This is a genomic window from Candidatus Microbacterium colombiense, from assembly GCA_029203165.1.
GTDB lineage: Bacteria > Actinomycetota > Actinomycetes > Actinomycetales > Microbacteriaceae > Microbacterium > Microbacterium colombiense.
Genome location: CP119308.1, coordinates 1,767,720 through 1,823,060, shown reverse-complemented (window position 1 = coordinate 1,823,060; position 55,341 = coordinate 1,767,720). Strand labels below are relative to the sequence as shown.

At 68.2% G+C, this 55,341-nt stretch carries 56 protein-coding genes and 2 pseudogenes (1 of these 58 cut by a window edge); 23 read left to right on the top strand and 35 right to left on the bottom strand.

Annotated features, from left to right (window positions below; genetic code table 11):
* The first annotated feature begins 5 nt into the window (after window positions 1–5).
* Window positions 6–407, top strand: coding sequence for a RidA family protein (locus P0Y60_08745; GenBank protein WEK62794.1), 402 nt, complete (start codon window positions 6–8; stop codon window positions 405–407).
* 9 nt (window positions 408–416) lie between these two features.
* Here the strand turns inward: P0Y60_08745 and P0Y60_08740 are convergent, their stop codons facing one another.
* Genes P0Y60_08740 through P0Y60_08725 form a run of 4 tightly spaced genes read right to left on the bottom strand, consistent with a single transcriptional unit; the run spans window position 417 to window position 3,321 of the window.
* Entirely contained in the window at window positions 417–809 is a 393-nt protein-coding gene (locus P0Y60_08740) for a DUF1304 domain-containing protein (protein WEK62793.1), read from the bottom strand.
* A 53-nt stretch (window positions 810–862) separates the two neighbouring features.
* Window positions 863–1,711, bottom strand: a complete 849-nt coding sequence (locus tag P0Y60_08735) for a CPBP family intramembrane metalloprotease (protein ID WEK62792.1) — start codon at window positions 1,709–1,711, stop codon at window positions 863–865.
* Window positions 1,708–2,433, bottom strand: a complete 726-nt coding sequence (gene trmB / locus P0Y60_08730) for a tRNA (guanosine(46)-N7)-methyltransferase TrmB (protein ID WEK62791.1) — start codon at window positions 2,431–2,433, stop codon at window positions 1,708–1,710. The genes P0Y60_08735 and trmB overlap by 4 nt, the downstream gene beginning before the upstream one ends.
* Before the next feature lie 48 nt (window positions 2,434–2,481).
* On the bottom strand, window positions 2,482–3,321 hold the full coding sequence (locus P0Y60_08725; GenBank protein ID WEK62790.1) for a DUF3097 domain-containing protein: 840 nt from the start codon (window positions 3,319–3,321) through the stop codon (window positions 2,482–2,484).
* A 122-nt stretch (window positions 3,322–3,443) separates the two neighbouring features.
* Here P0Y60_08725 and P0Y60_08720 point away from each other — a divergent pair, with 122 nt between their 5' ends.
* The 4 genes and pseudogenes from P0Y60_08720 to P0Y60_08705 all read left to right on the top strand — a co-directional run bounded on the left by P0Y60_08720 (window position 3,444) and on the right by P0Y60_08705 (window position 7,580).
* Window positions 3,444–5,477 carry a TPM domain-containing protein gene (locus P0Y60_08720; protein WEK62789.1) on the top strand — a complete coding sequence of 678 codons (2,034 nt, stop codon included), beginning with the start codon at window positions 3,444–3,446 and terminating at the stop codon, window positions 5,475–5,477.
* Window positions 5,478–5,532: 55 nt separating this feature from the next.
* Window positions 5,533–6,277: pseudogene (locus tag P0Y60_08715) on the top strand (PspA/IM30 family protein).
* Window positions 6,278–6,342: 65 nt separating this feature from the next.
* Entirely contained in the window at window positions 6,343–7,146 is an 804-nt protein-coding gene (locus P0Y60_08710; protein ID WEK62788.1) for an arginase family protein, read from the top strand.
* On the top strand, window positions 7,143–7,580 hold the full coding sequence (locus P0Y60_08705) for a Fe-S oxidoreductase (protein WEK62787.1): 438 nt from the start codon (window positions 7,143–7,145) through the stop codon (window positions 7,578–7,580). The genes P0Y60_08710 and P0Y60_08705 overlap by 4 nt, the downstream gene beginning before the upstream one ends.
* A 4-nt stretch (window positions 7,581–7,584) precedes the next feature.
* Here the strand turns inward: P0Y60_08705 and P0Y60_08700 are convergent, their stop codons facing one another.
* The 3 genes from P0Y60_08700 to P0Y60_08690 all read right to left on the bottom strand — a co-directional run bounded on the left by P0Y60_08700 (window position 7,585) and on the right by P0Y60_08690 (window position 9,336).
* Window positions 7,585–8,061: an SIP domain-containing protein gene (locus P0Y60_08700; GenBank protein WEK62786.1), complete on the bottom strand. Its 477-nt coding sequence runs from the start codon at window positions 8,059–8,061 to the stop codon at window positions 7,585–7,587.
* 61 nt (window positions 8,062–8,122) lie between these two features.
* Window positions 8,123–8,839, bottom strand: coding sequence for a tyrosine-protein phosphatase (locus tag P0Y60_08695; protein WEK62785.1), 717 nt, complete (start codon window positions 8,837–8,839; stop codon window positions 8,123–8,125).
* Complete coding sequence (locus P0Y60_08690) at window positions 8,836–9,336, bottom strand: carboxymuconolactone decarboxylase family protein (protein ID WEK62784.1); 501 nt, start codon at window positions 9,334–9,336, stop codon at window positions 8,836–8,838. The genes P0Y60_08695 and P0Y60_08690 overlap by 4 nt, the downstream gene beginning before the upstream one ends.
* 171 nt (window positions 9,337–9,507) lie before the next feature.
* Between P0Y60_08690 and P0Y60_08685 the strand changes: the two genes are divergently transcribed.
* From P0Y60_08685 to P0Y60_08660, 6 genes are all read left to right on the top strand, one after another.
* Window positions 9,508–10,434 (top strand): alpha/beta hydrolase, encoded by a 927-nt coding sequence (locus tag P0Y60_08685; GenBank protein ID WEK62783.1) that lies wholly within the window; start codon window positions 9,508–9,510, stop codon window positions 10,432–10,434.
* Between the two features lie 93 nt (window positions 10,435–10,527).
* Entirely contained in the window at window positions 10,528–12,039 is a 1,512-nt protein-coding gene (locus P0Y60_08680; protein WEK62782.1) for an ABC transporter substrate-binding protein, read from the top strand.
* Between the two features lie 18 nt (window positions 12,040–12,057).
* Complete coding sequence (locus P0Y60_08675) at window positions 12,058–13,008, top strand: ABC transporter permease (protein ID WEK62781.1); 951 nt, start codon at window positions 12,058–12,060, stop codon at window positions 13,006–13,008.
* Entirely contained in the window at window positions 13,005–13,874 is an 870-nt protein-coding gene (locus tag P0Y60_08670) for an ABC transporter permease (protein ID WEK62780.1), read from the top strand. The genes P0Y60_08675 and P0Y60_08670 overlap by 4 nt, the downstream gene beginning before the upstream one ends.
* Window positions 13,871–14,662, top strand: a complete 792-nt coding sequence (locus P0Y60_08665) for an ABC transporter ATP-binding protein (protein WEK62779.1) — start codon at window positions 13,871–13,873, stop codon at window positions 14,660–14,662. Before P0Y60_08670 ends, P0Y60_08665 begins: the two co-directional genes overlap by 4 nt.
* Entirely contained in the window at window positions 14,659–15,450 is a 792-nt protein-coding gene (locus P0Y60_08660) for an ATP-binding cassette domain-containing protein (GenBank protein WEK62884.1), read from the top strand. The genes P0Y60_08665 and P0Y60_08660 overlap by 4 nt, the downstream gene beginning before the upstream one ends.
* A gap of 36 nt (window positions 15,451–15,486) precedes the next feature.
* Here the strand turns inward: P0Y60_08660 and P0Y60_08655 are convergent.
* The 3 genes and pseudogenes from P0Y60_08655 to P0Y60_08645 form a co-directional block, all read right to left on the bottom strand.
* A pseudogene (locus P0Y60_08655) lies at window positions 15,487–16,071 on the bottom strand (GNAT family N-acetyltransferase).
* 4 nt (window positions 16,072–16,075) lie between these two features.
* Window positions 16,076–16,789 carry a uracil-DNA glycosylase gene (locus P0Y60_08650; protein WEK62778.1) on the bottom strand — a complete coding sequence of 238 codons (714 nt, stop codon included), beginning with the start codon at window positions 16,787–16,789 and terminating at the stop codon, window positions 16,076–16,078.
* A gap of 9 nt (window positions 16,790–16,798) precedes the next feature.
* Window positions 16,799–17,581, bottom strand: a complete 783-nt coding sequence (locus tag P0Y60_08645; GenBank protein WEK62777.1) for an SDR family oxidoreductase — start codon at window positions 17,579–17,581, stop codon at window positions 16,799–16,801.
* A gap of 147 nt (window positions 17,582–17,728) precedes the next feature.
* On the opposite strand from P0Y60_08645, the gene P0Y60_08640 reads away from it, so the two are divergent.
* Both P0Y60_08640 and P0Y60_08635 read left to right on the top strand, forming a co-directional pair.
* Window positions 17,729–19,051: a bifunctional o-acetylhomoserine/o-acetylserine sulfhydrylase gene (locus tag P0Y60_08640; protein WEK62776.1), complete on the top strand. Its 1,323-nt coding sequence runs from the start codon at window positions 17,729–17,731 to the stop codon at window positions 19,049–19,051.
* Between the two features lie 151 nt (window positions 19,052–19,202).
* On the top strand, window positions 19,203–20,411 hold the full coding sequence (locus P0Y60_08635) for a homoserine O-acetyltransferase (protein WEK62775.1): 1,209 nt from the start codon (window positions 19,203–19,205) through the stop codon (window positions 20,409–20,411).
* Here P0Y60_08635 and P0Y60_08630 read toward each other — a convergent pair.
* The 3 genes from P0Y60_08630 to P0Y60_08620 are packed head-to-tail and all read right to left on the bottom strand — an operon-like array spanning window position 20,404 to window position 23,059.
* Window positions 20,404–21,030 (bottom strand): NUDIX domain-containing protein, encoded by a 627-nt coding sequence (locus P0Y60_08630; GenBank protein ID WEK62774.1) that lies wholly within the window; start codon window positions 21,028–21,030, stop codon window positions 20,404–20,406. The genes P0Y60_08635 and P0Y60_08630 overlap by 8 nt on opposite strands.
* 9 nt (window positions 21,031–21,039) lie before the next feature.
* The gene (locus P0Y60_08625) at window positions 21,040–22,263 is read right to left on the bottom strand and encodes an MFS transporter (protein ID WEK62773.1); all 1,224 of its coding nucleotides are present in this window, start codon (window positions 22,261–22,263) and stop codon (window positions 21,040–21,042) included.
* 4 nt (window positions 22,264–22,267) lie between these two features.
* On the bottom strand, window positions 22,268–23,059 hold the full coding sequence (locus P0Y60_08620) for an AraC family transcriptional regulator (protein WEK62772.1): 792 nt from the start codon (window positions 23,057–23,059) through the stop codon (window positions 22,268–22,270).
* 49 nt (window positions 23,060–23,108) lie between these two features.
* On the opposite strand from P0Y60_08620, the gene P0Y60_08615 reads away from it, so the two are divergent.
* Window positions 23,109–23,564, top strand: a complete 456-nt coding sequence (locus P0Y60_08615) for a DUF2000 domain-containing protein (protein ID WEK62771.1) — start codon at window positions 23,109–23,111, stop codon at window positions 23,562–23,564.
* A gap of 27 nt (window positions 23,565–23,591) precedes the next feature.
* Here the strand turns inward: P0Y60_08615 and P0Y60_08610 are convergent, their stop codons facing one another.
* From P0Y60_08610 to P0Y60_08600, 3 genes are read right to left on the bottom strand one after another with little or no spacing between them, the layout of a single operon-like run.
* Window positions 23,592–23,921, bottom strand: a complete 330-nt coding sequence (locus P0Y60_08610; protein ID WEK62770.1) for a thiamine-binding protein — start codon at window positions 23,919–23,921, stop codon at window positions 23,592–23,594.
* Between the two features lie 3 nt (window positions 23,922–23,924).
* The gene (locus P0Y60_08605; GenBank protein ID WEK62769.1) at window positions 23,925–25,163 is read right to left on the bottom strand and encodes a hypothetical protein; all 1,239 of its coding nucleotides are present in this window, start codon (window positions 25,161–25,163) and stop codon (window positions 23,925–23,927) included.
* Window positions 25,160–26,008 carry an NAD(P)H-hydrate dehydratase gene (locus P0Y60_08600; protein WEK62768.1) on the bottom strand — a complete coding sequence of 283 codons (849 nt, stop codon included), beginning with the start codon at window positions 26,006–26,008 and terminating at the stop codon, window positions 25,160–25,162. The genes P0Y60_08605 and P0Y60_08600 overlap by 4 nt, the downstream gene beginning before the upstream one ends.
* A 56-nt stretch (window positions 26,009–26,064) precedes the next feature.
* Between P0Y60_08600 and P0Y60_08595 the strand changes: the two genes are divergently transcribed.
* Window positions 26,065–27,132 (top strand): NADH:flavin oxidoreductase/NADH oxidase, encoded by a 1,068-nt coding sequence (locus P0Y60_08595; GenBank protein WEK62767.1) that lies wholly within the window; start codon window positions 26,065–26,067, stop codon window positions 27,130–27,132.
* Window positions 27,133–27,196: 64 nt separating this feature from the next.
* Here the strand turns inward: P0Y60_08595 and P0Y60_08590 are convergent, their stop codons facing one another.
* The 3 genes from P0Y60_08590 to P0Y60_08580 all read right to left on the bottom strand — a co-directional run bounded on the left by P0Y60_08590 (window position 27,197) and on the right by P0Y60_08580 (window position 31,138).
* Window positions 27,197–28,258: a hemolysin family protein gene (locus tag P0Y60_08590; protein ID WEK62766.1), complete on the bottom strand. Its 1,062-nt coding sequence runs from the start codon at window positions 28,256–28,258 to the stop codon at window positions 27,197–27,199.
* Window positions 28,255–29,571 carry a hemolysin family protein gene (locus P0Y60_08585; GenBank protein ID WEK62765.1) on the bottom strand — a complete coding sequence of 439 codons (1,317 nt, stop codon included), beginning with the start codon at window positions 29,569–29,571 and terminating at the stop codon, window positions 28,255–28,257. The genes P0Y60_08590 and P0Y60_08585 overlap by 4 nt, the downstream gene beginning before the upstream one ends.
* 112 nt (window positions 29,572–29,683) lie before the next feature.
* Window positions 29,684–31,138, bottom strand: coding sequence for a GuaB1 family IMP dehydrogenase-related protein (locus P0Y60_08580; GenBank protein ID WEK62764.1), 1,455 nt, complete (start codon window positions 31,136–31,138; stop codon window positions 29,684–29,686).
* Between the two features lie 161 nt (window positions 31,139–31,299).
* On the opposite strand from P0Y60_08580, the gene P0Y60_08575 reads away from it, so the two are divergent.
* Window positions 31,300–34,974, top strand: coding sequence for a multifunctional oxoglutarate decarboxylase/oxoglutarate dehydrogenase thiamine pyrophosphate-binding subunit/dihydrolipoyllysine-residue succinyltransferase subunit (locus P0Y60_08575; protein ID WEK62763.1), 3,675 nt, complete (start codon window positions 31,300–31,302; stop codon window positions 34,972–34,974).
* An 80-nt stretch (window positions 34,975–35,054) separates the two neighbouring features.
* Here the strand turns inward: P0Y60_08575 and P0Y60_08570 are convergent, their stop codons facing one another.
* The 11 genes from P0Y60_08570 to P0Y60_08520 form a co-directional block, all read right to left on the bottom strand.
* Window positions 35,055–36,062: a BadF/BadG/BcrA/BcrD ATPase family protein gene (locus tag P0Y60_08570; GenBank protein WEK62883.1), complete on the bottom strand. Its 1,008-nt coding sequence runs from the start codon at window positions 36,060–36,062 to the stop codon at window positions 35,055–35,057.
* A gap of 2 nt (window positions 36,063–36,064) precedes the next feature.
* Window positions 36,065–37,321, bottom strand: a complete 1,257-nt coding sequence (locus tag P0Y60_08565; protein WEK62762.1) for a 6-phospho-beta-glucosidase — start codon at window positions 37,319–37,321, stop codon at window positions 36,065–36,067.
* 41 nt (window positions 37,322–37,362) lie between these two features.
* Window positions 37,363–38,508, bottom strand: coding sequence for an ROK family transcriptional regulator (locus tag P0Y60_08560; GenBank protein WEK62761.1), 1,146 nt, complete (start codon window positions 38,506–38,508; stop codon window positions 37,363–37,365).
* 25 nt (window positions 38,509–38,533) lie between these two features.
* Window positions 38,534–39,403, bottom strand: coding sequence for an ATP-binding cassette domain-containing protein (locus P0Y60_08555; GenBank protein ID WEK62760.1), 870 nt, complete (start codon window positions 39,401–39,403; stop codon window positions 38,534–38,536).
* Window positions 39,400–40,257: an ABC transporter ATP-binding protein gene (locus tag P0Y60_08550; GenBank protein ID WEK62759.1), complete on the bottom strand. Its 858-nt coding sequence runs from the start codon at window positions 40,255–40,257 to the stop codon at window positions 39,400–39,402. The genes P0Y60_08555 and P0Y60_08550 overlap by 4 nt, the downstream gene beginning before the upstream one ends.
* Window positions 40,254–41,246 (bottom strand): ABC transporter permease, encoded by a 993-nt coding sequence (locus P0Y60_08545; protein ID WEK62758.1) that lies wholly within the window; start codon window positions 41,244–41,246, stop codon window positions 40,254–40,256. Before P0Y60_08545 ends, P0Y60_08550 begins: the two co-directional genes overlap by 4 nt.
* Window positions 41,239–42,243, bottom strand: coding sequence for an ABC transporter permease (locus P0Y60_08540; GenBank protein ID WEK62757.1), 1,005 nt, complete (start codon window positions 42,241–42,243; stop codon window positions 41,239–41,241). The genes P0Y60_08545 and P0Y60_08540 overlap by 8 nt, the downstream gene beginning before the upstream one ends.
* 38 nt (window positions 42,244–42,281) lie before the next feature.
* On the bottom strand, window positions 42,282–43,946 hold the full coding sequence (locus P0Y60_08535) for an ABC transporter substrate-binding protein (protein ID WEK62756.1): 1,665 nt from the start codon (window positions 43,944–43,946) through the stop codon (window positions 42,282–42,284).
* Window positions 43,947–44,176: 230 nt separating this feature from the next.
* Window positions 44,177–45,481 (bottom strand): GNAT family N-acetyltransferase, encoded by a 1,305-nt coding sequence (locus tag P0Y60_08530; GenBank protein ID WEK62755.1) that lies wholly within the window; start codon window positions 45,479–45,481, stop codon window positions 44,177–44,179.
* Window positions 45,482–45,521: 40 nt separating this feature from the next.
* Window positions 45,522–45,767, bottom strand: a complete 246-nt coding sequence (locus P0Y60_08525; GenBank protein ID WEK62754.1) for a zf-HC2 domain-containing protein — start codon at window positions 45,765–45,767, stop codon at window positions 45,522–45,524.
* Window positions 45,764–46,426, bottom strand: a complete 663-nt coding sequence (locus P0Y60_08520; protein ID WEK62753.1) for a sigma-70 family RNA polymerase sigma factor — start codon at window positions 46,424–46,426, stop codon at window positions 45,764–45,766. Before P0Y60_08520 ends, P0Y60_08525 begins: the two co-directional genes overlap by 4 nt.
* Before the next feature lie 49 nt (window positions 46,427–46,475).
* Between P0Y60_08520 and aroA the strand changes: the two genes are divergently transcribed.
* Genes aroA through bcp form a run of 3 tightly spaced genes read left to right on the top strand, consistent with a single transcriptional unit; the run spans window position 46,476 to window position 49,354 of the window.
* Window positions 46,476–47,801, top strand: coding sequence for a 3-phosphoshikimate 1-carboxyvinyltransferase (gene aroA / locus P0Y60_08515; protein ID WEK62752.1), 1,326 nt, complete (start codon window positions 46,476–46,478; stop codon window positions 47,799–47,801).
* Window positions 47,798–48,871: a ribosome small subunit-dependent GTPase A gene (rsgA, locus tag P0Y60_08510; protein ID WEK62751.1), complete on the top strand. Its 1,074-nt coding sequence runs from the start codon at window positions 47,798–47,800 to the stop codon at window positions 48,869–48,871. The genes aroA and rsgA overlap by 4 nt, the downstream gene beginning before the upstream one ends.
* A gap of 9 nt (window positions 48,872–48,880) precedes the next feature.
* Entirely contained in the window at window positions 48,881–49,354 is a 474-nt protein-coding gene (gene bcp, locus P0Y60_08505) for a thioredoxin-dependent thiol peroxidase (protein WEK62750.1), read from the top strand.
* 18 nt (window positions 49,355–49,372) lie between these two features.
* Here the strand turns inward: bcp and P0Y60_08500 are convergent, their stop codons facing one another.
* Window positions 49,373–49,759: a hypothetical protein gene (locus P0Y60_08500; GenBank protein ID WEK62749.1), complete on the bottom strand. Its 387-nt coding sequence runs from the start codon at window positions 49,757–49,759 to the stop codon at window positions 49,373–49,375.
* Between the two features lie 232 nt (window positions 49,760–49,991).
* On the opposite strand from P0Y60_08500, the gene P0Y60_08495 reads away from it, so the two are divergent.
* Entirely contained in the window at window positions 49,992–50,240 is a 249-nt protein-coding gene (locus P0Y60_08495) for a WhiB family transcriptional regulator (protein ID WEK62748.1), read from the top strand.
* A 131-nt stretch (window positions 50,241–50,371) separates the two neighbouring features.
* On the opposite strand, the gene P0Y60_08490 is transcribed toward P0Y60_08495, so the two are convergent.
* On the bottom strand, window positions 50,372–51,859 hold the full coding sequence (locus P0Y60_08490; GenBank protein WEK62747.1) for a histidine kinase N-terminal domain-containing protein: 1,488 nt from the start codon (window positions 51,857–51,859) through the stop codon (window positions 50,372–50,374).
* 24 nt (window positions 51,860–51,883) lie between these two features.
* The gene (locus P0Y60_08485; protein ID WEK62746.1) at window positions 51,884–52,270 is read right to left on the bottom strand and encodes an Rv3235 family protein; all 387 of its coding nucleotides are present in this window, start codon (window positions 52,268–52,270) and stop codon (window positions 51,884–51,886) included.
* A gap of 127 nt (window positions 52,271–52,397) precedes the next feature.
* On the opposite strand from P0Y60_08485, the gene P0Y60_08480 reads away from it, so the two are divergent.
* Complete coding sequence (locus tag P0Y60_08480; GenBank protein ID WEK62745.1) at window positions 52,398–53,009, top strand: hypothetical protein; 612 nt, start codon at window positions 52,398–52,400, stop codon at window positions 53,007–53,009.
* Here the strand turns inward: P0Y60_08480 and P0Y60_08475 are convergent.
* Entirely contained in the window at window positions 52,997–53,275 is a 279-nt protein-coding gene (locus P0Y60_08475; protein WEK62744.1) for a helix-turn-helix domain-containing protein, read from the bottom strand. The two genes, P0Y60_08480 and P0Y60_08475, sit on opposite strands and share 13 nt — an antisense overlap.
* Before the next feature lie 98 nt (window positions 53,276–53,373).
* Between P0Y60_08475 and P0Y60_08470 the strand changes: the two genes are divergently transcribed.
* Complete coding sequence (locus P0Y60_08470; protein ID WEK62743.1) at window positions 53,374–53,994, top strand: hypothetical protein; 621 nt, start codon at window positions 53,374–53,376, stop codon at window positions 53,992–53,994.
* Window positions 53,991–55,238, top strand: coding sequence for a hypothetical protein (locus tag P0Y60_08465; GenBank protein ID WEK62742.1), 1,248 nt, complete (start codon window positions 53,991–53,993; stop codon window positions 55,236–55,238). Before P0Y60_08470 ends, P0Y60_08465 begins: the two co-directional genes overlap by 4 nt.
* Here the strand turns inward: P0Y60_08465 and P0Y60_08460 are convergent.
* Window positions 55,159–55,341, bottom strand: partial view of a pyridoxal phosphate-dependent aminotransferase gene (locus tag P0Y60_08460; GenBank protein ID WEK62741.1) — the final stretch only. Its footprint extends 1,047 nt past the window's final position; only the last 183 of its 1,230 coding nucleotides appear in the window; its start codon lies off the right edge, out of view; its stop codon occupies window positions 55,159–55,161. The genes P0Y60_08465 and P0Y60_08460 overlap by 80 nt on opposite strands.

Below are 55,341 nucleotides of genomic sequence, written 5' to 3'. Positions count from 1 at the left end.
TCGGCATGGACATCTCACTCATGCAGCCCCAGGGCCTGGTCACCAGCCCCGCGTTCAGCCACGTCGCCGTCGTGCCGCCGGGGGCGACGATGATCTATGTCGGTGGCCAGAACGGCATCGATGCCGGAGGCACTCTGGTCTCCGACGATGCCGCAGAGCAATCGCTCCGCGCCGTGGAGAACGCCCGCATCGCCCTCGCAGCGGCCGATGCCGGTCTCGACGATGTGATCGCGTGGACGGTACTCATCCATCAGGACGCGGACCTGCGCGCCGCCTACGGCGCTGTCGCGTCGACGCTCGCGCGAGACGGAGCACCGCCCTTGGTCACGGCTGCACTCGTCGCGGGCCTCGGGGTTCCGGGCGCGCTGATCGAGGTGAGCGCCGTCGCCGCCGTCGACCGCGGCTGACCGCGGCCCTCAGCTGACGGCGAGGCCGATCGCCGTGGCGACCACAGCGAGAAGCGGCAGGGTGCCCTGCATCGTCGCCGCGCGCACCTTCGTGCGATCCGCGAGGACGAGCACGAGAGCTGCGGCCAGCATCATGCCGGTGCCGGCGAACACCAGCGTCAGTCCCACGGTGGAGAACCCGACGATCGTCAGGCCGACACCGAGCAGGGCGGTGAGAGCGAGGAACAGGTTGTAGAAGCCCTGGTTGAATGCGAGCTGCTTCATCGTGATGGCATCCGCCTCCGAGGCGACGCCGAAGATCTTGCGCGTCTCCGGCTCGGTCCACTTGAGCGACTCGAGCGCGAAGATGAAGACGTGGAAGGCGGCAGCAGCGGCTGCGAGGACGAGACCGACGATGAGCATGTCTGATTCTCCCGCGCTGACGCCGTGCAGGGCAAACGCGTGGTGTGACGGGTCTAGACGAGGAAGATCGGCAGCAGACCCGGGTTGTGTGCATGCACCAGCACGGCGAAGACCACCGCGTCGAAGAGCAGATGCACCGTGACCACATACGCCAGTGAGTGGGTGCGAAGGAAGATGAACCCCTGCAGCAGGGCGAACGGGATCGTCAGGAGCGGCCCCCACTCGCGATAGCCGAGCTCCCACAGGAACGACACGAAGACGATCGACTGCAGCACGTTCGCGAGCGCGTTCGGGAAGTGACGTCGCAACAGCGCGAAGACCGTGCAGATGAAGAACAGCTCGTCCCAGATGCCCACTGCGCCCACCCCGACGAAGAGTCGAGCGATCAGGTCGGGACTGTCGACGACCGGCCAGTTCTGGTAGACCCCGCTGGTGATGAAGTAGAAGGGCAGGATGAGCCAGCCCAGCACGAGCACCGCCACCAGCCATCCCCACTGGAGCCTCCCCCACCGCCGATGCGTACGCCAGGGAAAGCCGATCGCTCGATCTCGATACAGATATCGCGAGACCAGGTACGGCACGGCGACCGCGCCGCCGAGTGCCAGTGTGAAGCGGAGCATCGCCAGATTGTCGAGTTCGGCGGCCAGCGGGATGACGCTCACGATGAGCAACCCGAGAGCGATCAACGAGAGGTCGCGCGTGAGCGACGGCGCAGAGCCCACGACTCGACCCCGTTCGATCCACCAGGCGGCGGCGATGCCGGCAGCCAGGAGGATCCACCCCAGCCAGGGGATCTCCAGTACGAAGAACGCGGGAGCCGCCGCGCAGACGAGGACGGCAGGGGCGACACCCGGCCAGACGGTGGAGTCCGCTCGCGCTTCGCTCACTCGCGGGAGACTCATGCGCGCGAGCGACGCCGGTAGACGAGGTCTCTGATGTCGCGACCCTTCGCGAGGCCCTTGCGCTCGAACGCGGTCATCACACGTCCGTCGAAGCGCTCGGCCCATTCGCCGTCGAAGGCGCGCTCGACGAGCGGATCCGCATCGAGGACGTCCCGCATCTGCAGGGCGTAGTCCTCCCAGTCGGTGGCGAGGCGGAGCAGTCCACCGTCACGGAGCGCACGCGCCGCCGTCTCGCCGAAACCGGGGCGCACGAGTCGGCGCTTGTTGTGCTTGCTCTTGTGCCACGGATCGGGGAAGAAGATCCACACCTCGCGCGCCGCGCCCTCCGGCAGATACGAGGAGAGCACCTCGGGGGCGTTCGCCTCGACCACGCGCAGATTGCGGGCGCCCTCGCGGTCGGCGTCGAGCATCGTGCGGGCGAGCCCTGCCCGGAACACCTCCACCGCCAGGAAGTCATCGCCGGGTCGGGAGCTCGCCGCCGCGACGATGGCGTGCCCTTGACCGGAACCGATCTCCACATACAGGTCCGCGACGCGTCCGTACTCCGCCGCCGGCTCCAGACGTGCCTCCGGGTGCACCGAGGTCCAGGCGACGTCACGCGGCACATCGAGCAGGTAGTGCGGACCGAGCTCGGAGAAGGCGCGCTCCTGCGCGTCGGACATGCGGCCGCTCCGACGCACGAAGGACACCGGCTCATCGCGGAAAGTGCGGGGTTCAGGCATGCTTCCAGGGTAGTCGGCGGGTTCGGAGGCGTCGGACATCCGCGGGCGTCACGCCGCGGGCGCCGTCACGAAGTCGATGAGCTCTTCGACCCGGCCGAGCAGGGCGGGCTCCAGGTCGCGGTAGGTGTGAACCTTGCTGAGGATGTGCTGCCACGCGCGACCGGTATCGCCCTGCGTCTCGTACGGCCATCCGAAGGCCTGACAGATACCGGTCTTCCAATCGGTGCCGCGCGGGATCTCCGGCCATCGTGAGATGCCCAGTGCGCGCGGGGTCACGCACTGCCAGACATCGACGAACGGATGCCCGACGATGCGCACGTGTCTCCCATGCGGGCCGCGGGACACGGCCTCCGCGATGCGGGATTCCTTGGACCCCGGTACGAGGTGATCGACGAGCACGCCGTACCGGCGCGACGCGCTGGGCGGCTCGGCCGTCAGCAGCTCATCGAGCAGATCCACGCCCTGGAGGAACTCCACCACGACGCCCTCCACGCGCAGGTCGGCACCCCACACCTTCTCCACCAGTTCCGCATCGTGCTTTCCCTCGACGAGGATCCGGCTGGGCAGAGCGATGCGAGCGCGCTGGTCGGCGACAACGAACGAACCCGAGGCGGTGCGACGGGCCGCCTGAGACTTCGCCGCCGGTGGCTTCAGGCGCACGGCCGTGCCGTCGATGAGAAAGCCCCCTCCCAGGGGGAACAGCCGTCTGCGGCCGGCACGATCCTCGAGCTCGACGTTTCCGCCCTGCACTCGAGTCACCGCTCCGCAGAAGCCGTCGAGCGCGACCTCCACGACGAGATCCATCTCTGCCGGCACCTCCGGCACCGGCTTCGCGGCTCGTTCGCGCCACCCGGCAGCCAGCACATCGGATCCGTACCTGTCGTCCATGCCTTCCAGCGTATGTGCCTCCGCTGAGGGCGAACGGTGATCCGGCCGCTGAACCTGTCGCGTGTCGGACTCTGTGCATAGACTCGGGGCATGGGGCGCGGCTGCCGGTCGAAGGGATCGCAATGAAGACTCGGTGGCTGGCTTGTGCAGGGGTGATCCTGGCCTTCATGGTCGCCGGTCTGGGAGCAACGAGCGCCACGGCAACGGCTCCGGTCACCTTCGGTTCCACCCACGTCGTCGACGAGGCCAACGCGCTCAGCGACAGTGAGTTGCAGTCCGCCGAGACACGCCTCTCCGAACTCACGCAGGCGAGCGGCCTCGATCTCTTCGTGGTGTTCGTCGACGAGTTCACGGACCCGACCGACGCCGACGGATGGGCGAACGCCGTCGCCGAGCAGAACGGCATGGGCACCAGGGACTATGTCCTCGCGGTCGCCATCGATCAGCGCAATTACGCGTTCAGCGCAGACTCCGGTGGCCCCATCAGCGCCTCCCAGCAGGATCAGATCGAGCAGGCGATCGAGCAGAAGCTGAGCGGCGACGACTGGGCGGGCGCCATCACCGCCGCCGCCGACCAGATGCAGGGAGACGGCGGAGCAGGCTTCCTGACCGTCCTCCTGATCCTCGTGGTGATCGTGGTGATCGCCGTCGTCATCTGGCTCATCGTGCGCTCCGTGAAGAAGTCGCGGCGCGCCGCCGATGTGCGGCGCCGTGGCGCGATGCCTGATCAGCCCGACCCGAACGATCCCTTCTCCACGCTCACAGATGAACAGGTCGCCACCCAGGCCGGGTCCGCCCTCGTGCAGGCCGACGACGCCATCACCTCCAGCAAGGAGGAGCTCGGCTTCGCGATCGCGCAGTTCGGAGAGCAGACCACCGCCGAGTTCAGCCAGGCCGTCGACGCGGCGAAGGCGAAGATGTCCGAGGCCTTCGACCTCAAGCAGAAGCTCGATGACGAGATCGAGGACACCGTCCAGGACCGGCGAGCCTGGCATATCCGCATCATCGGCATCGCCGAGGAGATCGACGACCTCCTCGATGCCAACACCGAGGCCTTCGACGCCCTGCGCAAGCTCGAACAGAATGCGCCTGTCGAGCTCGAGCGGGTTCGTAGGGAACGCGCCGCCCTGGATCCGCTCCTCGCCGATGCCACGCCCACGTTGTCGCGACTGACCGGCATCTATGACGCCGCAGCACTGAGCACGGTGTCGGACAATCCTGCGCAGGCCCAGGAACGCGCGGCGCTGGCCGATCGTTCCATCGACGCCGCCGCACAGGCGATCACCGCGGAAAGATCCGGCGAGGCCGCGTTCGCGATCCGCACCGCCGAACAGGCCGTCGCCCAGGCCGCACAGCTCGTGCAGGCGATCAGCGCGCTCGGCGCTGAGCTCGCCGCGATCGAGACGCAGTCGCGTGCGCTGTTCAGCGAGCTGCAGGGCGACATCAGTGCCGCCCGGCAGCTTCCCGATCCACAGAGATCGATCGCCGCGACGATCGCGGCGACCGAAGCCCAGCTGCATCGGGCGCAGGAGAACCTCGGCGGCGCCTCCCGCAGCCCTCAGCAGGTGCTCGCGGCGCTGACAGCGGCGAATGCGCAGATCGATGCCGTGATCGCGCAAGGACGAGAAGACGTCGAGCGCGTGCGCCGTGCGCAGCAGATGCTCGAGCAGACTCTCACTCAGGCGAACTCGGAGATCCGCTCCGGCCGCGAATTCATCGAGACGCGCCGCGGCACCGTGGGTTCGACGGCCCGCACCCGCTTGTCTCAGGCGGAAGACAGCCTGACCCGAGCACTCGACCTGCGCGCGAGCGATCCCGAAGCCTCGCTGACAGAGGCGAATCGGGCGCTCGAACTCGCGCGACAGGCGACCGCTTCCGCGCAAGCCGACGTGCAGTCCTATGCGCCGAGCCAGAGTCAGAACGGCGGCTGGGGCAACGGTCCGTTCGGCGGATCGAACTCCGGAGGGTCCGGCCTCGGCGGCGACATCCTCGGCGGGATCATCGGCGGCCTCCTCTCCGGCGGTGGCGGTGGCTCGTCGTCCCGCGGCAGCAGCTGGCGCTCAACCGGCGGCAGCGGCGGCTTCCGCAGCTCCGGCTTCGGCGGTGGCGGACGTTCCAGCGGCGGGGGACGCCGCTCCGGAGGTGGACGCTTCTGAACCTCATAGCCGACTCGTACAGACTTCGATCACGACCCTCTGAAAGGAATCACGCATGACCAAACAGTCCATCTTCGGACGTATCTCCACCCTTGTCCGCGCGAACATCAACTCGCTCCTGGACTCTGCGGAAGACCCGCAGAAGATGATCGACCAGCTCGTTCGCGACTACACCAACAGCATCGCACGACGCGGAGTCCGCGATCGCGGAGACCATCGGCAACCTGCGCCTGCTCGAGCGTGACCACGAAGAAGACGTCCAGGCGTCGACCGAGTGGGGCAACAAGGCCCTCGCCGCCAGCCGCAAGGCCGACGAGATGCGTGGCGCCGGCAACAGCGCCGATGCCGACAAGTTCGACAACCTCGCCAAGATCGCGCTCCAGCGTCAGATCAGCGCCGAGCGCGAGGCCACCGGTGCCGAGCCGCAGATCGCCGCGCAGACCGAGATCGTCGACAAGCTCAAGAGCGGCCTCAACGGCATGAAGGACAAGCTCGGTGAGCTGAAGAACAAGCGCAGCGAACTGCTCGCCCGCGCGAAGGTCGCCGAGGCCCAGACCAAGGTGCAGGATGCGGTCGGGTCGATCAACGTGCTGGACCCCACCAGCGAGCTGGGTCGATTCGAGGACAAGGTCCGCCGCCAGGAGGCCATCGCTCAGGGCAAGATCGAGCTGGCCGCGTCGAGCCTCGACGCACAGTTCGAGAGCCTCGAAGACCTCGGTGAGCTCACCGAGGTCGAGGCTCGCCTCGCCGAGCTCAAGGCCGGCGGCAGCGCGCCGCGCCAGGCCATCGAAGGCAACTGATACACCCCGCTGATGCCCCGGACGAGCCGTCCGGGGCATCAGCTCTTCCCTTTCCGGAGGTACCCATGGTGCGATTCCTCGTCGTTCCGCAATGGCAGGGCTCTCCTGCGCCGCGCGCGATGCTTCTCGTCGACGGCGCGTCGGCGATCGCTGGCGACCTCCCCCGTGCCGCCACGACGGTGTTGGATGTCCCGGTCGAGGCCGGCGAGGCGCTCGGCACGGGCGTGCGCCGCCTCAGCGCGCTGCTGCGCACGCGTGAACTCGTGCGCGACCACATCACCGACGACACGATCATCATCGGCGGCGACTGCAGCGTCACCGTCGCTGCGCTGGCCGCGCTGCCCGGAGGTACGGACGACGTGGCCGTCGTCTGGTGCGATGCCCACCCCGACATGCACACGCCGGAGACCTCGCCCTCCGGCGCATTCTCCGGAATGGCTCTGCGAGCGGTGCTCGGCGAGGGCGAGGCACAGCTCACGCTCTCTCCCGGAGTCGCTCCGAACCGCGTGGTGACGGTCGGCATGCGCGACCTCGACGATGCCGAGGTCGATCAGCTCTCGCCCCTCACCACCCTCTCCGTCTCCGATCTGGATCGCGTCGATGCTCTCGCCGAGGCCGTCCGTGCGACCGGCGCCTCGCGCGTCTGGGTGCACATCGATGTCGATGTCCTCGACCCCGCGGACTTCTCGGGTGTGTCCTCACCGGCGCCGTTCGGATCGTCTCCCGCCGCGCTCAGCGCTGCGATCCGGCGCCTGCGTGAAACGGTCCCCCTCGCCGGGGCGACGATCGCGGGATTCGCACCGCGCTCCCCCGCCGACGCCGTCGATGATCTCGGCGCACTCCTGCGTCTGGTGGGTGCGGTCGCATGACGGCTGATTGGCGACCCGCTGCTGAGGAGGCGTTGGCACGCGGCCGACGATTCGACCGTCGCATCCCGTCTTTCCTGTTGCGCTCCCCGATCAGCCGGCTCGGATATTCGTGGGGCACCGCGGTCGGGTGGCTGTGGGGCTCGATCTGGAGCACCGGACCTGTCGAGCGGCGCGCAGGCCTGTGGGTGTTCCAGGGCCTCCCGGAGTGGGCGTTCAACCGCGGCGGCGTCTGCGTGGGGGGATGCTTCCTCACCGGTGACGTCCAGCCGAGCGAGGCCGTGCTGCGCCATGAGGCGGTGCACAAAGCCCAGTGGCTCCGCTACGGCTTCCTGATGCCGTTCCTGTACCTCTTCGCCGGGCGGGACCCGTTGCGCAATCGCTTCGAGATCGAGGCCGGACTGGAAGACGGCAACTACGTGCGGCGCGGCCGCTGAGACCTCAGCGCTCGGAGCGGAGAAGTCCGAAGCGCTCCGGTGCGTGGATGTGTGCAGAGTCGATGCCGAGCGTGGTCGTCAGATGCTCGACGATGTCGGCCGTGCCGAGGTAGCCGCCCAGAAGGGTGACATGCGTCTCGGCTTCCGCATCATCATCGCAGAGCATCTCATCCGCCCACGCGCAGGTGGCGCGTGCCAGGGCTTCGCCGGGAGCGCAGGCGCGACCGGTTCCGGGCGCACCCGTCCGTGCCGCGCGTGCCAGCCAGGTGACCGTCATTCGCCCTGGAGCGTCGATCACTCCGATGTCGCCCGTATCGGGTACTTCGATGAAGATGCGTCCGGAGGCACACAGCGGCAACGTCGCCAGGAAGACCTCGAGCGCGGCGAGCGACTGCTCATCGGCCGTCACCAGGTGGTGAGCGCGTCGACGGGCTGCACGGCGCTCGGCGCGTGTGCTGCGGATGTCGAGGGAGGTTTCCATGGTGCATCCATCGTACACCAAGTGAAGGCTTGCCTAACCTTGCTCGGGATGTTTTGGGCGACTACTCCGCGGGCTCGACGAGAGCGGCGACGAGCCCCCTCAATTCAGCATCCGTCAACCCATGCGCGCGGAGATAGTCAGCCGCAGATCCCCACCGCGCGTCGATCTGCTCCAGCAGCTGCCGCATCACGGGAGCGGGCGACTGCGTGGCGAGCGCGATCGCGTGAACCGCCTCCGGGTGCTGCGCCTGCAGGTAGGCGACGATGCGCTGGGATCGCTGGGCAGGAAGCTGCGACTCGGTCAAGGCGTAGTCGGCGATCACTGCGTCACGATCAGCCCCCACGGCCGCGAGCGCCAGCGCCACGGTCACTCCCGTGCGGTCTTTGCCGACCGTGCAGTGCACGAGGGTGGGCTCTCCGGCGGCGATGATCCGAATCGCGTCGACGAGCCGCTCACTGCTCTCCTCGAGCAGGTGCAGATAGAGGTCGTCGAGGCTGGTGTCGGCCTCGAAGAACGATCGCACGGACCCCAGGAACAGCGGTAGATGCGTCGTCTCCGGACCGATGATCTCCGACGGTTCGGCGGCGACCTCCTCGCCATCGCGGAGATCGACGATGCGTCGCACTCGGTCCCGCAACGCCGCAGCGCCCTGCGCCGTCGCGCCCGAGAGCTGACCGGAGCGCAGCAGGACACCTGAGCGGATGCGGCCGCCATCCGATGTCGGGATGCCACCGACGTCGCGGACGTTGTTGACGCCGTCGATGTCGAGGATCGTCATGCGGACGCCTGCGCAGCAGCCTTCGCGTCACCCTGGGGTGCGCGCGGGGGCACCGGGTAGCGACCGGCGATCACGATCCTGTTGAACGCGTTGATCGAGACGCAGGCCCAGCTGAGCGCGGCGTACTCCTTCTCGGTGAACACGCTCCCGACCGTGTCATACACCTCGTCCGATACGCCCTCTTCGGAGATGAAGGTGAACGCCTCGGCGAGTTCGAGGGCGGCGCGCTCGCGCTCGCTGAACACGCCGCTCTCGCGCCAGGCAGGGATCTGAGTCAGCGTGTCGGTGTCGACGCCGGCGGCGAGCGCGCGATCGACGTGGATGCGCGCGCAGAATGCGCAGCCGTTCAGCTGGGAGCAGTGGATCATGACGAGCTCCTTCAACCGCTCGTCGATGCCGTTGGCCGCGCAGATCTCACCGACAGTCCGCGAGAACGCGTCCAGCGCCTGATACGCGGCCGGCTCGGTCTTGGACAGGTGCACTCGCGTCTCGCTCATGGCTCCATGATATTCGGCGAGCGGCACCTTTGATCGCTCCGCTCGTTTCCGGCTGAAATGCGAAACGACAATCAAAATTCGCAAGACATGAACAAAACGCTTCTAAACATGAGGACTTAGTTTGTCATCTTGATCCCGCATTTCCCGAGTGCTGCGGATCGGGAGCAGAATATGCACGTGGCGATCGACATCTCTGAGTTCAGCTATCTTCCCGCACAGGCCGATGCGCTGGGCGCACCCCTTCCGACAGTGGAGCGCCTGACTCTCCCGCTCCCCGACGGTCGCGCACTGAGTGCCCTGCGATTCGGCACCGACGAGCCCCAGGTCACCCTGCTCCACGGTGCAGGCCTCAACGCCCACACGTGGGACACCACCTCCCTCGCACTCGGACGGCCTCTGCTCGCCATCGATCTCGCCGGTCACGGGGACTCCTCGTGGCGCGCGGATCGCGACTACTCCCCCCGCACGCTCGCCGCCGACGTCGCCGCGGCCCTCGATGCGTGGACGTCATCCCCACAGCTGGTCGTCGGACAGTCGCTCGGAGGTCTGACGGGTGCCGCGCTGGCCGCAGCGCGGCCCGACCTCGTCGCGGGCCTGATCGTGGTGGACATCACCCCGGGAATCGACGTGAGCGCAGGCCCCGCGGCCCTGCGGGAGTTCTACGCCGGCCCCACCGACTTCGCCACGCGCGACGAGCTCGTGGACAAGGCGATCTCCCTCGGCTTCGGAGGCACCCGTCCCGAGACGGAGCGGGGCGTCTTCCTCAACACCCGCGTGCGGCCGGACGGACGGGTCGAGTGGAAGCACCACTTCGCCCATCTCGCCGCGCAGGCGCTTGCCGCCCATGACGTTGGATCCGAGACCGCGCCGTCCGTGCTCCACGAGACCGGCTGGGACGACCTGGCCGGCGTCACCGCTCCCCTCACACTCGTGCGCGCGGAGCGCGGATTCGTGAGCGCCGCCGACGCCGATGAATTCCAGCGCCGCGTCCCGTCGGCTCAGGTCATCGTCGTGGATGCCACGCACAACGTGCAGGAGACCGCACCGCGCGAACTCGCCGGCCAGATCGCCTCCCGCCTCTCCCTGGCGGGATTGTGACGTTCCGTTCCACCCCCGACCCGCACCCCGACCACTGATCCCTAGGCTCGTCCCACCGGCACACAGCACCTGCCGCACCGAGAGGAAATGTCCATGTTCCGTCGTACCCGTCGTCTCGCGCTGATATCCGCGCTCGCGGCCTCCGCCGTGATCCTCAGCGCCTGCTCCGGCACCCCTGAGCCCGCCGCCACGTCCACCGGCACGCCTGACCCCGATGCCACGCTGCACGTGGGTCTCGTGCTCGAGCCCACCAACCTCGACATCCGCCACACGAGCGGAGCCGCGATCGAGCAGATCCTGATCGACAACATCTACGAAGGGCTCGTCACCCGCACGCAGGACAACGAGATCGAAGGCCGGCTCGCCTCGGACTACGAAGTCTCCTCCGACGGCCTCACCTACACCTTCACGCTCAACGACGCGCTGGCGTTCCACGACGGGACGGCACTGACCTCGGCTGATGTCGTGGCGTCGTACGAGACCGTCCGCACCGATGCCACTGTGCAGGGCAACGCGGAGTTCGCCTCCGTCGCCTCGATCACTGCGCCGGACGCGACCACCGTCGAGATCGTGCTCTCGGAGCCGAATCAGAACTTCCTGTTCGCGCTGACGGGACCCGCGGGCCTCGTATTCAAGAAGGGCGACAGCACCGACCTGAAGACCGCTGAGAACGGCACCGGTCCCTTCACCCTCACGCGATGGAACAAGGGCAGCACCATCACGTTCGCGCGCAACGACGACTACTGGGGCGACAAGGCCGGAGTGGCCGAGGTCGAGTTCCAGTACATCCCTGACTTCACGGCCGGCGTCAACGCCGCCATCGCCGGAGACGTCGACGTGCTCACCGCCGTCGACCCGAACCTGGCGTCGCAGCTCGAGGGCGACTTCACCCTCACGAAGGGTCGCACGACCGACAAGGCGACGCTGGCCTTCAACAACCAGAAGGCTCCCCTCGACGACGTGCGCGTGCGTGAGGCCCTGCGCCTCGCCATCGATCACGAGGCACTCATCGAAGCCGTCGGCGCCGGTACCACCCTGTTCGGCCCGATCCCCGAGCTCGACCCGGGCTACGAGGACCTCTCCGACGTGATCTCCTACGACCCCGAGAAGGCGAAGTCACTGCTGGCCGAGGCCGGTCAGGAAGACCTCGAGTTGACCCTCACCATCCCGTCGTTCTACGGCACCACCGTGCCCAAGGTACTCATCTCCGACTTCAACAAGGTCGGCGTGACCCTCGACGTCAACGCGGTGGAATTCCCGACCTGGCTCGAAGACGTCTACACGAACCACGACTACGACCTGAGCTTCGTGCTGCACGTCGAGCCGCGCGACTTCGGCAACTTCGCCAACCCGGACTACTACTTCGGCTACGACAACACCGAGGTGCAGGACCTCTACACGCAGGCGCAGGCAGAGGTCGACCCCGACAAGGCGGCGGACCTGCTCGCGAAGGCGGCGCGCATCGTGTCGGAGGACCACGCGGCGGACTGGCTCTACAACGGTGAGACCATCACCGCGGTGAGCCCGATCGTCTCGGGCTTCCCCGAGGATTCGATCAACTCACGCATCAACCTCGCGGGCGTCGTCGTCTCGGCCGAGAAGTAAGAACCGGCCCCCGACTCCGTGCTCCGCTACGCGCTCGTCCGAGGAGCCCTGCTGATCGCAGGGCTCCTCGTGTCGAGCGCGCTCATCTTCCTCACGCTGCGCGTCTTCCCCGGCGATGTCGCACAACTGATCGCCGGCACCCAGGCCTCGCCGGCCGAGGTCGACGCCTTGCGGGAGTCGCTCGGGCTGAATCAGCCTCTCCTCACCCAGTACACCGACTGGATCGGCGGGATCTTCCGAGGCGATCTCGGCACCTCGCTCCTGTCGGGTGCGTCGGTCGGTGAAGAGCTGTTCCTCAAGGCGCAGGTCACGGTGCCGCTCGGCATCCTGTCCCTCCTGATCGCCGTGCTCATCGCCGTGCCGTTCGGAATCATGGCCGCACTGCTGCGGGGTCGTCGCGGCGGCACGGCGCTGAGCGTCGGCGCACAGGCGCTGGCCGCGGTCCCCGTGGTCTGGGCCGGCATGATGCTCATCGTCGTGTTCTCCGTCTGGCTGGGCTGGTTGCCCCCGCAGGGGTTTCCCCGCACCGGATGGTCGACCCCGGGCAGGGCCATCGAGGCGCTCCTGCTCCCCGCTCTGACGATCGGCATCGTCGAAGGAGCCATGCTCATGCGTTTCGTGCGCAGTGCGACGCTGCAGGCCGCCGGGCAGGACTTCGTGCGCACCGCCGCGGCCAAGGGCCTCACCCGCACGCGAGCGCTGATCCAGCACGGCATCCCCGCTGTGGGGCTGTCGATCATCACCGTGCTGGGTCTGCAGATCGCCGGCATCATCGTCGGTTCCGTGGTGATCGAGCAGTTGTTCACGCTCCCCGGCATCGGGCGGATGCTCGTGGCCGATGTCGGCACCCGCGACCTCATCAAGGTGCAGAGCGAGTTGCTGGTGCTCACCGGCTTCGTGCTGGTCATCGGCTTCCTCGTTGATCTGCTGCACCGCGCGATCGACCCCCGGCAGAGGGAGGCCGCATGATCCCCCGCGTTCTCGGCAGGCTCTGGGCGACCGCCACCGGCCGCTTCGGAGTGATCGTCGTCGCGATCGTCGCGTTGACCGCTCTCGTCTCGCTCTTCTGGACGCCCTTCGACCCGCAGTCCTCGAACATCGGCGACCGCTGGCTCCCGCCGAGCTGGCCGCATCTGCTCGGAACCGACGACACCGGCCGTGACATCCTCAGCCTGATCATGGCGGGAGCGCGAACCACGGTGTTCGTCAGCGTCGGCGCCGGAGTGGTGGCCACGGTCGTCGGCATCAGCCTGGCAGCCCTGGGCGCGCTCACCGCGCGCTGGCTGCGCGAGACCGTCGCGGTGTTGGTCGACATCCTGATCGCGTTCCCCGTCCTGCTGATCGCCATGATGATCTCGTCGGTCTGGGGCGGGTCGCTCTGGGTGGTGATCTGGGCTGTCGGCATCGGGTTCGGCGTGAACATCGCCCGTGTCACGCGACCCGAACTACGGCGCGTGCAGCAGAGCGATTTCGTGCTCGCCGCGCGCGCGTCCGGGCTCACGCCGTCGCAGAGCCTGATGCGTCATCTGCTCCCCAACGTCGCACCGGTGTTCATCGTGCAGCTCTCGTGGTCGATGGCCGTGGCCGTGCTCGCCGAGGCCGGTCTGTCCTATCTCGGATTCGGTGCCTCCGTGGTCGAGCCGAGCTGGGGAATCCTCCTCGCCGATCTGCAGCGCTACATCGGCGTGCATCCCCTGTCGGTCATCTGGCCCGGTCTCACGATCACGCTCACGGTCCTGGCGCTCAATCTGCTCGGCGACGGCCTGCGCGAGGCGACCGATCCGACGCTGCGCCACCGCGCCGCCGAGATCCACACCCCGGCGGTGGTCGCATGACGCTCTCCGTGCAAGACCTGGTGATCACGATCGACGGACGGCGCGTGGTCGACGGCATCTCCTTCGAGGTACCCGACGGCGCGCGTCTCGGACTGATCGGGGAATCGGGTTCGGGTAAGTCGCTGACAGCCTTGGCCGCTCTCGGGTTGCTCCCCGATGGTGCCAGCGCGAGCGGGAGCATCCGCTGGAACGGCATCGAATTGATCGGCATGCCCGACCGCGAACTGGCGAGGCTGCGCGGAGACGACATCGGCATCGTGTTCCAGGAGCCGCGGACCGCTCTCAACCCCATCCGCACCGTCGGACGTCAGATCGCGGAATCGATCCGCATCCACGAGAAGGTCGGTCGACGCGAGGCACGCGAGCGGGCGATCGCGGAAGCCTCCCGCGTACGCCTGCCCGACCCCGAATCGATCGTGGACCGCTACCCGCATCAGCTCTCCGGGGGCCAACGCCAGCGCGTGGCGATCGCGATGGCGCTGGCCTGCCGCCCGAAACTGCTGATCGCCGACGAACCGACCACCGCCCTCGACGTGACGATCCAGGCCGAGATCCTCTCGCTGCTGCTCTCTCTGGTCGAGGAGCAGGGCATGTCGCTGGTGTTCATCACGCATGATCTCGCCGTGCTCGCGCAGGTCGCGACCGAGGGCGTCGTGCTCGAGCACGGACGTGTCGTCGAGGCCGCCTCCGTGCAGCATCTGCTCACGGCGCCGACCTCGCCGATCACCCGGGGACTACTGCGCGACGCCACGGCGACGCTGTGGCGGCCGGACGGAGGCGAACGATGAGCCTGATCGAAGCGCGCGGTCTCCGCCGGGACTTCTTCGTGCCGAAGCGGTCGACCTTCGAGCGCACTCGCACCCAGACGGCGCTGCAGCCGACCGATCTCGATGTCGTCGCCGGTTCCTCGGTGGGCATCATCGGCGAATCGGGTTCGGGCAAGTCCACGCTCATCCGCCTCCTCCTCGGCCTCGACCGTGCGACGTCGGGCACGGTCAGCATCGACGGGCGAAAAGTGGATGCCGCCGCATCCGCGAAGTCCCTCCACTGGTTGCGTCGAGAGACCGGGCTGGTCTTCCAGGACCCATACGCGTCACTCGACCCGCGCATGACGGCCGCCCAGATCGTCGCGGAACCGCTGTGGGCGCTGAGGATCGAGGGCGATCATCGCGCGCGCGTCCACGAGGTTCTCGTGCAGGTCGGGCTGGATGCCGAGATGGCCGAGCGCTACCCGCACGAGTTGTCGGGCGGGCAACGCCAGCGGATCGCGATCGCCCGCGCGATCGTGCACCGACCGCGCATCCTGGTCGGCGACGAGCCGCTGTCGGCGCTCGACGTCACGGTGCGCGCACAGATCCTCGAACTGCTGATCGAACTGCGGCGGACGACCGACCTGACACTCGTGTTGGTGTCGCATGACATCGGCGTCGTGCAGAACCTCTGCGACACGGTCGTGGTGATGAAGGACGGCGCCGTCGTCGAGCGGGGCTCCGTGTCGGACGTCCTGCTGCGGCCCCAGCATGCGTACACGAAGGCTCTGCTGTCGGCGATCCCCGTGATCCCGTCCGGCGGCTAACGTCCGCGGCTCGACGAGAACAGGCCTCGGGGACGAGCGCCCGCTCGGGCGCAGCACGCGGCGCATGTACACGGTTCCGAGCTCGCGACCGAACTTGTAGCCGACGCGGCCCATGCGCCCGGCCTCGACGAAGCCGAGCTTCGCGTGCAGCCGGATCGACGCCTCCGCGCCGCTGTCGCTGATCACGGCGACCATCTCACGGATGCCCTTCTGCTCGCAGGCGTCGATCAGGGCCTGCAGCAGCGCGGCTCCGAGCCCCTTGCCTCCGGCGCCGGGTCCGAGATAGATCGAGTCCTCGACGGTGTACCGGTAGGCGTTCTTGCCCGCCCACGGCTGCGCGAGGGCGTAACCCATCACGACCCCGGCCGGTGAGACGGCGACGAGGAACGGCAGATCCAGCCGGGTGAGCAGGGCGAACTTCTCGCGCCAGTAAGGGATGCTGCTGCGCCGCTCGTCGAGGGTGACCGCGGAGTTGCTCACGAAATGGTTGTAGATCTCTCGGACGTGAGCCAGATCCGACGCCCGCACCGGGCGGATCGCGTAGGCGAACACCTCGGCGGGCGCTGCGGGGCGCAGATGACGCGGAAGGACACGGCGACGGTCCCCCGGTTCGAACTGCATGCGCTCAGCTTAGGGAACGGAGCGCCTCGCCCTCCACCCGCCAGTCCACGGGCTCCGCTCCGAGTCCCTCCAGGAGTGCGTTGGCGCGGGAGAAGGGGCGGGAGCCGAAGAAGCCCCGGCGTGCGGACAGCGGTGAGGGGTGCGCCGAGGCGATCACCGGCGTATCACCGAGCAACGGCTGCAGGTTGGCGGCGTCCTTCCCCCACAGGATCGCGACGAGCGGCTGGTCCCGCGCGACGAGCGTGCGGATCGCGAGCTCGGTCACCGCCTCCCACCCCCAGCCGCGGTGAGAGGCCGCGGCGCCGGGCTGCACGGTGAGCACTCGGTTGAGCAGCAGCACACCCTGGTCACTCCAGGCCGTGAGGTCGCCGTGCGGCGCGGGCGGGATGCCGAGGTCGGTCTCGCGCTCCTTGTAGATGTTCGAGAGACTCCGCGGCAGCGGGCGCACGTCGCGATCGACCGCGAAGGAGAGACCGATCGGATGCCCCGGTGTGGGATAGGGGTCCTGCCCGGTGATGAGCACCCGCACGCCTGACAGCGGTCGCTGGAAGGCGCGGAGCACGTGGTCGCCCGCCGGGAGGTAGCCACGGCCGGCCCCCTGCTCGGCGCGGAGTCGATCGCCGAGTTCAGTGATCACGCCCTGCACAGGAGCGAGGGCGTCGGCCCAGCCCGCATCGATCTGTCCGTCCGCCGCGAGTTCGGCGAGGGAACGCGCCATCATCGACCCTCAGTCGAGGGAACGCACACGCAGCGGACCGCGGGCGAGAAGATGCTGGGCGGACTGCGCGACCGGCCGCATCGTGATCAGGTCGAGGTTCACGTGACCGGGCGATTCGAGCGCGTAGGCGATCACGTCGGCGACGTCGTCTGCCACGAGAGGCGCTTCGACGCCGGCGTAGACGGCTTCCGCCGCGACCGAGTCCCCTCCGAGCCGGTTCAGCGTGAACTCCTCGGTGTGCACCATGCCCGGCGCGATCTCGACGACACGGATCGGCTCGCCGTTGAGCTCTTGGCGCAGCACCCGAACGAGCATCGCCTCTGCGGCCTTGGCGGCGTTGTAGCCCGCGCCTCCGGCGTACGCCGTCTGCGCTGCGGTCGACGTGACGAAGACGGTGTCCGCGTGCCCGTCGGCCGCGGCCGCACGACGCAGCTGCGGAAGCAGGCTGGCGACGAGTCGCTGCGTCGCCAGCACGTTCGCGTCGAACATCCACTGCCAGTCGTCGGTCGAGGCGTTCTCGACGCGATCCGTGCCGCGCGCACCGCCGGCGACCTGCACGAGCGCGTGCACGGGGCCGGACTTCTCGAGCTCTGCCACGAGCGCGTCGACCGCCAGGTCATCGGTCAGATCACACGCGATCGCCGAAGCGCCGGTCTCGGCGACGAGGGCCGCAAGCCGATCCTCCCGCCGCGCGACGCCGACGACGTCCCATCCGCGCGAACGGAGCGCACGCACCGTCGCCGCACCGATTCCCGAGCTCGCACCTGTCACCACTGCACGTCTGTTGACCATGCCTCCACCGTACGATGTTCCGCGTCTTCTCGGCGTCTCAGACTGTTACGTCACATTTCCCACTCATTGTTGACAGGTGGGAATATTCCGTACTCTCGCTGAAACGGCATCCGCCATCCGCCCATCCACACGTTCCAGGGGGAACACATGTCCGCACCCGAGACCTGGCGCTTCGAGACCAAGCAGATCCACTCGGGTGCCGCGCCCGACCCGGTCACCAAGGCTCGTGCCACGCCGATCTACCAGACCACCTCGTACGTGTTCGACAGCGCGGACCACGCAGCGAACCTGTTCGCACTGGCCGAGTTCGGCAACATCTACACCCGCATCCAGAACCCCACCCAGGATGTGCTGGAGCAGCGTCTCGCCGCCCTGGAAGGCGGAACGGGCGCCCTCGTCCTCGCCAGCGGACAAGCCGCATCGACGTTCGCGATCCTGAACATCGCCGAGGCGGGCGATCACTTCGTCGCCTCCAGCTCGATCTACGGCGGCACCTACAACCTCTTCAAGTACACACTCGCGAAGCTCGGCATCGAGGTCACCTTCGTCGAGAACCAGGACGACGCCGAGGAATGGCGCCGCGCGGTGCGCCCGAACACGAAGCTGTTCTTCGCGGAGACCATCGGCAACCCGCAGATCAACATCCTCGACATCCGCACGGTCGCCGACGTCGCTCACGAGGCCGGCGTGCCGCTCATCGTCGACAACACGATCGCGACCCCGTACCTGATCCGTCCGTTCGAGTTCGGCGCCGACATCGTCGTGCACTCGGTCACCAAGTTCCTCGGCGGCCACGGCACCACCATCGGCGGCGCGATCATCGACGGCGGCTCGTTCGAGTGGTCGAAGAACGTCGACAAGTTCCCCGGCCTCACGGTTCCGGACCCCTCGTACCACGGCGCCAGCTACACCGCCGCTGTCGGCGACCCGCTCGCCTACATCATCAAGGCGCGCGTGCAGCTGCTGCGCGACCTCGGCTCCGCGATCTCCCCGCAGAGCGCCTGGAACCTCATCCAGGGCATCGAGACGCTGTCGCTGCGCATCGAGCGCCACGTGCAGAACGCGCAGGAGATCGCCGAGTGGCTCGACAGCCGTGACGATGTCGCGACGGTCAACTACTCGGGTCTGCCATCCTCGCCCTGGTACGCGAAGGCGAACCAGTACGCCCCCAAGGGTGTCGGCGCGGTGCTCTCGTTCGAGCTCAAGGGCGGCGTGGAGGCCGGTCGCGAGTTCGTCAACAGCCTGTCGCTGTTCAGCCACCTCGCCAACATCGGTGACGTGCGCTCGCTCGTCATCCACCCGGCGTCCACCACGCACGCCCAGCTGACGCCGGAGCAGCAGCTCACCGCGGGCGTCACCCCGGGTCTCGTGCGCCTCTCTGTGGGCATCGAGAACATCGACGACCTCAAGGCCGACCTCGACCAGGCGCTCGCCGCCGCTCGCCGGGTCTCTGAGGCCGCTCGCGCCTGAGTCAGATACGCAGCATCACGAATGCCCCGGACTCCGGTCCGGGGCATTCGTGCGTGCAGGACGCGCGCCCTCGACGGCACGACGACCCCGCGCCGCGCCCGGAAGCCGTAACGTTCGGGTCGCCACGGCCGGGCCAGGCGAGAATGGACACATGGACTGGCAGACGACCTCCGAGGACACGGTGCCCTCGGCACCCGTGACGGAGGCCGACGTGCGCCTTCTCCGCGCGCGACCACCCGCAACCGGCGCCTGGCGCGACGGCGACCCCGTCGGTGGTCGTCGTTTCGCATCGCTCGGGGCGTTCCGCACCGAGAACGGCACCGAGCTGCCCGGCATCCGCCTCGCCTACGAGACGTGGGGCGAACTGAACGCCGCGCGTGACAACGCCGTGCTGGTGCTGCACGCCCTCACCGGCGACAGCCACGTGCGCGGACCGGCGGGAGCCGGCCACCCCACGGCAGGCTGGTGGGAAGACCTCACAGGACCCGGCGCACCTCTGGACACCGAGCGCTGGTTCGTCATCGCGCCGAACATGCTGGGTGGGTGCCAGGGATCGACCGGCCCCGCGAGCATCGCGCCCGACGGTTACGAGTGGGCCTCCCGGTTCCCGTACCTGACGATCCGCGACCAGGTCGCAGCCCAGGTCCTGCTCGCCGATGCGCTGGGCGTGGACCGCTGGGCCGCCGTGATCGGCGGATCGATGGGCGGCATGCATGCCCTCGAGTGGGCCGCGACGCATCCGGAGCGCGTGGAGCGCCTGGCCGTGCTGTCGTCGCCGCCGGTGACGACAGCCGACCAGATCGCGTTGAACACCGTGCAGCTGGGCACGATCCGCATGGATCCCCGTTTCCAGGGCGGGGAGTACTACGACCTCGGCGACGGCGACGGACCGCACCGCGGATTGGCCCTCGCGCGCCGCATGGCCCTGTTGAACTACCGCAGCCCGATCGAGCTGAATCAGAGGTTCCAGCGCTCGTGGCAGTCGGATGTGTCACCGCTCGGACACGGCGGACGCTTCGCCGTCGAGTCGTACCTCGACTTCCACGGCAACAAGTTCACGCGCCGCTTCGACGCCAACAGCTACATCACGCTGGTCGAGGCGATGAACTCCCACGATGTCGGCCGCGACCGCGGCGGGGTCGAGGAGGCCCTGCGCACCATCACCGCGACCACCCTCGTGCTGGGGATCGACAGCGATCGCCTGTTCCCCGTCGACGGCCAGCATCGTATCGCCCGCAGCATCCCGAACACGCTCGACGGCCACGACGCGGTCGTGCTGGTCAGCGACTTCGGACACGACGGATTCCTGATCGAGAGCGAGGCCGTCGGGGCGCATCTGCGTCGCCTGATGGTCAGCTGAGGTCGCTGGCCACGAATCTCCACGGGAGCGTCTCCGCCTCCAGGCGCCCCTGATCCCAGGCGAAGGCGCCGCCCCCGTCGAGCACCCGCGTACGGAACGATTCGACTCCCGCTCCGGACGACAGCGCGGAGGGTACATCTGTGAACGCGGAGAGTGTGTGGAGCGTCACCCAGGTCGGAGGGAACAGCCTCCACTCCCCCGCGCCGTGGCGCGCGAGGGCCTCGGCAGGGCTCGCCCAGATCAGCTCGGCGACCTCGTCCGCCGACGGTTCCGGGCGGTGGTCCGGCGCGGTCGCGAGGAAGAACCACGTGCGGATGCGGGTCGGCGCCTCGCGCGGCGGACTCCACCGCGACAGCGCCACGAGTCCGTCGACGAGGAGTCCCACCTCTTCGAACGTCTCCCTGATCCCTGCACGTCGCGCGTTCTCGATCTCGCCGTCCCCCTCTCGGACGTCGGTGTCTTCGACCTTGCCGCCCGGGAACACCCAGGCGCCCGCGAAAGAGCCGCGGTCCGGTCGACGCATCAGCAGCACCTCGAATCCCTTGCGGGACGGGCGCAGCAGCACGACCGTGCCGGCGACGGGCAGCGTCTCATCGACGTCGTCTTCGGGGTCGATCACCCCGTCACTCTACGACGCGACGAGCGCAGCCGGGCGGCGCGCCTCGATGCGGAACGACAGCAGTGCGATCAGAAGACCGGCCACCGCGAGCGCCGCTCCCGTCCACGCCGGTGCGGTGAAGCCCCACCCTGCGGCGATCACGGCACCACCCAGGAACGCACCGAGGCTGTTGCCGATGTTGAGCGCCGAGTGGTTCATCGCGGCCGCGATCGACTGGTTGTCGCCGGCCACGTCCATCAGACGCGTCTGAATGGTCGGGCTGAGCACCGACGAGACGAAACCGACGATCAGCACCATCAGGCTCAGGCTCACGATCCAGAACGAGGCGAGGGCGAGCAGCGCGAAGACGCCGGCCATCGCCGCGAGGCCGATCAGGAGTGTGCGTCGCAGATCGATGTCGGCGAGGTGACCCCCGACGAGGTTTCCCGCCGTCATCCCGATCCCCATCAACACCAGCACGATCGGAACGACCCAGTCCGGCGTGCCCGCGATCTCGGTCACGAGCGGAGCGATGTAGCTGTAGACGGCGAAGAAGCCGCCGAAGCCGATCGCACCGACACCGAGCGTGAACCACACCTGCGGGATGCGGAAGACGCCGAGCTCCTGACGCATCGTGCGGCCCGGCTGCCCGGGATGCTTCGGCACGAACACCGCGATGCACAGCGCGGCGAGGGCGAACACGAGGGTGACGACCGCGAACGCCGCACGCCATCCCCACTGCTGACCGAGGTACGTGCCCAGCGGCACCCCGACCACGTTGGCGACGGTGAGCCCGGTGAGGATGAACGCGACACCCTTGGCGCGATTGCCCGGGCCCATGACGTCAGCGGCGACGAGTGCGCCGATGCCGAAGTAGGCACCGTGCGGGAGCCCGGCCAGGAAACGGGAGACCCCGACGAGTTCGAACGTCGGGAGCACCACGGTGAGAGCGTTGAAGAGTGTCAGCGCGAGGGCGAGCACGATCATCACGCGGTGCCGCGGGTATCGCGCGACGAAGCCCGCGATCGTCGGCGCGCCGATCACGACACCCAAGGCGTAGAGCGAGATCAGCCAGCCGGCCTGACTCAGCGCATCCTCCGTGCTCGTCGCCGAGAGGGCGGGGAGCAGGTCGGATGCGATGTTGGGCAGCAGCCCCATGATGACGAACTCGGTCATGCCGATTCCGAAGCTGCCTATGGCGAGAGAGAGGAGCGCCCTCTTCGCCGCACCCCTCGATTCAGTCGAGGGATTCACCGGATCAGCTTAGCGGTCTCGAAGGGTGTGTGAACGCCCCCGGCGTCGTCCCGAGCACGCGGCGGAAGTGCCGCGTCATATGCGCCTGGTCGTGGAAGCCGGCGTCAGCGGCGGCCATCGCCGGTCGCGCGCCGTCCACGAGCAGCCGTCGGGCGAGGTCGATGCGACGGCTGACCACGTACTGGTGCGGCGCAAGACCGTAGTTCTGCGAGAAGACTCGAGCCAGGTGGCTGGGGTGGGCACCGAGCTGCGTGGCGATCTCCGCGATCGTGAACGACTCGGTGAACCGCTCGTCGAGGTAGTCGCGAACCCGGCGCGCCATGGGCGCATCCCGCAGGGTCGCGTGCGGCGCGCCCAAGCGGGCGAGGACGCGTCGCTGGAGCATGAGCGTCCAGTGCTCCGCGGCCATCAGATCACCGGGATCGCGCAACGCGGCGTGGATGCGCTTCGCTTCAGCCAGCGCCTCCGCATCGGCGAGCGTGGGCTGCACGGCCGCGGCACCAGTCGCGCGCTCGGGCAGCCATGCGCTGTCGAGGTACAGGACCCTCTTGCGATAGATCCTCCCCTCGACCGTGGATCTGCCGTCGTGGGGAACGCCCGGTGGGAGCAACGTCAGCGCCTGCGGCGTGGCGAGATGCTGTGATCGATCCAGGTCGTAGGCGACGGCCCCTTCATCGACGAGCATCACCGCCCACCCGTCGTGCGAGTGCATCGGATAGGCGTGGCCGAACGAGGCGTGATAGACCTCTCGCAACGCGGGCACGGGTGGGTGCCATGCCCGGGTGCGTTGCGTCATGCAAGAAACGTACAAGACGAGACCATGCGCCCGGCGAGATCGTGGAGTCATGAGCACGACAACGATCGCCCCCGCCCATCCGGCATCCTTCCCACTCTTCGACACCAAGGTCGCCGTTCTTCTGAGCAGCGACCTTGCACCGTGGCAGGAGCTCAACGTCACGGCCTTCCTCATGTCGGGCATCGCCGTGAGCGCGAACGGTCTGACGGGAGAGCCGTACGTCGACGGCGACGGGACCGTCTACCTTCCGATGCTGCGACAACCCGTCCTCGTGATGACGGGAGAGCTCGCGCTGCTGCAGAGCGCTCGCACGAAGGCGACCGCGCGCGGCGACATCTCGGTCGCCATCTACACGCGTCCGTTGTTCGACACGGGACACGACGACGCGAATCGCGCCGCAGTGGCGTCCGTGCGATCCGCCGACCTCGACCTCGTCGGACTCGCGTTGCGCGGGCCTCGCAACGCGGTGGATCGCATCCTGAAGGGAGCCCGCCTTCACGGGTGACCGCGCAGACGGCTCGGTAGGGCCGGGCTACTCCCCCGACTCGTCGATCGCCGCCTCCAGCCGCTCGATCTTCGCATCGAGCTCACCGGAGTATCCGGGGCGGATGTCGGCCTTGAGCACCAGGGAGACGCGCGACCCGAACGGCATGACGGCTTCGGTGGCGCGCTTGACGACGTCCATGACCGTGTCCCAGTCCGGCCCCTCGATCTCGGTGAACATGCTGGTGGTGCGGTGCGGGAGGCCCGACTCGCGCACCACCTTCACGGCCGCGGCGACGGCGTCGTGCACGGATGCATCCGTGCGTTCGGGACCTTCGGCGGGGGTTCCGCTCGGTGCGACGGAGAAGGCGATCAGCATGGTTCACTCCCGATGGGTAGAGGGACGGACGGCGGGCACACGCACGAGAGCGCGGATGCCGACGATGAGCAGCACGATGAGAAGCAGGTTGCGCAGCGACAGGACGAGCACCGGCAGCAGCTGCGCGGACAGCAGCGCGTCATAGCTGAGCGGGTAGACGAGACAGGTGAGTGCGCAGAGCACGGCGACGAGCAGCGCGGGAACGCGTGCGCGTGTCACGTCCAGTACGAGCCAGATCGCGACCGGGGCGATGAGCCACGTCTGGAACTGGGGAGACCCGACCTTGTTCGTCACGATGAGAGCGACGACGAGCGACAGCGCGAGTGGCGGGAACAGACGAGAGAACGACGCTCCCCGCACCGTCTTCGCCGCACCGATCGCGGTGACGGCAGCGACGACGACGACCATCAGCGGCGTGAGGAGGGACTGGACGATGTCGACCCCGTCCGCCGAGATCTGGAAGGTGAGGATCTCGTAGCTGTACTCGATGCGGGCAGCTCCCGCCACCGCGAGCCAGAGGAACGGGGTCGCCGCGACCGCTTCGATCTGCAGCCCTCGCCCCGTCTGCTGGGTGAGGAATCCGAGGATCTCGTCGTCGGCGCCGAGGAGCACGAGGCCGACCACGACGCCCGCCGTCACCGCCGCGGCGGCGAGCAGGATGCGCAGGCGCGCCCGCGCAGCCACGACGGCGGCGATGACGAGTGCGCCCGGCCAGATCTTGATCCAGGCGCCGATCGTGAGCAGCGCTGCGGCGAGCGCGGGCCGCGTGGCGAGCCAGAGCCCGCCCACGACGGCGATGGGGACGGTGACCGCGTCGATCCGGTACAGGGCGATCGGCCCGAGCAGCAGCAGCGCTACGGACCAGAACCACGCAGCAGTGATCCGCGGGCGAGACGGGGAACGCCCGAGCAGCACCGCGAACGCGAGCACGTCGAGCACCGTGACCATGACCGCCCAGGCGATCAGGTACGCGCTCGATGCTCCCAGCAGCGGCACCAGCGGCATCGAGAGCCCTTTGGCGAGCAGCATCGGCACGAGCGCGAGTTGCGGGTACACCCACGTCTGCGTGACTCCGACGATCGCCCCGCCGTTCACCGCCGACGACGCCCACGGTTCGTACACGAGCACCACATCGCCCATCGGCTGACTGGGGTAGATCCATCCCACGAGGCTCGTCACGACGTGGACGGCGAGGAAGACGACCCACAGCGCGGTGACGCGGGCGGCGGTCAGACGGGTCATGCGAGCAGGTCGGAGATCGCGCGTGGCAACGACTCCGCCACGTCCAGCGCCACGATCGGGTGTCCGGGCCCGCGCTGCCCTCCCGCGCCCAGGATGCCGGCGGCCGATCTGCCCGCATATCCATGCAGCCAGGCGCCTGCGGCGGCGATCTCGATGACCGACGAGTGCGGATTCGCCGCGAGCAGTGCGCCCAGCACGCCGGCGAGGACGTCACCGGTGCCCGCCGTGGCGAGCCATCCGGTGCCGGCGGAGACCTCGATCACCGCACCGGATGCGTCCGCGACGAGTGTGCGCGCTCCCTTGAGCAGCACCGTTCCCCCGAGGCGCGCGGCGAGCTCGACGACCGCCTGCTCCCGATGAGCGTCATCCGCCGGCGACAGTCCCAGCTGCGAACACAGCCGCGCGAACTCGCCCGCGTGGGGAGTCACGAGGAGGGGCGCCCGGCTGCCGGGGGCGAGGTCGAGCGCTCCGGCATCCACCACCACGCGGGTGGAACCGTCGAGGATCTCACGCAGTGCCGCGGTCTCGTCCCCGGTGCGTGTGGCGGCATCCGTACCGGAACCGATCACCCAGGCATCGATCCGCGAGCGCCCGACATCCGATCCCACGACCGTCTCGGGGCGACGGGCGAGCACCGCGTCGGCGGCACGTCCCTCTCCCACGAATCGCACGAAGCCCGCGCCCGCGCGCCATGCGGCCTCCGTGCCGAGCACGGCAGCGCCCGGATACGCGGCCGATCCGGTGCGCAGTGCGACCACTCCGCGCGAGTACTTGTCGTCCGCCGCGTCGGGCACCCGCAGGAATCGCGCGGTATCGCCCCGGGACCACTCGCGAACATCGACCATGACTCCACGTTAGCCGGACGGCCCCCGGGTCATGCCGCTCGGAGTACCGTCGAACGGTGAGCATCCTCTTCTCGACGCTGAACATCCGATCCGTCACCTTCCGCAACCGGTTGTGGGTGTCTCCCATGTGCATGTACAGCGCCGTCGACGGTGTCGTGCAGGAGTGGCACCACACCCACCTCGCGCAGTTCGCCTCGGGCGGCGCCGGACTCATCGTCGCGGAGGCGACGTCGGTCGTACCGGAGGGGCGCATCTCGCCGCGCGATGCGGGGTTGTGGAGCGACGCGCAGCGCGACGCCTGGGCGCCGATCGTCGAGGCGATCCACGATCGTGGTGCGCGGGCGGGCGTACAACTCGCCCATGCCGGGCGCAAGGCGTCGACCTGGTGGCCGTGGGCCGACGAGCGCGGCTCCGTGCCCGACGCGCAGGGCGGGTGGTCGACCGTCGCCCCCTCGGCCATCGCCTTTGCCGGGTTCGCCGAGCCGCGCGCACTCGACGCCGCCGGTATCGACGCCGTGGTCGAGGCGTTCGCCGGCGCCGCACGTCGTGCGGTGGATGCCGGGTTCGATGTACTCGAGATCCACGGCGCACACGGCTATCTGCTGCATCAGTTCCTCTCGCCCCTCTCGAACCTTCGCGAAGACGAGTACGGCGGGGCGTTGGAGAACCGGGCTCGCCTGCTCCTGCGTGTAGTCGATGCCGTGCGTGCCGCGGTGGGTGAGGAGGTGCCGCTGTTCGTGCGGATCTCGGCCACCGACCATGCCGAGGGCGGATTCACGCCCGAGGAGGCCGCGTCCGTGGGCGAGTGGGCCACCGAGCGCGGGGCGGATCTGATCGACGTGTCCAGCGGCGGCCTGGTCGCCCACCAGCGCATCGATGTCTTCCCCGGGTATCAGGTGCCGCTGGCGGAGACGGTGCGACAGGGCGGGCGTATCGCCGTCTCGGCCGTCGGTCTCATCACCGCGGGCGAGCAGGCCGAGCAGGTACTGGCGGAGGGCGCGGCCGATGCGATCTTCGCCGGGCGCGAATGGTTGCGCGACCCGCACTTCGCCCTCCGTGCGGCACATGAGCTCGGCGCCGAGGTCTCCTGGCCCCCGCAGTACGAACGCGCCCACTGGCGCTGAACCGGAACGAGACAAGCCGCCGATCTCCGAGAGATCGGCGGCCTGTCTCTGTGTGGGGCGCGGGTCAGTGGCCGCGCACGCGACGCGTCGCGTCCTGCACCTCTCCGACGAGCTCCTCCAGGATGTCTTCGAGGAACAGCACCGCGGTGGTGTTCCCCTCGGCATCGCGGACCTTGGCGAGGTGCCGACCCGCGCGGCGCATCACGGCCAGGGCGTCTTCGAGGTCCGTGTCCTCCTGCACCGGCACCATGTGGTGGATGCGCTTGGCCGGGAGCGGCTCGATCATCTTCGCCTCGGCATCCGGTCCTTCGGACGCCCGCAGGATGTCCTTCAGATGCACGTAGCCGATCGGGACGGCCTCGTCGTCGACGATCACGTACCGGGAGAACCCGTACTTCGCGACCGCCTTCTCGATGTCGTCCGGGGTGGTCGACTGCGGCAGTGTGACCAGCTCGCTGAGGGGCACGGCCACGTCTCGCGCCTTCTTGTCGGTGAACTCCACCGCGGCGGCGACGGTGCCGGCGGCATCCATCAGCACGCCCTCGCGCCGGGACTGGCTCACGATCGTCGCCACCTCGTCGAGCGTGAACGTCGACGCCGCCTCGTTCTTCGGCTCGACGCGGAACAGGCGGAGCACGCCGTTGGCCGCGGCGTTCAACGCCCAGATCACGGGCATGAAGACCTTCGAGACCCACACGAGCGGTGGCGCGAGGATCAGCACGGCCCGGTCGGGCACCGAGAACGCGAGGTTCTTCGGAACCATCTCACCGAACACGACGTGCAGGAACGAGACGATCAGCAGCGCGATCGTGAACGAGACCGCATCGACGACGCCGTCCGCCCAACCGATCGCGTGCAGCGGCACCGACAACAGGTGGTGGATCGCGGGCTCGGAGACGTTCAGGATGAGCAGCGAGCAGATCGTGATGCCGAGCTGCGAGGTCGCCAGCATCAGCGTCGCGTGCTCCATCGCGTACAGGGCCGTCTTCGCCGCGCGGGATCCCTGTTCGGCACGGGGTTCGATCTGAGAGCGCCGCGCGGAGATCACCGCGAATTCGGCGCCGACGAAGAAGGCGTTGGCCACGAGCAGCACGACCAGCCAGGCGAGTCCTCCCCAATCGTTCATCGGGTGGCCTCCTCTCCGAGCTGGTTCGGACTGGGCAGGTAGCGGATGCGATCGACGCGCCGCCCGTCCATACGGACGACCTGCAGGATGCCGCTGTCGACGGGCACCTCGTCGCCGACCGTAGGCACACGCTCGAGAACGCTCATCACATAGCCGCCGATCGTGTCGTAGACCTCTCCCTCGGGCACATCGACCCCGGCGCGCTGCCGGAGCTCGTCCGGCCGCAGCTCACCCGGGAACGTGACGCCGTCACGTCCGCGGATCACGCCTGCCCTCGTGCGGTCGTGCTCATCGGCGACCTCGCCGACGAGTTCCTCGACCAGGTCTTCGAGCGTGACCAGACCTGCCGTGCCGCCGTATTCGTCGACGACAACCGCAAGCTGGTACCCGCGTGCGCGCAGCTCGGAGATCAGAGCGTCGACGTGCACCGTCTCCGGCACGCGCAGCGGCTCGGTCGAGAGCGCACCGACGGGAACCTCGGCACGACGATCCCGCGGCACCGAGATCGCGGCCTTGAGGTGCACGACGCCGGTGATGTCGTCGAGGTCGTCGTCATATACGGGGAATCGGCTGTGGCCGGTGCGTCGCGCGAGCTGGATGACCTCGTCGGCCGAGTCGCCGGCGGCGATCGCGTGCATGCTCGGTCGCGCCGTCATCACATCGGCCGCGGTGAGGCGGGCGAAGGTCAGAGTGCGATCGAGCAGGGTCGCGGTGTCCGCCTCGAGCACGCCCGCGTTCGCCGAGCGGCGGACCAGCGAGGAGAGCTCCTCGGCACTGCGAGCGCCCGAGAGCTCTTCCTTCGGCTCGATCCCCATGCTGCGCAGCACCCCGTTGGCGCTGCCGTTGAGCACGACGATCGCGGGCTTGAAGACGGTCGTGAAGGCGACCTGGAAGGGGATCACGAGCTTGGCGGTCTCCCGCGGGAGCGCGAGAGCGAAGTTCTTTGGCACGAGTTCGCCGAGGATCATCGACAGCACAGTGGCGACGAGCATGGCGACGATCGTCGCGATCGGCGACACGACGGCCTCGGGAAGATTCCAGGCGACGAACGTCGGACGCAGCAGGTTCGACAGCGCCGGTTCCATCGTGTAACCGGTCAGCAGGGTGGTCAGCGTGATGCCGAGCTGTGCCGATGAGAGGTGCGTCGACGTGTGCTTGAGTGCGCTGATCGTGAGGACCAATCGCGACTCACCGCGGGCCTGCCGCGCTTCGAGTTCGGCTCGGTCGAGATTGACCAGCGCGAACTCGCTCGCGACGAACAGGCCGGTGCCGACCGTGAGCAGGAGCCCCACGCCCAACATGATGTAGTCCATCAGAGGTTCCTCTCCGGTGAGAGAGGCGGACAGTGGGGCGAAGTACTGCAACTGGGAGGGTCGTCCATGGTGCCGACGATTCTACCGAAATCTGCCGAGAGTGCGCTGCAGGTCACCAACTGACCGGCAGCGCCTTGCCTTCCTCGTATCCGGCGGCGGACTGCAGGCCCACGAGTGCGCGTTCGTGGAACTCGTCCACCGACGACGCCCCTGCGTACGTGAAGGAGGAACGCACACCCGAGGTGATCATGTCGAGCAGATCCTCGAGCCCCGGTCGGAGCGGATCGAGGTAGATCTTCGACGACGAGATCCCTTCCGCGAACAGCTCTTTGCGGGCACGCTCGTAGGCGTCGAGTCGCTCGAACCGCGCCTGCACGGCTTTCGTCGACGCCATGCCCCACGATTCCTTGTAGATGCGCCCGTCGCCGTCGCGCTGCAGCGCACCGGGCGCCTCGATCGTGCCCGCGAACCACGAGCCGACCATCACGGATGCCGCGCCGGCGGCGAGCGCGAGGGCCACGTCGCGGGGGTAGCGGACCCCGCCGTCCGCCCAGACGTGTGCACCGAGTTCCTTCGCGGCCTGCGCCGTCTCGAGCACGGCGGAGAACTGCGGGCGTCCGACGGCCGTCATCATGCGCGTCGTGCACATCGCCCCCGGACCGACACCGACCTTGAGGATCGTCGCGCCGGCATCGACGAGGTCGTGCACGCCATCGGCGGTGACGATGTTGCCCGCCACGATCGGGAGTCCCAGTCCGAGGGCGGACACCGTCTGCAGGGCGCGCAGCATCCCCTCCTGGTGACCGTGGGCGGTGTCGACGACGAGCACGTCCACCCCTGCGGCCGCGAGTGCCCTGGCCTTCGAGGCGACGTCGCCGTTGATGCCGACCGCAGCGGCGACAGCGAGGCGTCCCTGGGCGTCGACCGCCGGACCGTACAGCGTCGAGCGCAGGGCGCTGCGAGCGCTCAGCGTGCCCACGAGGTGCCCGTGGTGGATCACGGTGACCATCTCGACCCCGGCCTCGGTGATCACGTCGAACGCGTGGCGCTCGGATCCGATGTCGTCGGCGTCCAACGAGGGCGTGCCTGATCGGACCAGGTCTCCCAGCTGCGCGTCGGGGAGCGCCGTCGCCAGGCGGGTCGCCGGGAGGATGCCGAGGATCTGGTCGACATCGATCGCGCCGGTTCCCTGGGCCACGACGATGCCGTGCCCGGGAGTGGCCGGCAGGAGCCGGAGCGCCTCGGACACGGGCGCCTCGGGCGGCAGCACGAGCGGTGTGTCCCACAGCACCGGCTGTTCCTTGACCTCGCGGATCGCCCTGTCGAGATCCTGTAGAGGCATGTCCTGCGGGAGCACGCCGATCCCGCCGCGCCGGGCGAGAACGGCCGCGAGCCGAGGGCCGGTGACCGAGTTCATGTTCGATGCCACGAGAGGGAGGGTCGCCGGTGTCCCGTCGTTCGGTGCGAGATCGACCTGGAGCCGGCTGGTGACCGCGGATCGGCGCGGCACCAGGAACACGTCCGAGTAGGTCAGATCGACGGTCGGTTGTTCACCAGAGAACTCCATGCCTCCACGGTACCCAGATCGGGAACATCTGGGCGCATGGCTTCGACGATTCGCCGGGGGAAACACGTTAGGCTTGTTGGTCGAGAGTGTGCGAGCCCCGGCGCATCTTTGCGCCGCGTGCCAACACAGTGAGATTCAGCGATGAAAGAGGGCGATCGAGCGTGTCGAACCAGGTGACCGGCGTCGGGGGCGACGGGGGGTTCGGAGCCAATTCCTGGCTCGTCGAAGAGCTCTACGAACAGTTCAAGGTGAACCGCGACTCCGTGGACAAGGAGTGGTGGCCGATCCTCGAGAAGTACCACTCCGATACCGCCGGTGCCGCTGTCCCCGCCGCGACCGAGGCGCCCGCGCAGACCGCACATCCGGTCACCGCGCCCATCCCCGTGATCGGTTCGCAGCCTGTCGCACGCACGACCACGAAGCCGGCCGCAGCAGCGCCGATCCCCGCGCAGGCGCCGAAGCCCGCAGCGAAGGAAGCCGCGGAGTCCGCGGAAGAGGACAAGGTCACCCCGCTGCGCGGCCTGCCCAAGACCCTCGCCGCCAACATGGACGAGTCGCTCACGGTCCCGACCGCGACCAGCGTGCGCACCGTCCCGGCGAAGCTGATGATCGACAACCGGATCGTCATCAACAACCACATGGCCCGCACACGCGGCGGCAAGATCAGCTTCACCCACCTCATCGGCTGGGCGCTCATCCGCACGCTCGACGAGTTCCGCAGCCAGAACGTCTTCTACGCCGAGATCGACGGCAAGGCCTCGGTCGTCGCCCCGGCGCACGTGAACCTCGGCATCGCGATCGACCTGCCCAAGCCCGATGGCACGCGCGCACTCATGGTGCCCAGCATCAAGCGCGCCGACACCATGACGTTCACCGAGTACCTCGTCGCCTACGAGGATCTGGTGACCCGGGCTCGCAACAACAAGCTGACCGCCGCGGACTTCCAGGGCACCACCGTGTCGCTCACCAACCCCGGCGGCATCGGCACCGTGCACTCCGTGCCGCGTCTGATGAAGGGCCAGGGCTGCATCATCGGCGCCGGCGCGCTGGAGTACCCGGCCGAGTTCCAGGGCGCGAGCGACAAGACGCTGAACGAGCTCGCGATCGGCAAGACGATCACGCTCACCAGCACCTACGACCACCGCGTCATCCAGGGCGCGGGTTCCGGCGAGTTCCTCAAGAAGGTGCACGAGCTGCTGATCGGGCAGCGCGGCTTCTACGACGACATCTTCGCGGCTCTGCGCATCCCGTACGCACCGATCCGCTGGAACCCCGACATCGCCGTCGATCTCGCCGAGCGCGTCGACAAGCAGTCCCGCGTGCAGGAGCTCATCAACTCCTTCCGCGTTCGCGGTCACCTGATGGCCGACATCGACCCGCTCGAGTACGTGCAGCGGTCGCACCCCGACCTCGAGATCGAGAGCCACGGGCTGACGTTCTGGGACCTCGATCGCGAGTTCGTGACCGGCGGCTTCGGCGGACGCCGCATCGCCAAGCTGCGCGACATCCTCGGAGTGCTGCGCGACTCGTACTGCCGCACGCTCGGCATCGAGTACATGCACATCCAGGACCCGGAGCAGCGTCGCTGGTTCCAGGAGAAGGTCGAGCTCAAGTACCAGAAGCCCGGCCACGACGAGCAACTGCGCGTTCTGCGCAAGCTCAACGAGGCCGAGGCGTTCGAGACGTTCCTGCAGACGAAGTTCGTCGGTCAGAAGCGCTTCTCGCTCGAGGGCGGCGAGTCGCTCATCCCTCTGCTCGACGAGATCCTCCAGGGCGCGGCGACCGCCGGCCTCGAAGGCGCGGCGATCGGCATGGCCCACCGCGGCCGTCTGAACGTGCTGACCAACATCGCCGGCAAGACCTACGGTCAGGTCTTCCGCGAGTTCGAGGGCACGCAGACGCCGGGCAACCAGCGCGGCTCCGGTGACGTGAAGTACCACCTCGGCACCGAGGGCACCTTCGTCGCCGACGACGAGTCCGAGCTCCCCGTCTACCTCGCCGCCAACCCCTCACACCTCGAGACCGTCGACGGCGTGCTCGAGGGCATCGTGCGTGCCAAGCAGGACCGCAAGCCGATCGGCACGTTCGCCTGGCTGCCGATCCTCGTGCACGGCGACGCGGCCTTCGCGGGTCAGGGCGTCGTGGTCGAGACGCTGCAGATGTCGCAGCTGCGCGGTTACCGCACCGGTGGCACGATCCACGTGGTCGTGAACAACCAGGTCGGATTCACCACCACGCCGAACGACGGTCGCAGCTCGGTCTACGCGACCGATGTCGCCAAGACGATCCAGGCTCCCGTGTTCCACGTGAACGGCGACGACCCCGAAGCCGTCATCCACGTCGCGCAGCTCGCCTTCGAGTATCGCGAACGGTTCCACCGCGATGTCGTGATCGACCTCGTCTGCTACCGACGCCGCGGACACAACGAGGGAGACGACCCCTCGATGACGCAGCCGCTGATGACGGACCTCATCCAGGCCAAGCGTTCGGTCCGTCGCCTGTACACCGAGTCGCTCGTCGGCCGCGGTGACATCACCGAGCAGGAGTACGACGAGGCCAAGGCCGACTTCCAGAACCGTCTGGAGATCGCGTTTGCCGAGACGCACGCCGCCGAGACGGGTGCCACGCAGATCGCCCCCGAGCTGCCCCCGGTCGATGACCAGGTCGGCGCTCCGGAGATCACGGGGGTGCCGAACGAGGTCATCCAGCTCATCGGCGACGCCTTCGTGAACAAGCCCGAGGGCTTCACGGTGCACCCGAAGATCCAGCAGCTGCTCGAGAAGCGTCTCGACATGAGCCGCAACGGCGGCATCGACTGGGGCTTCGGCGAGCTGCTCGCCTTCGGTTCGCTGCTGGTGGAGGGCACGCCCGTGCGCTTCGCCGGACAGGACGCCCGCCGCGGAACCTTCGTGCAGCGTCACGCCACCCTGCACGATCGTGCGAACGGTCAGGAGTGGCTGCCGCTGTCGAACCTGTCGGACGCACAGGGACGCTTCTTCATCTACGACTCGCTTCTCAGCGAGTACGCGGCGCTGGGCTTCGAGTACGGCTACTCGGTCGAGGCCCCCGAAGCGCTGGTGCTGTGGGAGGCGCAGTTCGGCGATTTCGTCAACGGTGCGCAGTCCGTGATCGACGAGTACATCTCGGCGGCCGAGCAGAAGTGGGGCCAGCAGTCCAGCGTCACCCTGCTGCTCCCCCACGGCTACGAGGGCCAGGGACCGGACCACTCGTCCGCACGCATCGAGCGCTTCCTGCAGCTGTGCGCCCAGGAGAACATGATCGTCTCGCGTCCCTCGACGCCGGCTTCGTACTTCCACCTGTTGCGCCGCCAGGCGTACGCTCGGCCGCGCAAGCCGCTGATCGTGTTCACGCCGAAGGCGATGCTGCGCCTGCGCGGTGCGACGAGCCCCGTCGAGGCGTTCACGCAGGGTCGGTTCGAGCCCGTGATCGACGACCACCGTGGCCTCGACCGCGGCGCCGTCAAGCGGGTGCTCGTGCACTCGGGCAAGGTCCACTGGGATCTGCGCGCCGAGCTCGACAAGAAGCCGAACCCCGAGGTCGCCCTCGTCCGGCTGGAGCAGCTGTACCCGACTCCGATCGACGAGCTCAAGGCGATCACCGACTCCTACCCCAACGCCGAACTGGTGTGGGTGCAGGAGGAGCCGGAGAACCAGGGTGCCTGGCCGTTCCTGGCTCTGGCATTCGCCGACGTTCCCGGAGACCGCTCCTTCCGCCCGATCGCTCGCACGGCGTCGGCCTCGCCGGCGACCGGCTCCTCGAAGGTGCACGCGGCGGAGCAGGCGACCCTGCTGCGTGAGGCGCTCACGACGAACTGAGTCATCGCAGAAGAAAAGGCGCCCCGGTCTCGGCTGGGGCGCCTTTCTCCGTTTTCGGATGCCGATGTCAGTCAGCGCCGTCAGACGACGCCGACCGTCGACCGCCCGAGCCGCGCATCGGACTGCAGCTCGCCACGCGCTCGATCCAGCCCCGCGGGGTCGGCCCCGGCGGTGGCGAGCACGAGCAATGCCGCGCCCAGCACGGGCGGCGCATCGACCACCTGCAGGCGCGTCTTCGGCGCATGCGCAGCGAGTCCCGCGGTGATGCCGTCGAGCAGCCGTCGATCGCGCCCCCGGGCCACCCCACCCCCGAACAGCACCGGCACATCGGTGTCGTGCAGCTGCAGCCGGTCGACGCATGCGCGCACGAACGCCACGACCTCGTCGACCTGGCGCTGCACGATGCCCTGAGCGACGACATCGCCCGAGTCCGCCGCCCGGAAGACGAGGGGTGACAGGGCAGCGAAGCCCTCCCCCGACCTTCGACCGAGATGCACCTCTTCGATCAGCACGGCGACGCTCTGCGTGCCGACGGTCTCCAACAGGAGCTCGCGGAGAAGCGTCTGTGGACCGCGTCCGTCTTCCGCACGCGCAGCATGCCAGACGACGGCATCCCCCAACTCGCCTCCGCCGCCCCAGTCACCGGAGAGCGGCCCCAACGCCGGAAAGCGCACCGTCGCTCCGTCGCTGCGCACGCCGATCGCATTCATGCCCGTTCCGCAGATCACCGCGACGGCGTCTTCGGCATCCGTTCCGGCGCGAAGCAGGGCGTGCAGATCGTTGTCGACGATGAGCCCGTCGATCGCCCAGGGGCGGTCTGCGATCGCCGCCCGGTAGGTCTCGATCTCCTCGGCCAGATCCAACCCAGACAGGTACAGCCCGACGACGAGCAGCTCATCGGCATCGTGCGCGCCGAGGGCGCGAGTGACGAGATCGTCGACGACGCGCACAGACGTGGCGAGCCCGTCGATCTGCGGGCTCGACCCCGCACCGCGTTCCCAGGCGAGCACTCGCCCCGAGGTGTCCAGGAGCACGACGTCGGTCTTCGACCCGCCGCCGTCGACCGCGAGCACCAGGCGGGGCGACATGCTCACGCCCACTCCAGGAATCGCGAGTTGGCGGCGAGCAGGAGATCCGTGAGCTTCTCCGCGCGCTCGTGCTGCAGCACCAGGGGGTGCGACCGCATCGCACGGAGCACGCGATCGCGGCCTCCCGTGATCGCCGCATCGAGGGCCAGTCGCTCATACCCCGCCACTGCGCTGATCAGGCCGCTGATGTCATCGGGGAGCGGAGCGACGGGTTCTGCGACGAACCGCCCGTCGACGTGCCGCGCGGGCACCTCGATCACGTGGTCGTCGGGGAGGAAGGGGAGCACACCGTCGTTGCGGAGGTTCACGACGCGAGGCACATCGGTGCCGCCACGGATCGCGATCAGCAGCTCGATCGCCGCCTCCGAGTAGAACGCCCCGCCGCGCTTCTCGAGGATCTCCGGCTTCGTGTCGATGCTCGGATCGGCGTAGAGGCTCAGGAGTTCCTGCTCGATCGCCCTGACCTCCTGCGCACGCGTCGCGTTGTGACGTTGCTCGTGCAGCACCTCGTCGTGGGCGTAGTAGTAGCGCAGGTAGTAGGAGGGGATGACACCGAGCTGCGCGAGCAGAGCCGGTGCCAGCTCGACGGTGTCGGCCAACTCGCCCACCCGCGAGTCCAACGCCTGCGGCAACTGATCGACGCCGTCGATGAACACTCCGCGTTCCCAGGTGAGATGGTTGAGCCCCACGTGTGCGAGCGCGACGCGGTCGGGGGCGACTCCCGCCTCCTCGGCGAAGCGCCTCTGGAGCCCGATGGCCACGTTGCACAGGCCCACCGCTCGGTGGCCCTCCTGCAGGAGGGCGCGGGTGACGATGCCGACCGGGTTCGTGAAGTCGACGATCCAGGCGTCCGGCTTCGCGTGACGACGCACGACGTCGGCGATCCGGAGCACAACGGGGACGGTACGCAGCGCCTTCGCGAGGCCACCCGGTCCGGTCGTCTCCTGCCCGATGCAGTCCACATCATGCGGCCAGGTCTCATCCTGTTCGCGGGCGTCCTGTCCCCCGACACGGAGCTGGATCAGCACGGCGTCGGCGTCGCTCACACCGGCGACGAGGTCGGTCGTCGTGATCAACCGGGCTCCGTGCCCGCCGCGCGCGAGCATGCGGCCGGCCACCCCTCCCACGAGTTCGAGGCGCGAGCTGTCGGTGTCGACCAGCACGATCTCGTCGATCGGGAGGGCACTCTGCATGCGGATGAAGCCGTCGATCAGCTCCGGTGTGTATGTCGATCCGCCGCCGACGATCGCCAGTCTCATCTGGTCTCCTTCTGTGTGTTCATGTCTGTCTCGATGTCGTTTCAGTCCGTGGGGATGCGGTTCTCGAGTCGCGTGCGGATCTGCTCGACGAGCAACTGGCGCGCGCCCAGGAGAACCGAGTCATCGCCGGTCGCACTCATGCGTACCGTGGGCGCGGGGCGCTCCGGGTGACGTGCGAGCTCCGCCACCAGCTCGGCGAGACGCTGGCCGCCGGCCAGGTTCGTGGGGCCTCCGAGCACCACCATGTCCGGATCGAGCACCGCGAGCACCGGCTCGATGGTCACGACGATGCGTTCGGCTACTTCGCGTAGCGCACGATCGTCCGCGGTGAGTCCGGCGATGTCCCGGGGATAGGACGCGTCCGGTCCGGCCCCCACCAGCTCGAGCACGACATCCGACCCGAGCAGGTCCGACGTGATCACGCCCGACGCCCCAGCACCGGACGCGACGGCGAGGTATCCGACCTCCCCCGCGGTGCCGTGGGCGCCCCGGTGGATGGTGCCGCCCAGATCGACGCCGACACCGAGCCCGACCCCGACCCAGAGGAAGGCGAAGCTGCTCACGTGCTGTGCCACGCCGACCGCCCGTTCGGCCATCGTCGCGAGATTCACGTCGTTCTCGAGGGTGACTGCGACATCGAGCGCGGACTCGATGAGTCCGCGGGCGCCGGTCGAGGGCCATCCGGGCAGGGAGTCGGTCAACGAGAGCACGTCGTCGTCACGTCCGACGGCGGCCTGCACACCGATCGTGACGGCTTCGACGGTGGTCCGATCCACCCCGGCGGCAGCGCATGCAGCGTCGATCGCGCGACGGATGTCGCGCTCGGGAGAACGCTGCTGACCGGCAACGGCCAGTGCCACCGGCGGATGCTCGATACCGGTGGCGTCGACGAGGACGGCGTGGATGCCGTCATCGAGCATGCTGACGGCGACACCCGTCACGCGATCGCCGCGCACGCCCCAGCTCACGGCGCTGGGGCCGCGGTTGCCGGCGATCTCGCCGACGGGGCGCACCAGGTCTGCGCGCTCCAGGCGTGCGATCATCTGCGTCGCCGTGGGCTTCGACATGCCCGACAGCTCACCGAGGCGGGTTCGGGTGAGAGGACCGTGCTCGAGGAACAGACGCAGCGCCTCACGGTCGTTCCTGGTGCGCAACCAGGAAGACGTTCCCGGATCGATCTGTGACACGTGCTGCTCCTTCCGTGATGCGGTTTCAGGTGTGCTGTGCGAGTTCGGCGCGGACTTCGTCGCGGAGGCGGCCGAGGTTGTCGGGTTCGGGGGCGGCACCGAGGAGGGTCTTGGTGTAGTCGTGTCGGGGGTTGAGGATGACCTCGTCGGCGGGGCCGCGTTCGACGACATCACCGTGGAACAGGACCATGATCTCGTCACTGAAGTGGCGGGCCGTGGCGAGGTCGTGCGTGATGTACAGGACGCCCAGGTTCTCTTCGCGCTGCAGATCCGCGAGCAGATTCAACACGCCGAGGCGGATCGAGACGTCGAGCATCGATACCGGCTCATCGGCGACGATGAACCGTGCCCCCGGGGCCAGGGCCCGTGCGATCGCGACACGCTGCCGCTGCCCACCCGACAGCTCATGCGGGCGCCGCTCGGCGAAACTTCCCGCCGGGGAGAGCCGCACCCGATCCAACAACTCCAACGCTCGCTCCCGCACCTGCGCCCCCGACAGCTCCGGGTGATGCAGGCGCAGCGGGCGCTCGAGGTGATGCACGATCGTGTGGAACGGGTTCAACGACGCGAACGGGTCCTGGAACACCATCTGCACTTCAGAGCGGTAGGTCGCCAGCGCCCGACCTCTGTTGCCAGAGGCAGCGCCGTCCAACAGGATCTCTCCGCTGGTCGGAGTCTCCAGCTTCATGAGCATGCGGGCGATCGTCGACTTCCCCGACCCCGACTCCCCCACCAGCGCCACGGTCTTGCCCGCCGCGATCGTGAACGACACATCCTTCACTGCATGCAGTGTGCGGGTCTTCAACCCGGAGCGCAGCGTGAAGTCCTTGACGAGGTTCCTGGCTTCGAGGGTCGGAACGCCCGTCGTCGAGACCGTGGGACGAACTGCACTCATCGGACCTGCTCCTGACTGGGCTGGTTGCCGGTGCGCACGAAGTCGCCCCGCTCGCCCTTCAAAGACGGGAAACTCGACAGCAGCTTCTTCGTGTACTCGTGCTGGGGCGTGCGGTAGATCTCCTCCGCCGTGCCCTCCTCCACGATCTGCCCCTGCAACATCACCGCGATCCGATCACTGATCTCGATCAACATCGGCAGATCATGCGTGATGAAGATCACCGCGAACCCCAACTTCTCCCGCAACCGCATGATCTCCCGGATGATGCCCCGCTGCACCACCACATCCAACGCCGTCGTCGGCTCATCCATGATCATCACCTGCGGATCCAACGCCAACGCCATCGCGATCATCATCCGCTGCCGCATCCCACCCGACAACTCATGCGGAAAACTCGACAACCGGGCCGGATCAACGCCCACCAACGTGAGCAACTCCTCCGCCCGCGCCGTCTTCGCCTTCTTACTCATCCCCGGACGATGCGTGTCGAAGATGTCGAAGATCTGCGCACGCACACTGATCACCGGGTTCAACGAATTCATCGCCCCCTGGAACACCATCGAGATCTTGTCCCACCGGAACGCGCGGAGACCCTCCCCATCCAAACCCACGATGTCGATATCCGACCCATCACGGTCATGGAACACGATCTCCCCACCGGTCATCAACGCCGGCGCCTTCAACAACCGATTCATCCCATACGCCAGCGTCGTCTTGCCGCATCCCGACTCCCCGGCCAGACCGAGGATCTCCCCCCGATGCAATGTCAACGACACATTGCGGACGGCCTTCACCGGCGGATCCACCTCATACTCGATCGACACATCACGAGCGGTCAGAACAGGCTCGCTCATGCGGTGACCCCCTCTCCACCGATGCCACGACCCGACCGCCGGGCCTGCCGTTGGCGACGCGCCGCGACCGGCACCTGACGCAGTTTCGGATTCACGACCTCGTCGATCGCGAAGTTGATCAACGACAGAGCGGTGCCGATCAGCGCGATGATCGCACCGGGCGGTACGAACCACCACCAGGCGCCACTCCCCACGGCTTGGCCCGTCTGCGCGTCGTTGAGGATGGTGCCCAGCGTGATCGATCCGGTCGGGCCGAGCCCCAGATACGACAACCCGGCCTCACCCAGCACCGCGAAGATCACACCGAAGATCAGTTGAGCCGCCAGCAGAGGCACCAGGTTCGGCAGGATCTCGACGAAGATGACCCGTAGAGGCCGCTCACCCGCGACCACCGATGCGGCGACGTAGTCCCGGGTGCGCAGCGATCGAGCGGTTCCCCGCAACACGACGGCCGATCCCGCCCAGCCGGTGATGCCGAGCACGAGCGCCACCAGGAGCGAACTCCGAGCGAGATCGCCCAGACCCTCGGTGTGCTGCACGTAGGCGGCGATGACCATCACGAGCGGCAGGCCGGGGATCACCAGCATGATGTTGGTGCCCAGCATCAGCACCTCGTCCAGCGCTCCGCCGAAGTATCCGGCCAGCACGCCGAAGACGAGCGCCAGCAGCAATGCGACAAGGCCCGCCACCGCACCGACGAAGAGCGACCCCTGCGTGCCCGTCGCGAGCTGCGCGAGCACGTCGAAGCCGAGCTTCGTGGTGCCCAGGGGATGTTCCAGGCTCGGCGGAAGAAGCGGATCGAAGCTCGCATCGCGCGGGTCGCCGACCAGCAGCGGGCCGAACAGTCCGAAGGCGACGATGACCGTGATCATCACGACACCCACCCACAACTTGGCGGACATCCGCGGGAATCCCCGGCGGGTGCGCGTCGTCGACGACAGCGCGACGGCCTGCGTGGAGTCTGCAGGAGCGAGAATCGGTTCAGCCATCGCGACGCACCCTCGGGTCGATGAATCCATACAGCAGGTCGATCAGGAAGTTCGCGGCCAGCACCGTGAGGGTGATGACCAGGAAGACTCCCTGCATGAGCGCGTAGTCGAGTCCCTGCACCGACTGGATCATCAGCTTTCCGAGTCCGGGGTAGCTGAAGACCTGCTCGGTGACGATGGATCCTGCGACGACGAACCCCAGCGCGATGCCGAAGCCCGCGAGACTCGGGATCGATGCGTTGCGCGCCGCATAGGCGTTGCGGATGCGGGAACGCGTCAGCCCCTTCGCCTCTGCAGTGAGCACATAGTCCTCGGCCATCGTCTGCACCATCATGTTGCGCATCCCCAGCAGCCACCCCCCGACCGAGGAGATCACGATGGTCGCGGCGGGCAGCAGGGCGTGCACGAACGCACTCGCGATGAACGCCGGGGTCCACTCCGGTCCTGCCGGGAACTCGAACACGTCATAGCCACCGATGATCGGTAGCAGACCGAGCTGCACCGAGAACACGGCGACGAGTACGAGGGCGAGCCAGAAGTACGGGATGGACTGGAGGAACGTCGTGATCGGCACGAGCTGGTCGACCCAGGTTCCCCGGAACCACCCGACCCATGCCCCCGCCACGATTCCGAGGACGAAAGAGATCACCGTGGCGGCACCGACGAGCGTCACCGTCCAGGGCAGTGCCGATGCGATGAGCTCACCCACCGGGGCCGGGTACCGCGTGGAGGACACACCGAGATCCCCCTGCAGCAGCCGGCCCCAATAAGAGAGGTACTGGTCCCACAGAGTCGATCCTTTCTCCGCCCCGAGGATGGACGTGATCGCTGCGATCGTCTCCTCGGACAACGGCCTTCCCCCGTTCGCGCGCCGGAGCTTGCCCAGCATGATCGCGGCGGGGTCACCCGGCAGCAGCCGCGGCAACAGGAAGTTGAGGGAGATCGCAGCCCAGAGCGTCACGACGTAGAAAGTGATGCGGCGCAGCCAGAACTTCATGCGGTCCTCCTTTCACAGGATCGATCCATGGGTGGTGTCTACTTCTTGACCGGGCGCAGGTGCGTGAGGATCACGGCCGACGCGGTGGAGAGGTAGGGCAGAGGCGCGGCATACATGTCGCCCTCACTCGGCCAGCCCGTGAAGTCGGCCGTGTTGAAGAAAGACTGCGAGGCGTTGAGCACGACCGGGATGTAGGGCAGGTCACGCGCGATCTCCGTCTGGATGGTCGCGTACGCGGTCTTCTTGATCGCCTCGTCCTGGGTCGCACCGGCCTGCTTCACCGCGGCGTCCACGAGCGGGTTGGTGTAGCGCGCGTAGTTCTGCCCCTTGGTGGGCTCCTCACCCACCTTGGCGCTGGCCGTCGTGGCGAAGTACTGGTCGTAGTTGGAGAACGGATCGGCCACGAGCGACTGCGTGAGTCCGTAGAGCGCCAGTTGGAACTCTCCGGTCGAGATCGGCGTCCAGTACTCGGCCTCCGAGACCGTGCGCGCATTCACACGGATGCCCGCATCCGCGGCCTGAGCGCTGATCAGCTTCGCGGCGTCGTTGTAGTCGGTCCATCCGTCCGGCGAGAAGAGATCCAACTCGATCGCGACGCCGTCCTTGCCGTAGAAGCCGTCAGAGCCCTTCGTGTAACCGGCCTTCTCGAGGATCTCCTGCGCGGAGCCGGCGTCGGCCTGCTGCGGACTGGTCGCGAGGCTCGGGTCTCCGAGCCATTTCTCATCACGCGGGAGCAGAGCGAAACTCGGCGACGACTCGCCGGCGAGCCCGGCGAACGCCTTCTTCCCGATGGCGCTGCGATCGATCGCGACGTTGAGCGCCTGCCGGACAGCCGGATCGGTCTGGGCGCCGGAACATCCCATCGACGTGTCGGCGCAGGTCATGATCACGGTCGGATCCTGCTGCTGGTTCATCGTGCTGATCCGGCCGTTGGCCGTCACCCCGTCCGGGTTCGCGATGAACTGACCGACCCAGTCGAGCTTCCCCGTCTTGAGCAGATCCTCCGAGGACTGGTTCGAATCGATGCCGATGTCCTGCACCTCCGCGATCTCGGGCGGCCCGTCACGGAAGAGCTCATTCGCCTCGAGCGTGTACGCCGCGTCTGTGAACGACTTCAGCGTGTACGGACCCGACCCGATGGGGTCCGGGTTCGTCTCGGTCATGTAGCCGTCGATATCCGCCCAGATGTGCTCCGGGATGATCCAGGTGGATCCGAGGATCAACGAGGTGGCGGTGAACTTCGCCGACGAATAGGTCACCACGATCGTGGTGTCGTCCGTCGGCTCGGCGGAGACCATGTCCGGATCATGGTTCGATCCGTATCCCAGGCTGAAGGCGACATCGGCGGCTGTGAGGTCCTCGCCGTCGCTCCACTTCAGGTCGGGCTTGATGGTGATGGTGAGCACGGTGCCGTCGTCGTTGAACTCATAGGAGTCGCCGATCATTCCGACGGGCGGATCGGCGGACAACTGGTTGAAGAAGAACAGCGGTTCGTAGATCGCACCGAACGTCATGTGCGTCGCCGTGTCGACCGCGAACGGATTGAAGTTGTTCGTGATCGGCGTCATCGAACCCGACCACATGCGTAGCGGGCGATCACCGCCCGATGAGCTGCCACCGGATGTGCAGCCGCCCAGGGTCAGGGCGAGTGCCGCGGCACCGGCGACAAGAGGAAGCGTCTTCCTCCAGCGGTTGTCATGCATGGGAACCTCGTCTCAAAGCTTCGTTGCAGGAATCGAGCAATGCGGACAGGGGATCCGCTGAGAGCGAGGCTATAGTAAAGGTTCTTTCCGGTAAAGACCTTTCCGGTTTTTGTAAAGATTCTTTTCATACCGCTCGGACGTCCGCGAATCGCGGCGCCCCGTCGAAAACGACAGGAGACCGGACCGACGATGTCGGCCCGGTCTCCTGTCGTGCGATCCGCGTTGCGGCGTCAGTACCAGATGTCGAGGCTCGGCGCGGGATAGGCGGCGAAGGCGCGATCGATCGCGATGACGACACCCGAATCCGCATCGATCAGCCCCGCGCCCTGCAGAGAGCTCGCCCGGACGCCGCCCACGTAGAGCGAGGAGAGCGCGGAGACTCCCATCGCAGCATCGATCCGCTGGCCGTCCGCCCGATCCACCGTCGCGATCCCCTCGTCGTCGACGCGCAGGCGCCAGTCGCCGGACGCGAAGCCCAGCGGGTCATCGATGCGGAGGACGAGGTCGACCGGGGCCGAGTATGTCCTCGCCGCGAGCGCCGAGGCCACGTCGAGCACGCGCAACCATCCATGATCGTGGATCGTCTGGGTCACACCTCGGGGATCGGTGACGAGCCACGGGAGGGAATCGTCGAGCGGACGGAGATCCGCAGAGACCTCATCCACCAGATCGTGCTGCACCGCGAAACGCCACAACGCCGCGACGGCATCCGGGGTCTCCCCCACCAACAGCCGCACCTGCAGCGAGGAGCGGAACGTGCCACCCATCTCCGTGAGCTCATACACGAGGACGCCGCAGACCTCACCGGACTCATCGCGGTACCGGACCCCGCGGATCTTCGCGCGTTCGGCTTCCGTCGACGAGACTCCGGCGTAGCCGTCCCAGCGCCCCCTCCACCCGGGGATCTGTCCGGGCCGAAGGCGACGGGCCCGTTCATGCACGGCTCCCAGATCGGCCGCGAGCTGCTCCCCCTCGACGTACTCGAGGGTGCCCGCCGGCGCTAGGCCCGCCCAACCGGCACGGCGGGTGTCAATCGTCAGGCGAGCAGCCGGAACCGCCGCGCCGAAGCCATATCGTCCGTAGATCGTGGCCTCCGACACCGTGAGCCCCGCGATCGGGACGCCGGCCGCGACAGCGGCGCGCAGTTCGCCTTCGAGCAGGGCGCGCGCGATACCTCGACGGCGGTGGGTGGCCGCCACGGTCACGACACTGATCGCCCACATGTCGACCTCCGCCCCGCCGGGCACGCCGAGCGGCGTCACCCAGGAGTTGACGGTCGCCACGGGCTTCGCGGCGGTGTCGGCTGCCTTGTCGTACACGCCGATGTTGCGGCGCTCCGCGAACGTCGCGTGCTCTGCCGACAGCGACTCCTGCGTGGGCTCGCTCCCGAGGAATCCTCGGGAGACCGCGCGCTGGTACTGCGCCGCGCTCGCGTCGTCGGTGAAGTCGACCAGACGATAGTCGAGTCCGTTCCCGTCGAGCCGGGTCACAGAGGTCTGGTCAGCGGGGATCTCACGCGCATCAATCGAGGCCATACCTACAGCCTAGAGTCGGAGTCCGACGATACGCTCGCGATCAGTGCTGGGCGGCCTGGACCTCGCGCAGACGCGCGAACACCTGGTCGCGGAGCTGCTCCGGGGCCGTCTCCTTGCAGGCGCGCGCGACCACCTCGGTGAGAGTCGTCGCGACCAGCGCCTCGTCGCGGCACGACGGGCAGTTCTCGAGATGCTCCCGGATCTCGGTGTGCTCGGTGTTGCACACCTCGTTGCGGAGGTACTCCTCCAGATCCTGACGGGCTTTGTCGCAGCCGCAGTCGCTCATTTCCTGCTCCTCGGGTCGGCCGCGGCGATGCCTCGCTCGGCGGCGTAATCTGCCAGCAGCTCCCGCAACATGCGCCTGCCTCGATGCAGGCGGCTCATCACGGTGCCGATCGGCGTCTTCATGATGTCGGCGATCTCCTGGTAGGCGAAGCCCTCGACGTCAGCGAGGTACACCGCCAAACGGAAGTCCTCCGGAACAGCCTGGAGTGCGTCCTTGACGACCGATGCCGGCATCCGGTCGATCGCCTCCGCCTCGGCTGAACGACCGTGCGTCGCCGTGGTCGACTCCGCACCACCCAACTGCCAGTCTTCGAGCTCGTCGATCGTTCCCTGGAACGGCTCGCGCTGTTTCTTGCGATAGATGTTGATGTAGGTGTTCGTGAGGATCCGGTACAGCCACGCCTTGAGATTGGTGCCCTGGGAGAACGTGGCCCAGGAGCCGTACGCCTTGACGAACGTCTCCTGCACGAGGTCTGCGGCATCCGCCGGGTTGCGCGTCATACGCATCGCGGCGGCGTAGAGCTGATCCATGAAGGGGATCGCCTGCTCCTCGAACTCGCGTCGAGGGTCACCGACGATGTCTGCGGTTACGGTGTCATCCATCACGGGCCAGTCTAGGCCGCCGATGTCCACCGATTCGCGCTCCAACGTGGCGAGCATGCTCTCTCCTTCTCGGCGGGTACGCCGCCGTTCACTAAGGTGGAAACCGATGAGCGCCAACAGGTATTCCCCTCCCCCCGTCCAGGGCACCTACATCGCGCCCTCGGCCGACGGTTCCGTGCATGCGACCCTCACCATCCCGGGGTCGAAGTCGCTGACGAATCGTGAGCTCATCATCGCGGCGATCGCCGATGGGCCGGGCCGCCTCGTCGCCCCGCTGCACTCAGACGACTCCCGCCGCATGGTCGACGCATTGCGCGCGATCGGAATCGGTATCGAGGAGGTCGAGACCGAGAACGAGTTCGGACCGGATCTGGTCGTCACGCCGGGCAAGCTCACCGGAGGCGTCACCGTCGACTGCGGTCAGGCCGGCACGGTCATGCGGTTCATCGCCCCGCTCGCCGGACTCGCCTCGAACGACGTCCATCTCACGGCGCACGAGACGGCTCTGCACCGACCGATGGGCGGTCTCATCAGCGGACTCCGCGATCTGGGCGTCGACATCGACGATGAAGGAACCTGGTCGCTGCCTTTCACGATCAAGGGTCACGGACGCATCCGGGGCGGCCGCGTCGAGATCGATGCCTCGGCGTCGAGCCAGTTCGTCTCCGGTCTCCTGCTCGCCGCGCCGCGTTTCGACGTGGGCCTGCACCTCGTGCACACCGGCGAGCATCTGCCGAGCCTGCCGCACATCGACATGACCATCGAGTCGCTCAGCCGACGCGGGATCCGCATCGAGCGGCCGGCCGTGGGCGAGTGGCTCGTCGAGGCCGGCGTCCCCCGCGCCAAGGAGATCGCGATCGAGCCGGATCTCTCCAACGCAGCGCCGTTCCTCGCCGCGGCGCTCGTCACCGGCGGTGCCGTGACGATCACGGGGTGGCCCGCACATTCCACGCAGCCGGGCGTCCTCCTCCCGGAGATCCTCCAGGCCATGGGTGCGCACACCAGCCGGCACGGCGGTGCGCTCACCGTGCGTGCCGGGAACGGCATCCGCGGCCTCGACCTCGACCTGTCCGCGGCGAGCGAGCTCACGCCGACGATCGTCGGCCTCGCGGCCTTCGCCGAGACGCCGACGACGATCCGCGGCATCGGCCACATCCGCCTGCACGAGACCGACCGGATCGCGGCACTCGTCGGCAATCTGCGCGCGCTGGGCGGAGACGCCGAGGAACTCGCCGATGGACTGCGCATCACCCCCCGCCCCCTGCACGGCGGTGGTTGGCCGGCGCACCACGATCACCGGATGGCGACCACGGGCGCCCTGATCGGGCTGCGCGTCCCCGGCGTCGAGATCGATGAGATCGGCACGACCGCCAAGACACTTCCGGAGTTCACGCTGCTGTGGGAGCGCATGCTGCGAGGCACTCCCGCGTGAGCTGGCTCGACGATTCCGACGACCTCGAGGACGACTTCGAGGACTACGACGAGAGCACCTTCCGCACGCGTCCGAACCCGAAGGCCAATCGCCCGCGCACCAAGAGGCGCCCCGCCCACGAGGACGCCGAGAACGGACGGGTGCTGGGCGTGGATCGCGGTCGGTACACCGTGCTCCTCGACGAGGGAACAGACGGCGAGCACACCGTCACGGCCACCCGAGCCCGCGAGCTCCGACGCACCCCCATCGTCACCGGAGACCAAGCCCGTGTCGTGGGAGACACCACGGGCGCGGAAGGCACGCTGGCCCGGATCATCGGGATCGTCGACCGCACCTCGCTGCTGCGTCGCAGTGCCGACGACACCGACCAGGTCGAGCGCGTGATCGTCGCGAACGCCGACCAGATGCTGATCGTGGTGGCGGCAGCCGATCCCGAACCCCGAGCGCGCCTTGTCGATCGTTACCTCGTCGCCGCGCTCGACGCCGGGATCCGCCCGCTGCTCGTCGTGACCAAGACCGACCTCGCCGACCCGGCCGTGTTCCTCTCGCACTTCGACGGGCTGGACGACCTCCGCGTGTTCACCAGCGCGCGCGAAGAGATGCCCGTCGATGAGATCGGGGCGGCCCTCGTCGGCCACTCGACCGTGTTCGTGGGGCATTCCGGCGTCGGCAAGTCGACGCTCGTCAACGAACTCGTCCCCTCTGCCCAGCGCGCCACCGGGCACGTCAACCAGGTCACCGGTCGCGGTCGCCACACCTCGTCGTCCACCGTCTCGCTTCGCTACGAAGGCACAGAGGGCGACGGGTGGGTGATCGACACCCCGGGCGTGCGGTCGTTCGGCCTCGGACATGTGGAGCCGGCGAACATCCTCGCCGCGTTCACGGAACTCGCCGTCATCGCCGAGGACTGCCCGCGCGGCTGCACGCATCTCGCGGACGCGCCGGACTGCGCGCTCATCGAAGCGGCCGAGCGCGGCGATCTGAATGAGACAGGGCGCGCCCGGCTCGATTCGCTGCAGCGGTTGCTCCAGACCTTCGCCGACAAGGCCGAGCAGACGCCCGGACGATAGGCTGGACGGGTGACTGAGCGACTGGAAACCGGAAACCCCGCCCCCGACTTCTCCCTCCTCGACCAGGACGGCGCCACGGTGCGCCTGGCCGATCTCGCCGGACAGAAGACGGTTCTGTACTTCTACCCCGCCGCGATGACTCCCGGATGCACCACGCAGGCCTGCGACTTCCGCGACAGCATCTCCTCCCTGCAGGGTGCGGGCTACCGCGTCATCGGGATCTCACGAGACGAGCCGTCGAAGCTCGCAGAGTTCCGCGACCGCGACGGGCTGACCTTCACCCTGCTCAGCGATCCGGACCACTCCGTGCACACCGCCTACGGGGCCTGGGGCGAGAAGATGAACTACGGGAAGGTCGTCGAGGGGGTCCTCCGCTCGACGTTCGTTCTGGACGAACAGGGGAACATCTCTCTGGCCCAGTACAACGTCAAGGCCACCGGTCACGTGGCCCGTCTGCGCAAGCAGCTCGGCATCGACGCCTGAGGCTCCGCGAGCCCGAGGCTAGTCCGCCTCGCGTCGCTCACCCTCGTGTCGTGCGCTCGCGATGAGCAGGATGAAGCCGACCAGCCCCGGCACGCCGACTCCCACCGTGAAGGCCCAGATCACCGGCTGAACGGTGAGTGAGGCGAGCGCGAGCGCGACAGCGAGGACCTGGAAGACCACCCCACCCGAGCGCGCCCAGGAGCGGCCTGCTCGCGCACCCCACGCGAAGGCGAAGAGCGCCGCTGCACCGACGAGCGTGAGCACGACGAGCGCGATCGCGGTCGGCCGCGAGGCCGCGTCGCCGGCACCGAGCCCGGCGAGCTCGACGAATGCGAAGATGACGAGCGCCAGCCCCTCGAGGGCGAGGACTGCCGCTGCCGCCGCGGCTACTCCGGGTGCACGCACGATGTCTCCTGAGAATCGAATGAGAAGGACGAAAACCCTTGATTTCGCTGGTTTCATGTAACAGAATAGACAGCGTCATGTGCTCCCACAGCGGCGTGGGGCGGGCGATCCGTCCGCATCACAAAACGCGGGCGTCCGTCCGCATCTGAACAGGGTAGCGGAACCCGAGCCGCCGCCCGAATCCGAGTCGTCGCGTCGCGATCTCTCTTGAAATCCACACCGAGGAGCCCCCATGGATTGGCGCGATAAGGCCGCCTGTTTGACTGTCGACCCCGAACTGTTCTTCCCCGTCGGGAACACCGGTCCGGCCGTCGATCAGATCGAGAAGGCGAAGACTGTCTGCGCCACCTGCACGGTGACCGAGATCTGCCTCCAGTACGCCCTCGAGTCCAGCCAGGATTCGGGCGTGTGGGGTGGCCTCTCCGAAGACGAGCGCCGCGCGCTCAAGCGTCGCGCCGCTCGCGCCCGTCGCGCGTCCTGACCGACGCCCGACCGGCACGGCCCTGCAGCCCTCCACCGAGGAGTCCCTCACCGGGGCCAGGGCCGCGCCGGCTCAGCGACCACCCGCGTCGCCCGCCCGCCGACGACCGGCGAGATGTCCGTCGAACCCGCTCACTTGTTCAGCCACCGTAGCGGGATGTCGATGACGACCTCGGTTCCGACGCCCTCACTTCCGTGCCACTCGATGGTCCCGCCCAGTTCACCCTGGATGAGCGTGCGGATGATCTGCGTGCCGAGACCCTGACCGATGCGCCCTTCGGGAAGCCCGTGGCCGGTGTCCTTGACCGTGACACGCAGGCTGTCCTCGGTCCGCGTGGCATCGATCGCGATCACGCCTTCCTGCCCGGCGAGGCCGTGCTCGACCGCGTTCGTGACGACCTCGGTGAGCGCGAGGGCGAGAGGCGTGGCGTATTCGCTCGGAAGCACGCCGAATCGGCCGGTGAGCTGTGTGCGAGCACGGGTGTTGGGCGCGGACGCGACCTCGGCGACGAGCTTGAGAACGCGATGGAAGACCTCATCGAAGTCGACCTTCTGGGTCAGTCCCTGGGCGAGTGTGTCGTGCACGACAGCGATCGAGTCCACCCGTCGCATCGCCTGAGTGAGAGCGTCGCGCGCCTCATCGGAGTGTGTGCGCCTGGCCTGGATCCGCAGCAGCGACGCCACGGTCTGCAGGTTGTTCTTCACGCGATGGTGGATCTCACGGATCGTCGCATCCTTCGTGATGAGTTCCTGCTCCTGGTGGCGCAGCTCCGACACGTCGCGACAGAGCACGATCGCGCCGATGCGCGTGCCGTGGTCCTTGAGCGGGATGGCGCGCAGCGAGACGGTCACGCCGCGGGCCTCGATGTCGGTGCGCCAGGGAGCACGACCGGTGACGACCACCGGAAGCGACTCGTCGACCTGACGCGAGGGCGGTACCAATCGTGTCGTGACCTCGGCGAGCGACTCTCCCTCGAGCTCATCATCGAATCCCATCCGATTGAAGGCGGAGAGGGCGTTCGGGCTGGCGAAAGTCGTGATGCCGTCGACGTCGATCCGGATCAGACCGTCGGACGCACGCGGCGCCCCTCGTCTCGGCGAGGTGGGGGCTGCCAGGTCGGGGAAGCTGCCGTCAGCGATCATGCGGAACAGGTCGTTCGCGCATTCGTCGAACGTGATCTGCTGACGGGACGGGGTACGCACCTCCCCCAGGTTCGTGTGCCGCGTCACGATTCCTATGACCGCACGCGATTTCGCGTCCGCACCGCGTCGGCTGATCACGATCGGCACCGCTCGCACCCTGGTCGGCGTCTCCTCGAACCAGTCCGGCGAGGAGGAGTCCACGATCTCCGCGGAGTCGAATGCCCCCTGCACCTGTGTGCGCCACTGTGGGCGCACGCGTTCGCCGACGATGTCACGGTAGAACAGCGTCGCCGCACCGCTGGGCCGCGCGTGTGCGACGGCGATGAACGAGCCGTCCTCCGTCTGGATCCACACGACGATGTCCGCGGAGGCGAGATCGGCGAGCAGCTGGCCGTCGCCGGCGAGCCGGTGGAGCCATTCGACGTCGTTGTCGGTCAGACGGCCCTGCGCGAGGGCGAGATCACTGAGGGTTGACACTCTCCCAGCCTACGGCGAGTTGTGTCAGAGGACCGCCAACGACGTCGCACGCCACCGACGGTCCAGGCCCTCGAGACGAATGGCGACGGCGCGCGTCCTCCCCGGCCCTGCCACGACGACGACGGCCTCGATGATGCCGTCGACCGGCTCGGTGACCCTCATCGCGCGGATCTCGAACGTCGGACGTGCCGGCGGTACCCCGCGCGCGCTGCGTGCTCTCGCCGAGAGGTTCGTGCGGCTCACCAGGGTGCGATACGCCTCTTCGCTGAACCACCGAGCGAGCTGATCCACCTCTCGCACGCCGGCGAGGGCCTCCAGCACTCCCTGCGTGAGACTGCGTAGGAGCGGAGCGGGATCGGGCAACGCCGCGGTGGGCGTGGGTTGCGGGGCGAAGTATTCGTGAACATTCATCATCGGCACTCTCCATCGGAAGTCTGAGCCGCCAGTCGAGCACGCCCCGATGCGGTCGATGCGGGTCGTCGAGGAAGTATGTGGATAACTCGTACATGGCCGCCGACGCTCGCCTACGCTCGGGTCCGTGCACTGGGATCGTCTGTTCGAAGACCTCGAGGGTCAGTTGTCCGCAGAGTGGGAGACGGAGCGCGCTGCACTGAGTGCCGAATCCGAACGACTTCGGATCTCGCGACTCGACCTGCGCAGCAGGCTGCGCGCTCTGTGCACTGCCGGGGCGTCTGTGACGCTGGAGCTCTCCAACGGTCGACGGCTCCCCGTCGCGATGCGCGCGCTCGGAGTCGACTGGGTCGCGGTCGAGTCAGCGCAGGGAGACGACCTGCTGCTCGCCCCCTCCACGCGCATCCTCCCGCTCCATGCGGTGCACGGCGTGCGGGCCGACCACGGCATCCTGCTCGCGAGTCTCGACGGGGACGCCGAGCCCGAGAGCCCGTTGCGGGAGAGGATGAGTCTCGGATTCATCCTCCGCGATCTCGCCCGACGTCGCGTGCCGGTGCACCTCACCGTCACCACCGGCGACGACATGCACGGCACCATCGACCGTGCAGGTCTCGATCATCTCGATCTCGCCCTCCACGATGCCGGGACGGCGCGACTCGCTCGCGAGGTGCAGGGGTTTCGCATCGTGCCGTTCGCCGCGCTGATCACGATCAGAGCGGTGGGAGATCAGAGGTTCTGAGCGGACGACGCTCCCCAGACCTCCGGGAAGCTGGCCACTTGCGATTGCCGCCAGAGCGCCATTCGACGGGACTGCTCCGACTGCGCGGCGAGATAGTCCTCCAGGCTCGACTCTTCGACGCGCCAGCGTGCCGGAACGCCGATCTGCATTCCTCGGAGTTCGCCGTCGTGCACGAGCGCGATCACTTCGGCGACGCCGATCTGCAACAACTCGGCGACCTGTGCCGGCGCGAGATAGCGGGGAGCTCCTGAAGTCGATGCGGCCATGCGCCCATTCTCCCCCACTGATCATCACGCCCTTCCTTCGACGTCACCCTGTGGATAACTCCCCCGGGTGCGCGACGATTTCTGTGACGATGATCGCCATGACCGTTCCCTCCCGTCCTCGACGCGCGTTCTGGGGAGATGTCCGTTTCCTCATCGGTATCGCCCTGGTCGTACTGTCCATCGCCGGCGTCTGGCTGATCGTCTCCTCGTCGGACCACGCGGCCCCCGCGCTGCAGGCCACTCGCACGATCACGCAGGGCGAGGCGTTGGTCTCGAGCGACTTCCAGGCGGTCGACGTCGGGCTCGGCCTGCTCGCCGATGACTATCTCTCCCCGCAGGATCTGAAGCCGGGACAGGTCGCCGCGCGAACCATCGCATCCGGAGAGCTGATGCCGGAATCGGCCGTCGGCGACGCGGACGACAACCGCAGCACCAGCATCGTCGTGGAGAGCAGCACACGGATCCCCGATGACGTCGACGCCGGAACAGTGGTCGAGCTCTGGCAGGCGCCTCCGCTCGACGACGGACGCACCTACGACACTCCACGGATCCTGGTCGCAGACGTGACCGTCCGCGACGTGCTGGAAGAGGACGGGATGCTGGGGGACTCGGGCGCGGCCGTGGAACTCGTGATCGACCGCGCCGATGTCGCTGAGGTCCTCGCTGCCGTGACCGGCGGGTCGGTGCTGTCGGTGGTGCCGGTGGGCGGCAGATCGTGACGGGGATCATCCTCGCGGTCGCCGAGCCGCGTGCGAGCGAACTTCGCGTCGAGCTCGAATGGGAGGGCATCACGACCGTGGCGATCACGGCTCCGACCCGGGAGGCCATCACTCCCCTCCTCGCCGACGCTGAAGCCCTTGTGCTTCCCGCGTCGCGAGAGGTGCTCACCGCCGAGCTCATCGCCGCGTGCGATCGCTCCGGTGTGCGCATCCTCCCTCTGGGCGGGTCTGACAGCCGCGCATGGGGACGACTCGGGCTGAGTCCGACCCTTTCTGCCGAGGCGACAGGGTGGGAGCTCGCCGCCGCACTTCGTGAGGGGATCCCTGATCGCGTGGTCACGTCCTCGCGGCCACCACGCCTGACGGCGGTATGGGGGCCACCTGGCGCTCCCGGACGCTCGACCGTGGCGATCCAGCTGGCGACGGAGCTCGCGCGAACAGGTCGGCACACCGCACTGATCGATGCCGACACGGTGGCCCCGTCCCTGGCCCTGCTCCTCGGGCTCGGCGATGACGCCCCCGGGATCGCCGCCGCCTGCCGTCGCGCGAACCTGGGAGGTCTGGACGCGACCGAGCTGACCCGTCTGGCCACGGTCGTCGAGACCAGTGGCGGAGACATCGACGTGTTCCCGGGGATCAATCGCCCGAGCCGCTGGCCGGAACTGGGGTCGGTACGTCTCCAGGCCGCGCTCCAGGCATGCAGATCGTGGAGCGAGGAGACGGTCGTGGACGTCGCCGCTGCATTCGACGCCGATGAGGAGGCGACCTACGACCTCGCCGGACCTCGCCGACATGCGGCGACGACCACGACGCTGCTCGAGGCGGATCTGATCGTGGCCGTCGCAGCCGCGGATCCGGTCGGGATCAGCCGCTTCCTACGCGATCATGCCGAGCTCCGTCGAGTGACGGGCTCGACGCCCGTCTCCGTCGTGATCAACCGCGTGCGCCCCGGACCGCTCGGTTTGGATGCCCGTGGCCAGGTACGACGCACCCTGGAACGATTCGCCGGCATCACCGACGTCACGTTCCTTCCGTTCGACCAGCGCGCCGCCGACGCCTCACTCCTTCACGCCCGGGCGATGGCCGATGTCACTCCCCGGTCGCCGTTCGTCGCGGCGATCAGAGGGCTCGCTGCGTCCCTCGCCCCTCCTGCCGAATCACGGACTAGTTCTGGCGATAGCTTGAGAGGAAGTTTCCGAGCCTTTCGACGGCTTCGCTCAGCACACGTGGCTCAGGGAGCGTGACCAGGCGCAGGTGGTCGGGGGTCGGCCAGTTGAAGCCTGTGCCCTGCACCAGCAGGATGTGCTCTGACACGAGAAGGTCGTAGACGAGCTTCGCGTCGTCGCG

Excerpts from the sequence above, each read along its gene's own strand:
- P0Y60_08530 (WEK62755.1), bottom strand. The coding sequence starts at position 45,481 with ATGGCCTCGATTGATGCGCGTGAGATCCCCGCTGACCAGACCTCTGTG.
- P0Y60_08705 (WEK62787.1), top strand. The coding sequence starts at position 7,143 with ATGACGGCTGATTGGCGACCCGCTGCTGAGGAGGCGTTGGCACGCGGC.
- P0Y60_08635 (WEK62775.1), top strand. The coding sequence starts at position 19,203 with ATGGACTGGCAGACGACCTCCGAGGACACGGTGCCCTCGGCACCCGTG.
- P0Y60_08640 (WEK62776.1), top strand. The coding sequence starts at position 17,729 with ATGTCCGCACCCGAGACCTGGCGCTTCGAGACCAAGCAGATCCACTCG.
- P0Y60_08745 (WEK62794.1), top strand. The coding sequence starts at position 6 with ATGGACATCTCACTCATGCAGCCCCAGGGCCTGGTCACCAGCCCCGCG.
- P0Y60_08545 (WEK62758.1), bottom strand. The coding sequence starts at position 41,246 with ATGGCTGAACCGATTCTCGCTCCTGCAGACTCCACGCAGGCCGTCGCG.
- P0Y60_08700 (WEK62786.1), bottom strand. The coding sequence starts at position 8,061 with ATGGAAACCTCCCTCGACATCCGCAGCACACGCGCCGAGCGCCGTGCA.
- trmB (WEK62791.1), bottom strand. The coding sequence starts at position 2,433 with ATGCCTGAACCCCGCACTTTCCGCGATGAGCCGGTGTCCTTCGTGCGT.
- P0Y60_08555 (WEK62760.1), bottom strand. The coding sequence starts at position 39,403 with ATGAGTGCAGTTCGTCCCACGGTCTCGACGACGGGCGTTCCGACCCTC.
- P0Y60_08605 (WEK62769.1), bottom strand. The coding sequence starts at position 25,163 with ATGACCCGTCTGACCGCCGCCCGCGTCACCGCGCTGTGGGTCGTCTTC.
- P0Y60_08525 (WEK62754.1), bottom strand. The coding sequence starts at position 45,767 with ATGAGCGACTGCGGCTGCGACAAAGCCCGTCAGGATCTGGAGGAGTAC.
- P0Y60_08665 (WEK62779.1), top strand. The coding sequence starts at position 13,871 with ATGACGCTCTCCGTGCAAGACCTGGTGATCACGATCGACGGACGGCGC.
- P0Y60_08650 (WEK62778.1), bottom strand. The coding sequence starts at position 16,789 with ATGGCGCGTTCCCTCGCCGAACTCGCGGCGGACGGACAGATCGATGCG.
- P0Y60_08740 (WEK62793.1), bottom strand. The coding sequence starts at position 809 with ATGCTCATCGTCGGTCTCGTCCTCGCAGCCGCTGCTGCCGCCTTCCAC.
- P0Y60_08680 (WEK62782.1), top strand. The coding sequence starts at position 10,528 with ATGTTCCGTCGTACCCGTCGTCTCGCGCTGATATCCGCGCTCGCGGCC.
- P0Y60_08570 (WEK62883.1), bottom strand. The coding sequence starts at position 36,062 with ATGTCGCCCCGCCTGGTGCTCGCGGTCGACGGCGGCGGGTCGAAGACC.
- P0Y60_08580 (WEK62764.1), bottom strand. The coding sequence starts at position 31,138 with ATGGAGTTCTCTGGTGAACAACCGACCGTCGATCTGACCTACTCGGAC.
- P0Y60_08710 (WEK62788.1), top strand. The coding sequence starts at position 6,343 with ATGGTGCGATTCCTCGTCGTTCCGCAATGGCAGGGCTCTCCTGCGCCG.
- P0Y60_08470 (WEK62743.1), top strand. The coding sequence starts at position 53,374 with ATGACCGTTCCCTCCCGTCCTCGACGCGCGTTCTGGGGAGATGTCCGT.
- P0Y60_08610 (WEK62770.1), bottom strand. The coding sequence starts at position 23,921 with ATGCTGATCGCCTTCTCCGTCGCACCGAGCGGAACCCCCGCCGAAGGT.
- P0Y60_08735 (WEK62792.1), bottom strand. The coding sequence starts at position 1,711 with ATGAGTCTCCCGCGAGTGAGCGAAGCGCGAGCGGACTCCACCGTCTGG.
- aroA (WEK62752.1), top strand. The coding sequence starts at position 46,476 with ATGAGCGCCAACAGGTATTCCCCTCCCCCCGTCCAGGGCACCTACATC.
- P0Y60_08615 (WEK62771.1), top strand. The coding sequence starts at position 23,109 with ATGAGCACGACAACGATCGCCCCCGCCCATCCGGCATCCTTCCCACTC.
- P0Y60_08565 (WEK62762.1), bottom strand. The coding sequence starts at position 37,321 with ATGAGACTGGCGATCGTCGGCGGCGGATCGACATACACACCGGAGCTG.
- P0Y60_08600 (WEK62768.1), bottom strand. The coding sequence starts at position 26,008 with ATGGTCGATGTTCGCGAGTGGTCCCGGGGCGATACCGCGCGATTCCTG.
- P0Y60_08550 (WEK62759.1), bottom strand. The coding sequence starts at position 40,257 with ATGAGCGAGCCTGTTCTGACCGCTCGTGATGTGTCGATCGAGTATGAG.
- P0Y60_08485 (WEK62746.1), bottom strand. The coding sequence starts at position 52,270 with ATGAATGTTCACGAATACTTCGCCCCGCAACCCACGCCCACCGCGGCG.
- P0Y60_08695 (WEK62785.1), bottom strand. The coding sequence starts at position 8,839 with ATGACGATCCTCGACATCGACGGCGTCAACAACGTCCGCGACGTCGGT.
- P0Y60_08725 (WEK62790.1), bottom strand. The coding sequence starts at position 3,321 with ATGGACGACAGGTACGGATCCGATGTGCTGGCTGCCGGGTGGCGCGAA.
- P0Y60_08720 (WEK62789.1), top strand. The coding sequence starts at position 3,444 with ATGAAGACTCGGTGGCTGGCTTGTGCAGGGGTGATCCTGGCCTTCATG.
- P0Y60_08690 (WEK62784.1), bottom strand. The coding sequence starts at position 9,336 with ATGAGCGAGACGCGAGTGCACCTGTCCAAGACCGAGCCGGCCGCGTAT.
- P0Y60_08475 (WEK62744.1), bottom strand. The coding sequence starts at position 53,275 with ATGGCCGCATCGACTTCAGGAGCTCCCCGCTATCTCGCGCCGGCACAG.
- P0Y60_08590 (WEK62766.1), bottom strand. The coding sequence starts at position 28,258 with ATGAACGATTGGGGAGGACTCGCCTGGCTGGTCGTGCTGCTCGTGGCC.
- P0Y60_08495 (WEK62748.1), top strand. The coding sequence starts at position 49,992 with ATGGATTGGCGCGATAAGGCCGCCTGTTTGACTGTCGACCCCGAACTG.
- P0Y60_08540 (WEK62757.1), bottom strand. The coding sequence starts at position 42,243 with ATGAAGTTCTGGCTGCGCCGCATCACTTTCTACGTCGTGACGCTCTGG.
- P0Y60_08585 (WEK62765.1), bottom strand. The coding sequence starts at position 29,571 with ATGGACTACATCATGTTGGGCGTGGGGCTCCTGCTCACGGTCGGCACC.
- P0Y60_08620 (WEK62772.1), bottom strand. The coding sequence starts at position 23,059 with ATGACGCAACGCACCCGGGCATGGCACCCACCCGTGCCCGCGTTGCGA.
- P0Y60_08670 (WEK62780.1), top strand. The coding sequence starts at position 13,005 with ATGATCCCCCGCGTTCTCGGCAGGCTCTGGGCGACCGCCACCGGCCGC.
- P0Y60_08660 (WEK62884.1), top strand. The coding sequence starts at position 14,659 with ATGAGCCTGATCGAAGCGCGCGGTCTCCGCCGGGACTTCTTCGTGCCG.
- P0Y60_08520 (WEK62753.1), bottom strand. The coding sequence starts at position 46,426 with ATGCTCGCCACGTTGGAGCGCGAATCGGTGGACATCGGCGGCCTAGAC.
- P0Y60_08645 (WEK62777.1), bottom strand. The coding sequence starts at position 17,581 with ATGGTCAACAGACGTGCAGTGGTGACAGGTGCGAGCTCGGGAATCGGT.
- P0Y60_08535 (WEK62756.1), bottom strand. The coding sequence starts at position 43,946 with ATGCATGACAACCGCTGGAGGAAGACGCTTCCTCTTGTCGCCGGTGCC.
- P0Y60_08685 (WEK62783.1), top strand. The coding sequence starts at position 9,508 with ATGCACGTGGCGATCGACATCTCTGAGTTCAGCTATCTTCCCGCACAG.